Below are 56,039 nucleotides of genomic sequence, written 5' to 3'. Positions count from 1 at the left end.
GTGGTGTGCTCCGACCACAGCACCCGCTCGTCCACGAGGTGCTCCAGCCCGTTCAGCCGGCCGACCGGGAAGGGCCGGTTCACCCGCCACCCGACCCCGACCCGCTCGACGGCCATGCTGACCTGCGGGGACACCGTCATGGCGACCGTGAGCGCGGCCCACGGATCGAACACCCGCCGGCGCACGATCTGGAAGGGGCGACGCCGGTTCCCGGTCAGTTCCGCGGTGACCGCGCCGTTGGACGCGATGAACACCGAGCCCTCACCCAGCCGCAACTGCTCGGCGATCGGCAGCACCCCAACCACGGAACGGCCCGTGCACAGCACCACGTTGATGCCCTTCGCCACCGTCGCGGCCACCGCGGATCGGGCCCGCTCCGGCACCACATCGCCGGCGTCCGGCAGAAGCGTGCCGTCGATGTCAAGAAAGACGACTTTCACCGGGCGGCGGGGCATGGATTCATGGGAGATAGTCATGCCCGCTATGCAACAGGCATTCGCCATCCGCCGGTCACCGAAGTACAGGCGTTCTTGGAATAGTGTGAACTGGAATATTCCGCTGGCGACTATTTCTCGCCGACCGCGGACCAGGCGTCGTGGATGATCTGGTGCAGGTCGGATCTGCGCGGGCTCCAGCCCACGTCCGCCGTGATTGCCGTGCTGTCCGCGAGCAGCTTCTGGGGTTCGGCCGCCGGGGGTGCGTGACGCCGGGCCACGGGGCGGCCGGTGACCTGTTCCACTGTGCTGATGACGTCACGCACGCGGGTCGGTCGGCCGCTTCCGATGTTGTAGGTTCGCGCGGTGCCGGGTTCGCATGATTCGAGGGCGAGGGCAAACGCTTCGGCGACATCGGTGACGTGGACGAAGTCACGGATGGCGTCACCGTCGCCGTTGATGACTAGTTCTGGTGCCGCACCTCGCTGTACAGCCATCATTCGAGGAATGAGCCGGGTCTCGTCACGATCTGGGTGGCTTGGTAGCGCGCCGGCGATGTTGAAGGCACGCAAGATGACCGCGCCGATCGCGCCGGTGCGGGCGAGGTCCAGTGCCGCGGTATCGGCGGCCAGTTTGCTGGTCCCGTACGGACTGGACGGCGCGGTGACGGCATTCTCGTCGATCGGCTGACTGGCATGATCGCCATAGACGCCGCACGTCGAAGCGAGCACCAGTCGCCGGCAGCCGGTGGCGCTCATCGCGCGAAGTAGCGCGAGCGTTCCTCCGGCGTTCGTCTCCCAGTAGCCCAGCGGGTCCGAGCGCGACTCACGCACTCGCGTGCGTGCGGCCAGGTGGCACACGCCATCGACCTCGTCCAGCGCGGGAAGGAGGGCGTCGCGGCTGAGGTCCCCGTGAATCCGCTCCACCTGGTCGGGCAGCTTCGACGTGGCCGAACGGGTCAACCCGATCACGTCATGGCCCCGCTGAGTCAGCAAGGTGGCTACCGCGTAACCCACGAACCCGCTAGCTCCGGTGACCAGGACCTTCATCGGCCCAGCAGCTCATGCCGGTGCTCCCACGCCAGTTCGATGCAGGCGCGCGAGATCGGCGACAGGAGTTCGTCGCGAAGCCGTTCGCGGGCCTGGCCGGTGAAGGGGATGCCGACGTTGGGCACCCCTGATTCCGTGCTGACGGCAGCACCCTCCTCGTTGATTGCGACCATGCCCGCGAACAGGCTGTCGAACACGGGCGCCGCGACGACAGCGACCGTCAGGAGCTCCACCCACAGGGTGAGCGGTTCGACGACGAGCGCACAGGCGTAGATCTGGAAGTCGCCGGCCTGACGCGCTCGTTCGAACGACACGAACGGCTCGTCGGTGTCGTAGGAGATCGGGTCGATGCTGTTGCCGTCGTGCTCCGCGTTGCCCAGGAACTCCTCGGAGAACTCACGTTGCACGTTCCGCCACAGGGAGAAGTCGTTGCGCTGATGGGCGGGCGCCAGCGCCGCGGGCTGGAAGACCCCGGCGGGGGCGACATGGTGCATCCCGCCGGCCGCCGCCACCGACTTCGCGTCGCGGCGATGCAGGTACATGCGGTGGCCTTCGATGGGGTCTCTGCGGATCGTCAGAGTATTGATGCTGGGTAGCGCCGGGCGCGCCGCGAAGTCGAAGACATCCTCGATGCTCCTGCGGAACGACAGGTGAGCGAGACTCGGTCGCCTGCGGCCTGCTCCCAGCCATTCCTGTGCGAGTTCATGCCCTAGCGCTTCGCCGATGTCGAGAACATCGAAATAGCTCGTGTAGTTGAACCCGAGCTTCTTCCTGCCCTCGGTCCAGTCGACGTCGACGAGGCGATAACTCACTCGATTGTCCAGCAGGCGCGGGCGCGCGAGGTCCCGAAGCGCCCGCGAGTACCTTCCGTAGCGTTCACCGCCGGCCATCAACGGCCGGGCGCCCGCCGATTCGGGCAGGCTTCCGCTGATCGTCGGTGCCGGCGCCTCGGTGAGCCAGGCCAGTTCGACATCAGTGAGTTCCACGGGACCGTGTCCGGCCCAACCCGGTGACGTGAGGACCGTCGTGCCGGGAATCCGCGACTCGTCGGGGTAGAACTCGGCGGCGAGATCACCGAGGTGCGCACGGTTGTTGTTCAGCTCACGCCGAACCTGCCGCCAGCGCACCTGACTGTCACGGACCGGCCCCGGCCGATCACTGACATGTGACGGAAACGGATCCGCCTCCGGGGAGCTGTCAGGAAGCAGCCCGAGCCGCTCAGGCGGGATCCCGAGCCGCTCGGCAATACTCCGCAGCTCGGTGACATCGCGAAGCGCCTGCGTCCCCTTTTCAAGCTTCGACAAGCGCGACTGCGTGGTGTTCAGGAGCGCGGCGACGTCCTGTTGGGTGAGGTTCTCACGCTGCCGGTACCAGCGAAGGATCTCACCAACGTCAGAACCATCCGGCGGCCCCGAGGCCGCTTCTTCCGTAGTCTGCAACCACGCCATGGCGCCCCTCAGCCGCTCGCGCTGACTCCATTTCCCGGAAAAGTATGACAGAAGGACGCATCGCAGTTCCTGGTAGCCGGGCGATGTCTCACCTCCCGGCCACCCCGCCCGTGACGCAAGAGACCGCGAGTGCGGTCGGTCGGTTGTCCGTGCGGTCGGTCCCCTGTGCGGCCGACTGCATCGACAACCGGCCGACCACTCGACAGCCGACCGACTGCATCGCCTACCGGTTCACATCGAGTCCGCGGGGACGCTGCTCTCGGTGGGGAGGCCGGCCGCGGTCCAGTCCTCGATGCCGTCGGCGTACTTGCTGACGTTCGTGTAGCCGAGCTCGCGGAGCCTGGCGGCGACCTGGGTGCTGTTCTGGCAGGTCGGGCCTGTGCAGTAGGTCACGAGCCGGGCGTTCTTGTCCGGCAGCAGGTCGGCGGCGTGCGCGTCCACGTCGGCCAGGACGAGGTTGACGGCTCCGGGCAGGTGCTGCTTGTCGTAGTAGGCGGCCGGCAGCGTGTCGATGAGCGTCAGGTCCTGCTGCTCGATCGCGGCCGCGAGCTCGTCGCGCGAGATGATCGTGGTCATGGGAATCGTCTCCTGAGGTGAGTGGTGTCGGGGAGGTCAGAGCACGGCCGCGGCGTCGCGGGCCTCGGCGTGCGCCCGCTCGCGGGCCGCGTCGGCGTCGGCCGTGACGAGGTTGGGCTGGAAGCGGATGCTCGTGATGTCGTCGACCCCCGCCCAGCGCAGCCAGTCCTCGAAGAACGGCTGCTGGAAGTCGCTGCCGAACTCCGGGCCGAGGCCCGGGCCCCAGACCGCGCCGGTGTAGACCACCGCGGCCTTCTTGCCCGTGAGCAGGCCCTCGTAGCCGGTCTCGGGGTCGAAGCCGAACAGCATGCCCGGCTGCGAGACGACGTCGATGAACTGCTTGAGGATGTAGGGCACGCCCGCGTTCCACATCGGCACGCTGAACAGGTAGCGGTCGGCGGCGTCGAAGCGCTCGAAGGTCGCCTTCGCGTCAGCCCAGGCCGCCGCGCCCTCCCCGCTCGGCTCGGCGCCGGCGAACACGTCCATCTTCGCGTTCGCCGCCGCGGGACCGAACTCCGGCAGGGTGCCGTCCCACAGGTCGAAGTGCTCGATCTCGGCCTCGGGGTGCTTCTGGCTGTAGGTGTCGAGGAAGGTGGCGGCGATCTTCAGCGACTCCGACGCCTCGCCGCGAGGGGAGGCGCTGATGTGCAACAGTCGGGTCATGGTCGGCTCCGGGGTGTCAGGTGGACAGGAACGTGTAAGCGGAATAGGTTCCGCTTCATGAAGGAAAGTAGCGGAACGGATTCCGCTTTGTCAACGGGCCCTCGCCTGCCCCTGCGCGCCCAGGCCCAGGCCACCGGGTCGCGTCGCGCGGACGCCGTCCGCAACCGGGGCAAGGTCCTCGACGCCGCCGAGCGGCTGTTCGCCCGCGACGGCGTGGAGCGGGTGACCATGCAGGCCGTGGCCAAGGAGGCGGGCGTCGGGGTCGGGACGCTCTATCGCGGGTTCACCGACAAGGCCGGGCTGGCGATCGCCCTGCTCGACGAGCGCGAGCGCCAGTTCCAGGAGCTGATGATCTCGGGCCCGCCGCCGCTCGGCCCGGGCGCCGAGCCGGTCGAGCGCCTCGCGGCGTTCGTCACCGGCTACGTCGGACTCGTCGCCGAACAGCTCGAACTCGTCCTGCTGTCCCAGACGGCGGCCCCGGGCGCCCGCTTCCGCAGCGGCGCGCACGCCCTGTGGCGCACCCACTGCCGCCACCTGCTGGACCTGGCGGGTGCCCCCTCCCCCGAACTGCGGGCCGATGCCCTCCTGGCGGCGTTGTCGGGCGAGATGATCGCGCACTGGCTGTCCGAGGACGGCAGGGACCTGGCCGAGATCACCGGTGCGATGACGGGCCTGGCCCGCTCGTTCGCCGCGGCCGGCTGATCTACGGCGCGGTCACCGTCGTCGTCCCGCGGGGCTCACCGGCGGGCCCGCACCCGTTGGCGAAGGCGAACCGGCGTCAGGTACGTTCAGGACCATGGACGCCGACGCGCACAGACCTGGCCCGCTGTCGCCACACCGGGGAGGGCCCCGCCGGTGATAGCAGCATGGCTGCTGGTCCTCCTGACCGTCGTCCTGATCGCGCTCAACGCCCTCTTCGTCGCCGCCGAGTTCGCGCTCGTCACCGTCGACCGGCCCACCATCGCCCGCGCCGCCGATTCCGGCGACAAGCGCGCCGCCTCGGTGCTCAAGGCCCTCAAGTCCCTCTCGACGCAGCTCTCCGGCGCGCAGCTCGGCATCACCATCACCAGCCTGATCGTCGGCTTCATCGCCGAGCCCTCGATCGCGACGCTGCTGGCGGTCCCGATCGAGGCCGCCGGGCTGCCCGCGGCGACCAGCCTCGGGATCGCGCTGACCGCGGCGCTCATCATCGCCACCGTCGCGCAGATGGTCTTCGGTGAGCTGATCCCGAAGAACTGGGCCATCAGCGAGCCGGTGCGCGTCGCTCGCGCCGTCGCCGGGGCGCAGCGGCTGTTCACCACCATGACGCGGCCGTTGATCGTCGTCCTGAACGGCGCGTCGAACGCGATGGTGCGGGGGCTCGGGATCGAGCCGCGCGAAGAACTGGCCTCGGCGCGTTCGGCGTCGGAGCTGGCGGCCCTCGCCACCCGGTCGGCCGCGCACGGCCTGCTCGACCGCGGTGCGGCCGACCGGCTGGCGCAGGCGGCCGAGTTCGACCAGCTGACCGCCGCCGACGTGATGACCCCCCGCCCGCGCGTCAGGTTCGTCCAGGCCGGCACCACCGCCGAGGACCTCCTCGCGCTGACCGCCCTCACCGGACTCGCGCGGTTCCCGGTCCAGGGCGAGGACGTCGACGACATCGTGGGAGTCGTGCACTTCAAGGCCGCGCTCGGCGTTCCCGCCGGGCGTCGCGCGCAGGTGACGACGAGCGCGCTCATGGCGCCCGTCGCCGCGGTGCCGGCCATGATGACGCTCGACGACGTGCTCGCCGAGCTGCGCGGCGGTCTCCAGCTCGCCGTCGTCGTCGACGAGTACGGGGGCACCGACGGCATCGTCACCCTCGAGGACCTCGTCGAGGAGGTCGTGGGCGAGATCGACGACGAGCAGGACCGGCCCGTCGGCAGGACGAGGCAACTGGCCGACGGCGCGTGGAGCCTGCCGGGGCTGATGCGCCCCGACGAGGTCGGCGACGCCACCGGGATCGAACTGCCCGAGGCCGAGCACGCCGACACCATCGGCGGCATGGTCACCGAACGGATGGGCCGCTTCGCCCGCACCGGCGACGCGATGGTGACCGACGCGTTCGACAGCTCCCGCCTCGACGAGGACGGCCTGCCGACCCCGGTCCGGGCGCGACTCGTCGTCACCGGCATCGACGGCCGCCGTGTCTCCCGCGTCCGCCTCACCGCCGAACCGGCCACCACCGAGGAGAACGACAGTGAGTAACTGGGCGGGCATGGTCACGGGTATCACCCTGCTGATCGGGAACGCGTTCTTCGTCGGCGCCGAGTTCGCGCTCATCTCCGCGCGGCGCAGCCAGATCGAGCCGCGCGCCGCCGCCGGAGGGCGCGGGGCGCGCCTGACCCTGCGGGCCCTGGAACGGGTGTCGCTGATGATGGCCGGGGCTCAGCTGGGCATCACCATGTGCTCGCTCGGGCTCGGCGCGGTGGCGGAACCGGCCATCGCCCACGCCATCGAGCCCGGCCTGGAGGCCCTCGGCGTCCCGCACGAGTGGCTCCACCCGATCGCGCTGGTCATCGCGCTGACGATCGTGGTCGCCTTCCACATGACCGTCGGCGAGATGGTGCCGAAGAACATCGCCATCGCCGGGCCCGAGCGCGCGGCGCTCGCCCTCGGCCCGCCCCTGTACGTCGTGGTCACGATCCTCAAGCCGCTGCTGGTCGTGGTGAACTGGATCGCCAACCACGCGCTGCGGCTGATGAAGGTCGAGCCCAAGGATGAGGTCACCTCGGCGTTCACCGCCGAGGAGGTCGCCGGGTTCATCGCCGAGTCCACGCGCGAGGGGCTGCTCGACGCCGAGGCGAACGCGCTGCTGTCCGGGGTGCTGGCCATCGGCGCCGACACGGTCGAGACGATCATGGTGCCCCGGGCCGATCTGGTCACCGCCGAGACCGAGACGACCGTCGGCGAGTTCCAGCGGCTGTGCGTCGAGACGGGGCACTCCCGCTTCCCGGTCACCGACGACGGCGAGATCGCGGGCTACGTCCACATCAAGGACCTGCTCGACCACGACCCCGAGCTGCCCCTGCCGTCGCACGAGATCCGGCCGCTGGTCCGCCTGGCCCGCACGACGCCGCTCGACCGGGCACTGACCGAGATGCAGACCGGCACGACGCACGTCGCCCTGGTCACCGACGACGCCGACCAGGTGCTCGGCGCGGCGATGCTCGGCGACGTGGTCGACCGCGTCACCGGCGAGCGCATCGCGCTCTGAGGCGCGACCACGACCACGTCATCTTGGCGACCACGCCATCTCGTGGGGGTGGGCGCGCTCCCACGCCGCAGAATGACGTGGTCGTCGACGATGACGTGGTCGTCGACCCAGGACTTCAGCCGGCAGGCGGCCAGGCGTGCTCCGTGATCGGGCCCGGCAGGTCGTCGGGGGCGACGACGGCGGCGGCGTAGCCGTCCAGCGGGGGTCGCAGATCCTGCGTCGCGGCATCCCTCACCGCACCTCCCGCCTTGACCAGCGCCTCGCGGCGGACCCAGCCGGGGCCGCCCGCGGGATCCGGCAGGTCTGCGAGCCGCTGGACGTCCACGCCGACGGGCCCGTGGTCGCTCAGCGCGACCAGCACGAGCAGCCCGGAGTGCGAGACGGAGACTCGCGGGAACGGCGGGGCTCCGGGACCGAGCACCCTCGGAGCGCCGTGCGGCCCACCGCACTCGGCGCAGGTGCGATCGATCACGATCTCCTGTGGGGCAGCTCCGAGGTGGTCGGCGACGGCGAACCGGAGCAGCGCCGCTCCGACGAGAGATCGGCCCTGGTCCGCGGGGCGCCGCAGGGACTCGACCCGGGCGCGCTCGCGGCTGTCGAGCACCGCCGTCAGGCTCTGGTCCGCCGCCGTGAGGGAGGCCCACCAGACGTGGAGTGTCATGTGCGTCACCCCCGGCATTCCTTGCGCGCGCATTAGGTTAGCATTACCTTCCGTGATCAGCACCGCCCCCGTCGACGCGCCCTCCGGCGACGCGCTCCCGCTCGCGGCGTCGGCCCTCCCGGGGCGGCCCGCGATCCTGACGACGTCCGGCGCCGTGCTCACCTACGCGGACCTGCGCGACGTCGTCGACGCCGCGGCCCGCCACCTCCCCGACGCGGCGGACGGGCGCCGGCTCGTCCACCTCCCGCTGCGCGCCCGCCTGGACGACGTCGTCGCGTACCTCGCGACGCTGCGCTCCGGCCACGTCGCCCTCGTCGCTCCCGACGACGACCGGGCCGACGCCATCCTCGGCCGGTACCGGCCGGACGTCGCCGCGACCGGGGACCGGGACCGGCCGTTCGAGGTGCTCTCCGCGGCCCCGCGGCACCTGCTGCACCCTGACCTCGCCCTGCTGCTGAGCACGTCCGGCAGCACCGGCTCCCCCAAGCTCGTGCGGCTGTCCCGCGACAACGTGCTGAGCAACGCCCGCGCCATCGCGGCCGCCCTGCGCCTCACCGAGGCCGACCGGGCCGTCACGAGCCTGCCGCTGCACTACACCTTCGGGCTGTCGGTGCTGCACTCGCACCTGGCCGCCGGCGCGTCGGTGGTGCTCCACGAGGGCTCGGTCCTGGGTGACGACCTCTGGGACGCGATGGACCGCCTGGAGGTCACGACGCTGGCCGCCGTGCCGCACACCCTGGAACTGCTCGACTCGACGGGCGTCCTCGAACGGCCGCACCCGTCCCTGCGCCTGGTCGCGCAGGCGGGCGGGCGGATGGCGCCGGACCGTGTCCTGCGCACCGCCGCCCTGGGGCGCGAGCACGGCTGGGGGCTGTCCGTCATGTACGGCCAGACCGAGGCCACGGCACGAATCTGCGTGCTCGACCCGGCGCTCGTGGCCGACCACCCGGACGCCGTCGGGCACCCCGTGGCGGGAACGTCGCTGCGCCTGGACACGACGGTGCCGGAGGCCGCGGACGGCGCCGGCGAGGTCGTGGTGCGGGGCCCGGGCGTGATGATGGGCTACGCCGAGCACGCCGACGACCTCGCCCTCGGGGCCATGCTCGACGAGCTCCGCACCGGCGACCTCGGCCGGATCGGCCCGGACGGGATGCTCCGGCTGACCGGGCGCCGGTCGGGGTTCGTCAAGGTGATGGGCCTGCGGATCGACGTCGCGCGGGTGGAGGCGGCGCTGGACGCGACGGGCCGCACCGCCTGCGTCGGCGGTGACGAGCAGGGCCTCACCGTTGTCGTCGGACCGGACGACGGCGGGGCCGACCACGGGGACCCCGCCGCTTCCGCCCGCGGCGTGACCGGTGACGGCGCCGTGGCTACCCGGTCCGCGGCGACTCCCGAGACAGCGACGGTCGCCGAGGCGCGGCGCCTGGTGTGCGAGGCGTCGGGGCTCGGGCCCGCGGCGGTCGCCGTCGTCGTCGCGCCGCTGCCCCGGCTGAGCAACGGGAAGGTGGACCGGGCCGCGAGCACGGCGCTGGTCCGCGCCGCGTCCGCCGGCACGCACGACGCGTCGCGCACGGCCGGCGCTCCCGGCGCCGGTTCCCTCGCAGGCGACGTCGCCCGCTCCGTGGGCCACCTGCTCGGCCTCGACGCCGTCGATCTCGACCGCAGCTTCGTCCAGCTCGGCGGCGACTCCCTCAGCCACGTGCAGGCGTCCGTCCGCCTGGAACAGATCCTCGGGCCGCTCCCCCGCGGCTGGCACCACCTCACGCTGGCCGAGCTCGTCGCGCACGGGGAGACTCAGGTTCCCGCCGCCGCCCCCGGCACCGGCCGTGTCCTGCGCTGGACGGGCGGCCTGCACAGCGTCGAGACCTCGGTGCTGCTGCGCGCTCTCGCCGTGATCGCCATCTGCGCCACCCACGCGCATCTCTTCCGCTTCCCCGGCGGCGCGCACACCCTGCTCGTCGTCGCCGGGTTCAACGCGGCGCACTTCGCCCTGTCGCGGCCGACGGCGGGCGGTCGCTGGCGGTCGAGCGCGCGGACGCTGCTGGGCATCGCCGTCCCGACGATCGTCGTCGCCCTGGTCGGCATGGTCACGCACGACCGCTACGGGTGGGCCAACGTGCTGCTCGCCAACTGGACGACCGGCGACGTCGCCTACGGGCAACACAACGAGCTCTGGTTCGTCGACGCACTCCTGGCCTGCACCGTGCTGCTCGCCGCGGTCCTGACCGTGCCCGCCGTCGGCCGCGCCTGGCAGCGGGACCCGTGGCGGGTGGCGTTCGCCGTCGCCGTGGTCGCCCTGGTGCCGCGGTTCGTCATCCTCGTCCTCGCCGAAGGCGTGCTGCGCGGCATCATGCCGACGGTGTTCTGGCTCTTCGCCGTCGGCGCCGCGCTGGCGTTCGCCGACACCCGGAGGCGCCGCCTGCTCACCTTCGCCGTCGCCGTGGCCGGAGGGGTGACCTTCTTCCCGGACGATCCCTTGCGGAACCTGACCATCCTCGCCGGGATCGCGCTGCTGACGTTCGTCCCGGCGGTCCGTGTCCCGGCCCGGCTCGTGCCGCTCCTCGGGCTGCTGGCCGCCGCCTCCCTGTACGTGTACCTCGTCCAGTTCCCCATCCTCGACCTGGTCCCGACGGCGCTCGGCGGCACGGTCGCCGCCATCACCGCGGGCTGCCTGGCCTGGTGGCTTGCGGACCGTCCCGTACGGCGGCTGCAGGACCTCGCGTTCCCGGCCCGGTGAACACCCTGCTCATGACCATCCCCCGACCGAGAGGCAAGACCCTCATGCCCCTGCGACGACACGTTCTCGCCGCCGCCCTGCTCACCCTCCCGCTGGCGTTGTCGGCCTGCTCCGGCGGGGAGGAGCCCTACGAGCCGGAGCCCGGCGCGCTCCAGATCTACTCCTCCCAGCACCGCAACGTCACGGCGGCGTGGGCGGAGGCGTTCACCGAGGAGACCGGGATCGAGACCCAGGTGCGCGAGGGCCAGGACGCCTCGATGGGCCACATGATCGTCGAGGAGGGCGACACGTCCCCGGCCGACGTCTTCCTCACGGAGAACTCCCCCGCGATGACCGTCGTCGAACGCGCGGGCCTGCTCGCGCCGGTCGAGGAGTCGACGCTCGGCCAGGTCCGCGAGGGCATGGCGCCCTCCTCGGGCGACTGGACCGCCGTCGCCGCCCGCTCGACCGTGCTCGTCTACAACACGGAGCAGATCGGCGAGGACGAGCTGCCGTCGTCGATCATGGACCTCGCCGCCCCGGAGTGGGCGGGCAAGTGGGGCGCGGCGCCCGGCGGCGCCGACTTCCAGGCCATCGCCGCCGGCATGCTCGCGGACCGCGGCGAGGACGAGACGCAGGCCTGGCTCGACGCGCTGGCCGAGAACGCCGAGATCTACCAGAACAACATCGCCACGATGAAGGCGGTGAACGCCGGCGAGGTCCCGGTCGGGATCATGTACCACTACTACTGGTACCGCGACCAGGCCGGTGACAAGGAGGGCAGCGGCAGCACCGCCCTGCACTACTTCGGCAACCAGGACCCGGGGGCGTTCGTGAGCCTGTCCGCGGGCGGTGTGCTGGCCTCGTCGGACATGTCCGACGAGGCGCAGCAGTTCCTCGAGTACGTCACCGGCCCGGAGGGCCAGCAGGTGCTCGTGGACAGCGGCTCGATGGAGTACGCCGTCGGCGACGGCATCGACTCCGACCGGGCCCTGCCGGCGCTCGACGGCCTGGACGCGCCGCCGGTGGACCCGTTCACCCTGAACTCCGACGCCGTGATCACCGCGATGACGGATGCGGGCATCCTCTAGGACGCGCGGCGTCGGGACCCGCGGCGTCACGGTCGCCGCGGCGCTGGTCGCGACGCTCGTCCTCCTGCCGGTCCTGGTCGTGGTGACCGGCGCGGTGTCCGCCGGGCCGCAGCAGGCCGCCGAGTTCCTGCTGCGGCCGCGGATCGGCCGGCTGCTCACGAACACCGCGCTGCTCGTCGCCGTCACCGTGCCCGCGACGGTGGTGCTGGGCGTCGTCGCCGCCTGGCTGGTCGAGCGCACCCGGCTGCCTGCCGCCGGTGCCTGGCGCACGCTGCTCCTCATGCCGCTCGCCGTGCCGGCGTTCGTCAGCGCCTACGCGTGGGTCACGGTGGCGCCCTGGATGACCGGCTTCTGGGGCGCCGCCCTGGTCACCACGCTCGCCTACTTCCCGTTCGTGTTCCTGCCCGTGGCCGCGCTGCTGCGCGCTCTCGACCCGGCCGACGAGGAGGTCGCGCGCTCGCTGGGCGCGTCGCCGTTCCGGGCCGTGGCGCGCACCGTGCTGCCCCGGATCCGGCCCGCCGTGTCGGGCGGGGCGCTGCTGGTGGCGCTGCACCTGCTGGCGGAGTACGGCGTGCTGGAGATGATGCGCTTCCAGACCTTCACCACCGCGATCATGCAGCAGTACGCCGTGAGCTTCAGCGACGCCTCGGGCAGCCTGCTCGCGTCGGTGCTGCTGGTGCTGTGCACGGTCGCGCTGCTGGTCGAGGTGGTGGCACGCGGGCGCGCCCGCGTGGCGCGGGTGGGGCCGGGCGCACAGCGCCGCGCCGTGCGAGCACCCCTGGGTGCGTGGGCGGTGCCGGCGCTGCTGCTCCTGGGGGCAGTGGTGGCGGGTGCCGTGGCGGTGCCCCTGGCTACGGTCGGGCGCTGGATGGTGCGCGCGGTGGAGACGGGGGCCATCGCGGAGGCCGGCCTGGTACCCGTCGTGCTGAGCACCGTCGGGCTGGCCGCGGCCGGCGCGCTGGCCGCGGTCGTCGCGGCGGTCCCCGGGGCGTGGCTGCTGAACCGCCACCGGTCCGCCCTGGCCTCGGCGCTGGAACGCACGACCTTCCTCGCGAGCGCGCTGCCCGGCGTCGTCGTGGGGCTCGCGATGGTGACGCTCGCGGTCCGGTGGGCCCGCCCGCTCTACCAGACGCTGGCCCTGGTGATCCTGGCGTACGCCGTGCTGTTCGTGCCGCGGGCGATGGTGTCGCTGCGGGCCGGCCTCGCCGCGGCGCCGCCGGAGCTCTCCGACTCCGCCCGCTCGCTCGGCGCGGGCGGGGTGGCGACGCTCGTGCGCGTCGTCCTGCCCCTCGTCGCCCCGTCGGTGCTCACGGGCTTCGTGCTCGTCGCCCTGGCAGTCAGCACCGAGCTCACGGCCACGCTGCTGCTGGCCCCCACCGGGACGGACACCCTGGCCCTGGCGTTCTGGCGGGAGGCGAGCGAGCTCGACTACGCCGGCGCCGCGCCCTACGCGACGGCCATGGTGGTCCTGTCCGTCCCGCTGACGTTGCTGCTGCGGCGGCAGATCCTGGAGGAAACATGAGCGAGCTGGTGCTGCGCGGTGTCACGGCCGGGTACGACGGCGTCGCGGTCCTCGACGACGTGGACCTCACCGTGCGCGAGGGCACGACGACGGCGGTGCTGGGCGCGTCGGGGCGCGGCAAGACCACCCTGCTGCGGGTGGTGGCCGGGTTCCTGAGGCCGCGGTCCGGGACGGTCGCCGTCGACGGGCGGGTCGTGGCCGGGGACGGCACCTGGATGCCGCCCGAGCGCCGCGGCGTCGGCTACGTCCGGCAGGACGGCGGCCTGTTCCCGCACCTGTCGGTGGCGGGCAACATCGCGTTCGGGCTGCCGTGGCCGCGCCGCCGCCACGGCGGCCGGGTGGCCGAGCTGCTGGAGCTCGTCGGGCTGCCGACGACACTCGCCGGACGCCGGCCGGACGAGCTCTCGGGCGGGCAGCAGCAGCGGGTCGCGCTCGCCCGCGCGCTCGCCCCCCGCCCCGGGCTGGTCCTGCTCGACGAGCCGTTCTCCTCGCTCGACACGGCGCTGCGTGCCGCGACTCGGGAGGCGACGGCGCAGGCGCTGCGCGCGGCGGGCGCGACCGCGGTGCTCGTCACGCACGACCAGGGCGAGGCGCTGTCCTTCGCCGACGAGGTGGCGATCCTCGGCGACGGCAGGTTCCGCCAGGTCGACAGCCCCGCGTCCGTCTACCGCGACCCTGTCGACCCCGAGGTGGCGACCTTCCTCGGCGACGCGCTGCTGCTGACCGGGACCGTGGCCGGGGACGGGGTGGAGTGCGGGCTGGGGACCCTGCCCGTGCAGGCGCCGTCCGCCGGTGGTGGCGACGTTCACGTCATGGTCCGGCCCGAGCAGCTCGCCCTCACCGCGCCCGGGGCAGGGGCGTTCGACGCGGTGGTGCGTCACGTGGCCTACTTCGGGCACGACGCGGTCGTCGAGCTGGACGCGGCGGACGCGGGCGGCCTTCGCGCGCGCGTCCTCGGCACACGGCTGCCCGCGCCGGGCGAACGGGTCGGCGTCCGCGTCGAGGGCGGGGTCCGCACCTTCCCGCGCGAGGGCGGGGCGTGGGCCGGCGCCGCCGGCGTGTCGGGGGTCGCCGCGGGCTGAGAACTGTCCGTCAGCTGCCGGCCGTACCCGCCGCCGAGCTCGCGACGATCGCGGCCGTCATCGCCGGCACCATGGCCGCCATGATCGCCTGGTCGACGGCCTTGCCGACCGCCTCGCCCGCCCAGCCCTTGTCGGCGATCTCCCGGGCGCGGCGCTTCAGCTCCCGCTTCGGGACGTCGGGGATCAGCCGGTGGAGGAGCTGGGCCGCGTCCAGGATGCCGACGAGCACCGCGGTCCGCTGATCCGGCACGCCCGCCGTGGTCATCGCGCCCCGGACCCGGGACATGGCCTCCGCCTCGGGGCCCGGATCCCCGGCGGGCCAGCTGGTCCGGGGGAAGATGCCGAGGAACGTGCTCTGCTCCTCGCGCAGGAGACCGCGGCCGGCGAGAGCGCGCAGCATCCCTTCCTTCAGCTTGCCGGCGCGGTTGGTCCACTGGCTCACGCCGGTCACCGCCATGACGGCGTCCTTGGGCTTCTTCCCGTGCACGAGGCCGAGGATCTCGGCGAGCAAGGGGTCCGACGGCGCGGCCACCCCGGTACGCCGCAACCGTCCCGCGCGGACGTCGGTGTCGTGCTCGGCCAGTTCCAGGGCGCCGTCGCGGACGAGGTCCAGCAGGGCCGCACCCGCGAGCGCGGCATGGAGCCGGGTGCCGTCCGTGAGCGGCTTGCCCGACTCGTCGTCGAGGGCCAGGAGAAGAACCTGCTCGGCAAGGGACAGTTCGCTGCTCATGCCTCCAGCACACCATGCGGGGCCTGCGAAGACATCCGCTTGAGGACGGAACCCCCTCCCCCGCGAGCCGGAGATCAGCCGCCCCGCCTCGCGATCCGGTGGTCGGCCGCTCGTCGTGTGATCGGCCGCTCGGGGGACCGACTTCGCGACATCGAACCGACCACACGACAGGCGCCCGGTCCGATGGACCGGGCGCCGCTTGGTGTCGCCGGTGCGGGTCAGGCCGCCGTGGTGACCTCGATGCGCTGCGGCGTCGTGCCGGCGAAGACGCCGGCGACCGTGACGGTCAGGACTCCGGCGTCGTAGGACGCGCGGACGGCGTCGCCGTCCACCGCCCGCGGCAGGGCCACGACGCGACGGAACTCGCCGAACCGGACCTCCGAGATGCGGCGGCCCTGGGCGTCCTCGGCGCGCTGGTCCTTGCGCTCCCCGCGCACGACGAGCTTGCGGCCCTCGATCTCGACGGTGACGTCCTCGGCCGGGTCGACGCCGGGAAGGTCCAGGCGTGCGACGGGCCCCGCCCCGGGTTCGATGTCTCCATCGAACCCGGGGCGCGACACGGCGTGACCGGCCAGCGAGGTCTTAGCTCCAGTACTGGTATCCGTTGTAGTTGCAGGTGTTGAGCCGTACGCCCTTGGAGACGCTCGCGTCGAGGCACTTCCCGCTCTCGGCATGGACGATCCAGTCTCCTGCGCCCGTGTCGTAGCTGTACCACTCCTGGTATCCGTTGTAGTTGCAGGTGTTGAGCCGTACGCCCTTGGAGACGCTCGCGTCGAGGCACTTCCCGCTCTGCTCGTGCACGACGTGGCCCGAGCTCAGGAACGTCCACCGCTGGTACGTGCCGCCGTTGTAGTCGTTGAGTCGTACGCCCTTGGAGATGCTCGCGTCCAGGACGAGGCCGTCAAGGTCATGGGTGATGTACGGGGCAGTCACCGAGGTGACTCCGATGGAGCCCTCGGCCGAGTGGTCTCGATCCTGGGGCTCGGCCGCGTTTGCCGATGGCATGGTCACGAACAGCGATGCCAGGAGTGCGAGCGACGCAAGCAGAGCGCCCACGATGACGCGCGGCCCGGCGATCGTTCCAACGTGCATTCTTGCCTCCTCCAAATTGTCGAGGCGGTCATCCCGCCCCGGCGAACCCGTTCGGCCCACGTGCAGAAACTCTAGGATCTCTGAAGCCAGGTGGTAAACACTGTTTGGTGCAGATTGAACTGTTTGGATCTGGCCGAATTGTCTTGCGAACAGCTTCTGGCATCCCGTATGGCTGGAGCACGCGACTGCCCGTGCAGGCGCTGTCCGCCGGCGGCGACGTCCACGTCATAGTGCGGCCCGAGCAGCTCGCCCTCGCCACGCCCGGGGCAGGGCCTTCGACGCGGTGGTGCGTCGCGTGGCCTACTTCGGGCACGACGCCGTCGTCGAGCTGGACACGACGGAGGCGAGCGGCCTTCGCGCGCGCGTCCTCGGCACGCGGCTGCCCGCCCCTGGCGAACGGGTCGGCGTCCGCGTCGGGGACGGGGTCCGCACCTTCCCGCGCCAGAGCGAGGCGCGTGCCGGCGACCCCGGCGTGCCCCGGGTCGCCGCGCACTGAGAACACGCGTCAGCTGCCCGCCATATCATGCCCCCAACGGCTCAGAGGACGCTTGCCAGGTCCGTCTGCGTGAAGTCGTTGCCTTTGAAGAGCAGGGGCGCACCAGCCAGCTTGGCCGTGGCGTAGGTGGCGCAGTCACCGAAGTTGAGCCCAGCAGGGTGCCGCCCCTTGCCGAATCGCCGCCATGCGCTGACCGCGGCCCTGCCGTGCGCCGCGTCGAACTCGACGACCCGTTCGACGGTGCCGTCGATCAGGAGTTCGAGATCGCGCGCCGCATCCGGCCCCTGGCGCGTCTCCACCACGATGCCGGCTTCGAGGACCGAAACCGCCGAGACGAGCACTCTTTCGGCTTCGAGTCTGCTCAGGTGTGACTCGGCGTCCGGCTCGCCGAGAACGACCGCGACGAGCGGGGACGTGTCAGTGACGATCACGCGGGAAGCCCGTGCTCGTCGTATCCGAGGATCTCCTCAGCGCTCCGCAAGTCCAGGTTCCGCCGTGCTCTCCCACGCGCGATGATCTCGTCGAGTCCGCTCGGCTTGGCCGCCTGCTGCGCACGGACCGCGGCCAGCCGGTCACGCACTGCCGTCCGCAACGCCGTGGTGATCGACTCCCCGGTCTCACGCGCAAGCTCTCGCGCGAGCCCGTCGGTCTCGGGATCCTTGATGTTGAGCACCATGGGTAAAGAATATCGTCTTCCCAGGCACCCCGCAATCCTCCTGCGTGATGCGCCCGGCCAGGGGATGATCGGTGAGTGGACCTCGCCGTCGATCTCAGCAGCCGGACCGGACGCACCGATGCCATCTACCGCGCCCTGCGCACGGCTCTCACCACGGGCCGGGTGCCGGTGGGCGACCGGCTGCCCTCCACCCGCGACCTGGCCCGGGACCTCGGCGTCTCGCGCGCGAGCGTCACGGGAGCCTACGAACGGCTCGTCGCCGAGGGCTTCCTGGAGACCCGGGCCGGCTCGGGCGCGTTCGCCACCGCGGCGGCGCGCGACGTGCCGGCGTCACGGCATCACCGACCGGGCGCCCTCCGCCCGCGCGCGGGCCGGCCCTGGACGCCGCACCCCACGAGCGGCGACCTGCCCGCCATGACCTACAACTTCCGCGCCGGCATCCCCGACGCCGGCCTCTTCCCGTACGACACCTGGCGGCGACTGCTCGCCGCCGAGTCCCGAGCGGGAGGCCCGGCGGCGGGCACCTACGCCGGCCCGGCGGGCCTCCCGCGGTTCCGCGCGGCCGTCGCCCGGTACGTCGCCGGTTCCCGCGGGGTCCATGCCGGGCCCGACGACATCGTCGCCACCACCGGCACCCAGCAGGCCCTCGACCTGGTGGCACACGTGCTGCTCGAACCGGGCGACGTCGTCGCGATGGAGGACCCGGGCTATCCGCAGGCACGGGATCTCTTCGCGCTGCACGGTGCGCACGTCGTCCCCGTCCCCGTCGACGCCGAGGGCCTCGTCGTGGCCGAGATCCCCGACCGGGCCCGCCTGATCTACACCACGCCGTCGCACCAGTTCCCGCTCGGGATGCCGCTGTCGCTCGCCCGTCGCCGGGATCTCCTCGCACACGCCGCCCGGCACGGCGCGGCCGTGATCGAGGACGACTACGACAGCGAGTTCCGCCGCGCCCGCCGCCCGCTCGAATCCCTGCAGGCCCTCGACCGGGACGGCCGCGTGGTCTACGTCGGCACGTTCTCGAAGTCGCTGCTGCCGGGCCTGCGCGTCGGGTACCTGGTGGCGCCGTCGTCCCTGCGGGACGCCCTGCTCGCCGCGCGCCAGCTCACCGACGGGCACGGGGCCGTGCACGTGCAGGCCGCGCTCGCGCGGTTCATCGACGACGGCCTGCTCGCCCGGCACGTCCGCAGGGCGTCGGCGCACTACGCGGAACGGCACGAGATCCTGCTGGACGCGCTCGCCGGCCTGCCGGTCGAGCCGGTGCCGTCGGCGGCGGGCCTGCACCTCGCGGCGTACCTGCCGGAGGACGCCCCGGTCGGTTCGGCGTCCCTCGTGGCCCGTGCCCGACGACGTTCGATCGCCCTGGAATCCCTCGACGCCTTCGCGGTCGGTCCCCACCGCGACGGGATCGTGCTCGGGATCGGCGGCGCGGTCACGAGCTCGATCCGGCCAGGCATTCAGGAGCTGGGGAGACTGCTGGCGCCGTGACGGCCGGCGCGATCCGTGCCCGACGCCGCCGCCAGGGCACGGCGACGATGGCGACCGTGGTGACCAGTGCGGTGCCCGTCCCGCCGCCCGTCGCGTCCGCGACGTAGGCACCGGCGAAGCCCGCGGCGGCCGGGGCGCCCACCCCGATGGTCGCGTAGAACGCCCAGCCCACCATGGTCGAGGCCCGCTCGCCGAACGCGAGACGGGCGTAGGTGGCCACGCCGCCGCCGTCGGGGTGGCGGGCGCCCAGCGCCGCGAACGTCGTGGCGAGCGGGATCGACAGGAGGACGAGTGCCGCCCAGGCGAGGAGCGACGCCGGGCCGGCCACGTCCGCAGCGAGCGCGGGAAGCGAGATGACGCCGGTGCCGAGCATGGCGCCGAGGGTGAGCGCCGCGCCCTGCGGCACGCTGAGACCGTTGTGCATGTTGCGACGCTAGGCGCGCGGTGGACCAGCGAACGGGCCGATCAGGGGCCGGTCGTTCAGGCCAGTCGGTCCGGCGCGCGGCGTCGCCCGCTCCGGGGGCGGGCTGCCTGCCTCCATGGGTGGTCAGCGGTCTGACCGCGTGCCTACCATGTGTGGACGTCCGCCGGCGCCGGGTCGTCCGCAGCGAACAGCGATCCCGTTCCGCTGGCCCGCCGGGAGGGTCCGTCATGAGCGTCGACGCCAGGCAACAGTCCCCGACACCGGGTGAGCGCAAGGCCCGTGAGGTCGCCGAGGAAGCCCGTGAGCGCGAGTGGGCGCGTCCGAGCTTCGCCAAGGGTCTCTATCTCGGCTCGTTCGATCTCGGGCTGATCCATCCGTACCCCGTGCCCGACCCGGACGTCGCGGCGCGGGGCGCGGCATTCCTCGAGGCACTGACCGAGCTGAGCGGGACGATCGACGGCGCCCGGATCGAACGCGAGGACCACGTCCCCGACGACACGGTGGCGGCCCTGCGCGAGATCGGCGCCTTCGGCATGAAGATCCCCCGCGAGTACGGCGGCCTCGGGCTGTCGCTCGTGGACTACGGCCGTGCGCTGATGCTGATCAGCACGGTCCACCCGAGCCTCGGCGCGCTGCTCTCGGCCCACCAGTCGATCGGCGTGCCGGAACCCGTGCGGATGTTCGGCACCCCGGAGCAGAAGCAGGAGTACCTGCCCCGGTGCGCCGCGGGTGCCATCTCGGCCTTCCTGCTGACGGAGCCCGACGTCGGCTCCGACCCGGCCCGGATGAGCTCCACCGCGACGCCCACCGCGGACGGTTCCGCGTACCTCCTGGACGGCGTCAAGCTCTGGACGACGAACGGGCCGATCGCCGAGCTGCTGGTCGTCATGGCGGCCGTGCCCCGGCACGACGGCGGCCGCGGGGGCATCAGCGCGTTCGTGGTGGAGGCAGACACCCCCGGGATCACCGTCGAGCACCGCAACCGCTTCATGGGCCTGCGCGGGATGGAGAACGGTGTCACCCGGTTCCGCCAGGTGCGGGTGCCGGCCGCGAACCGGCTCGGCCGCGAGGGACAGGGCCTGAGGATCGCACTCACCACGCTCAACACCGGCCGCCTGTCCATCCCCGCGATCTGCGCCGGCGCCGGCAAGTGGTCGCTGAGCATCGCCCGGCAGTGGTCGACGCACCGGGTCCAGTGGGGCCGGCCGATCGGGGAACACGAGTCGGTCGGCACGAAGCTCGCGTTCATCGCGGCGACGGCGTTCGCCCTCGAGTCCGTGTTCGAGCTGTCCGCGGCGCTCGCCGACGCCGGGCAGCGGGACGTCCGGATCGAGGCCGCACTGGCCAAGCTGTGGTCGAGCGAGATGGGGTACCGGGTCGCCGACGAGCTGATCCAGATCCGCGGGGGGCGCGGCTTCGAGACGGCGGACTCCCTCGCCGCCCGTGGCGAGCGGGCCGTGCCCGCCGAGCAGCTGCTGCGGGACATGCGGATCAACCGGATCTTCGAGGGGTCCTCGGAGATCATGCGGCTGCTGATCGCGCGCGAGGCGGTGGACGTCCACCTGGACGCCGCCGGCGAGCTCGCCTCACGGGACGCCGAGCTGCTGGCCAAGGCCCACGCGGCGGTCGGCGCGAGCAGGTTCTACGCGCGGTGGCTGCCGACGCTCGTGGCCGGCAAGGGGATGCGGCCCGGCGCGTACGGCGAGTTCGGGCGGCTCGCCCGGCACCTGCGCTTCGTGGAGCGCTCCTCCCGGGCCCTGGCCCGGCGGACCTTCTCCGCGATGGCCCGCTGGCAGGCGCGCCTCGACCGCAAGCAGGTGCTGCTCGGCCACGTCGTCGACATCGGCGCCGAGCTGTTCGCCATGTCCGCGGTCTGCACGCGGGCGGAGGCCATGCGGCGCAAGGATTCGGGCGCCGGCGCCGTCCGGCTCGCGGACGCCTACTGCGAGCAGGCCCGCCTGCGGGTGGCCGAGAGCTTCCGCGGACTGAGGTCCTCGACGGCCCGGACCGACACCCGTCTGGCCCGGGCCGTGATGGACGGCCGGGTGCGCTGGCTCGAGGACGGCATCGTCGACCAGTCGGAGGGAACGGGACCGTGGATCGCTCCTGACGCGGCCGGGACGCCGTGAAATAGACCGAAGGGTGATCCCGTTGGCCCGAGCAACGACGTCCCGAAGGAGAGAGCGCATGCGAGCAGTGGTTTTCGACCGGTTCGGCGGCCCCGAGGTGCTGCACCTCGGCGAGGTTCCCGAGCCGGAGGCGGATCCCGGCCAGGTCCGCGTGCGGGTCGAGGCCGCGGGCGTCAACCCGTTCGACGGGAAGGTGCGGTCCGGCGCCATGGAGAGCATGTTCCGCACGGAACTGCCGGGCGTGCCGGGGTCGGAGGTGGCGGGCGTCGTCGACCAGGTGGGGCCCGGTGTCACCGGCGTCGCCCCGGGCGACCGCGTGACCGGCTCGACCAGCCGCGGCACGGCCGAGTACGCGCTGCTGACGACGTGGGCGGCCGTGCCGGATGGCATGGACACGACCCAGGCGGCGGCGCTGCCCGTCGTGAACGAGACGGCCCGGCGGGTGCTGCACATCCTCGACCTGAAGCCTGGGGAGACGCTGCTGGTGCACGGCGCCAGCGGGGGCGTGGGCGGGCTCGCGACCCAGCTCGCGGCCGCGGTGGGCGTCACGGTGATCGGGACCGCCTCGCCGTCGAACCAGGAGCGGGTGGCGTCCTTCGGGGCGACACCCACCACCTACGGGGACGGGCTGGTCGCGCGGGTCCGTGCGCTGGCGCCCACCGTGGACGCCGTGCTCGACGCCGCAGGACGGGGCGCGCTGCCGGACAGCATCGAGCTGCGGGGTGGCACCGACCGCGTGCTGACGATCGCGGACCCGGCCGCCGCCGAGCTGGGCGTCCGGTTCAGCAGCGGGGGCGAGCCCTCGGCGGCCGAGCTCGCCGAGCTGCTCGACCTCGTCGCCCGCGGCAAGGTGTCGGTCCCGGTCGCGAAGGTCCTGCCGTACGCGCAGGCGGCCCAGGCGCAGTCCCTCGTCGACGGCGGCCACGCGGGCGGGAAGGTCGTGCTGGTGCCCTGACGGTCACGCCCCGATCATGGCCTGCACGGACGGTGACGGTTCGATGCCGAGCTCGGCGCGCAGGTTCCGGGCGAGGACCTGGTACGCGCGGCGGGCCTCGCACAGGTTCCCCTCGGCCAGGTGGATGGCGATGACGGTGCGATGTGCGCTCTCCCGCAGCTCGTCGGCACGCACCGCCGCGAGCGCCGCGTCGAGGGCGAGGCCGTAGCGCCGCTGGTCGGCGAGGCGCCGGGCGCTCTCCTCCAGGACGTGCAGGCGGAGTTGGTGGAGGCGTTCGCGTTCGGCGTCGAGCCACTCCTCGTCCCAGTCCTGCAGGAGGTCGGAGGCGGGGTCGTCGAGGAACGTCGGGTCGACGTCGTCGGTGGAGAGCAGGTCCTGTGCCCGCCGGACGAGTCGCGTGACGTCGATGTCGACGCTGTCGAGCTCGACGGTGCCGTGCGTGGCGACCACGAGCCCTCGGGCCGCCTGGTTGACGCGCCAGATGCCGGTCCGCAGACAGGCGAGCGCTCGTTGCTCGACGGTCTCGGGCCAGAGCTGGCCGGCGAGCCGGCTCCGGCCGGTGCGGCCCCGCAGCGCCAGCAGGGCCACGAGTCGCTGGGCACCCGCCGGCAGCGTCACCGGCTGATGGTCCACCTCGAGCACGAAGCTGCCGAGCAGCCGGAGGGACACGCTCGGTCCAGGGCGGAGTGCCGGGATTCTGACCCGTCTCTCGTTGCTCATGGAGCCCCCTCGGGGCGGTGGTCGCGACATCACGGCGCAGCGCCCGCCCCTGCGCACGCACTCTACTGGGGAAGGAGGCGACTCGCGCGCCGGTGATACATCACGGGTGGCGACGGCATGACAGGTGCCCGGGTGACGACGACGTGACACCCGCGTGACGCCGTCGTCCCAGCATGGCGGGCATGAGCAGCTTCCCGGGCAGCCCGCGCGTCCTGCCGGGTGCGATCGTCGCGGTCGACCCGCTGAGCCCGCTCGCCCAGGTGGTGGTGTTCCAGTACAACCCCGACGAGGTGGTCCGCCGGGTGAGTCCCCGGAAACCGCCGTCGGGCGGCGGGTCCGCCTCCGACGCGCAGCGGATCTGGGGTGCGCCGACCGAGTCGATCTCGATGACGCTGGAGTTCGACGCGACGGACGGCCTGGCGGCGTCCGACCCGGTCGCGGTGGGTGCGGGGGTGGCACCGCAGATCGCCGCCCTCGAGATGCTGCTGTACCCGAGCTCGGCGGCGGTGGCGGTCAACACGGGGCTGCTCGCCGCGGGCACGATCGAGGTGCTCCCGCCGCAGGGGCCGCTGACGGTGCTGGCCTGGGGTCCGGGCAGGGTGGTGCCGGTGACGGTCGAGAGCCTGTCGATCCGGGAGCAGGCGTTCGGTCAGGCTCTCGCGCCGGTACGCGCGAGCGTGGACGTCTCCTTGAACACGCTGACGTACGACGAGCTGTCCCCCACGAACCCGGGCTTCTCGCTGTACGTGGCCCACCACGTCGCCCTGGAGGCGCTCGCACGGGTGGCAGGCTTCTCGGGTGTCGTCGGCGCCTCCGTCGAGTTGTCCGTCGGAGGGTGAGATGGGCCGCTACGACGACGTCGAGACCGCCGACCACGAGACGACCACCGCGGAGGGCAACCGCCGCCGGGTGCGCTACTACCGCCGCCGTCCGCTCCCGCCACCCGTTCGCACCGAGCCGACGGCGGGTGCGCGGCCGCCGCGGCACACCGTCCTGCCCGACGACCGGCTCGACCTCCTGAGCTACCGGTACACGGGCGACCCGGCGGGGTTCTGGCGTCTGTGCGACGCGAACGCCGCGCTCGACCCGGAGGACCTGACCGGCCCGGAGGCGGTCGGCACGGAGATCGTGATCCCGTTGCCGGGGGTGGGCGGCCGATGACGCTCCTCGGGGTGCACCTGACGGTCCTGGCCGGCCCGACGGTTCCCGTCCCGCTGCCGCCGGACGTCACCGCGCGCGTGCACGAGGTGACCCTCACGGAGTCCGACGACGGACGGTCCGCGTTCACGGTCACGCTCGACGCCGGGCGCAGCGGGCCGGCCGCCGCCCTGGACACGTCCGTGCTCATGTCGTCGCCGCTGCGAGCGGGCGCGCGGGTCGTCGTCGTCCTCACCCTGGGGGCAGTCCCGCACGTGCTGTCCGACGGGATCGTCACCGAGACCCGGCTCGTGCCCGGCAGCGGGGGCAGCGGTGGTTCCGCCGCCGAGCTGCAGGTCACGGGGCACGACCTGTCGGTGCTGATGGACCGGCACGAGGTATCGGCCGAGCATGTCGGGCTCGACGACGCGCTGCAGGTGCTGAAGATCGCCGCGCCGTACGCCGCCCAGGGCGTGGCGCCGCAGGTGGTCCCGCCTCCGGTCCTCGACCCGCCGCTGCCGATCGAACAGACCCCGACCCAGCAGGACACCGACTGGGAGCACCTGGAGAAGCTCGCCCGGTTCCACGGGTACGTGGTGGCGATGATCCCCGGCCCGGCGCCCGGCACCAGCACCCTGTACTGGGGGCCGCCCGTCCGGGCCGGGGCGCCGCAGCCCGCCCTGTCGATCGACCTCGGCCCCGACACCAACGTGACCGGTTCACCCAGCTTCCGGATGGACGCCCTCGAACCGGAGCTCGTCGAGGGCCAGGTCCAGGACTCACGGCTCGGCACGGTCGTCCCCGTGCGCACCGTGGCCTCGCTGCGCCCGCCGCTCGCGGCGCTGCCCGTGTGGGCGGTCCAGCAGCCGCACGTGCGCACGCGCCAGTACCGCGACACCGGCGTCCCCGCCGCGACCGCGCTCGCTCGGGCCCAGGCGACCACGGACGCGAGCGTCGACTGCGTCGTCGGCACGGGGACGCTCGACGGCGGCGCGTACGGGGCGATCCTGCGCCCCCGCGGGCTCGTGGGGATCCGCGGTGCCGGCTGGTCGCACGACGGCCTCTGGTACGTGCGGAAGGTCGAGCACCACATCACGCGGGGCGGCTACACCAGCGACTTCACCGTGGCGCGCGAGGGCTACGGCTCGACCGTCCCCGTCGTGCGGGTCTGAGGAGGAACGATGGCGTTCTACGGCAAGTACCGCGGGAAGGTCGAGAACAACTTCGACCCGATGCAGCTCGGCCGCGTCCAGGTGTCGTGCCCGGCGGTGCTCGGTGCGGGCACACTGAGCTGGGCCATGCCCTGCACCCCGTACGCCGGCAACGGTGTCGGGCTGTTCCTGGTACCACCCGTGGGCGCGAACGTCTGGGTCGAGTTCGAGGGCGGCGATCCGGCGACGCCGATCCTCGCCGGCTGCTTCTGGGGCGCCGGCGAGGTCCCCGCCGGCCCCGCGATCGCCGAGACGAAACTGCTCCAGACCGAGTACGTGACCATCGAGGCCAGCGACCTGCCGGGCACCGGCGGGATCACCCTCGCCGCGAAGCCGCCCGCGGTCACGCTGCCGGTGGAGATCACGGTGACCAGCGACGGCGTCGAGATCGCCACCGGCGCCGGATCGATCAGCGTCTCCAAGACGTCGGTGTCCCTGAACCAAGGCGCCCTGGAGGTGACGTGATGCCCGGCTACCTGCTCACCACGACCGCGAAGGTGGCATGCACCCACCAGGGCGCGGCCACGCCGTCGGCCGGGGCGCCCCGCGTCACGCTCGGCGGCACGCCGGCCGTGCTGCAGAGCGCCCCGTACACGGTGGCGGGCTGCGCGGCGCCGTCGAACGTCGGCGGCCCCGACACCGCCGGGGCGTGGACCACGGGCACCACCCGGGTGGCGTCGAACGGGGTGCCGCTCGCGATCCTCGCGTCCACCGGCACGTGCGCACCCACCGGCGTGCCGATGCAGGCCCAGTCCACCCAGACCCGGGTGCGGGCGACATGAGCACCACCCCGCCTCCCCCGTCGCCTCGCCGGACGCCGACGACCCGCCACGTCGGCTTCCCGCTGCGCCTCGACGCCCGCGGCCGCACCGCCCTGGTCGACGACGAGGAGTACCTGGCGGGGCTCGTGGAACAGGTGCTGTTCACCGCCCCCGGAGAACGCGTCGACCGTCCCGAGTTCGGCAGCGGCGTCGGCCGACTCGTGTTCGCCCCCGCCGGCGACGCCCTCGCGGAGTCGACGCAGGCCCTCGTGCAAGGAGCGCTGCAACGGTGGCTCGGCGACCTCGTCCGTGTCGAGGAGGTCCGGGTCACCGCCACCGACACCCGCCTCGACGTGCGGGTGACGTACCTGCCGCTGCACGCGACCGGACCCGAGCAGTCGCGCACCCTGACCGTCGGCGGGCCCGCGCACGGGCGGACGCCGTGAGCACGACGGCCCCCGCCCCCACCTTCACCGCGGCCATCGACCGCGAGGCACGACGTGCGCTCGTGCGGGGCCGCGCCGACCTTGACGGCATCGACTTCGTCGAGGTCCTCTCCAACCACGCCGGCACCCCGGGCCACGTCCCCGGCATCCCCGCGCAGCGCACGCTGCTCGTCCACCTGCTCAACGGCCCGGTGCCCCCGACGTGGGACGCCACGACGGTCGCCGTGCCGGGCGGCGTGCGCGAGGACCCCGACCTCAACCCGGTCGGCGTCACCTGGGCCCACGCGGCCGTCGCCGTCGCCGGGACGACGACGACGCCACCGGCCGACCCGCTCGACGGCGTCACCCCGGAGGACCGCGCCCTGGTCGGGCAGGCGCTCGCCGGCGACGAGGCCCGGGCGCGCGCCCTCGTCGTGCGGACCGACTCCCCCGGCGACCTGTCGACCTACACCCTGCGCCTGCTGGGCGAGGGCGGCACGGGCGTGCCCGACGGCATCGACCCCCCGCTGGCCACGTCGTCGTTCCGGTTCGGCGTGGACTGCCCCTCGGACCTCGACTGCCGGGTCCCGGCCCAGGACCTGCCGCCCGCCGAGGGGCCGGCGACCGGCGACTACCTGGCGCGGGACTTCGAGGGACTGCGCACCCGGCTGCTGGACCGGCTCGCCGCCCTGATGCCGGGGTGGACGGACCACAGCCCCGCGGACCCGGCGGTCATGGTGGCCGAGCTCTTCGCCGTGGTCGGCGACCGGCTCTCGTACTGGCAGGACGCGATCGCGACGGAGGCGTACCTGGGCACGGCCCGGCGGCGCACGTCGGTGCGACGCCACGCCCGCCTCCTGGCCTACGCGGTGCACGAGGGCTGCTCGGCCCGCACGCTGCTCGCCCTCACGACGGACTCCACGCTGACGCTGCCCGCCGGGACGGCGGTGGCGGACCTGCCGGCCGAGGCCAGGGCGGCGGTCCCACCGGGCACGACCGACCCCGCGGTGCCGATCGAGGCCTCCGACACCGGGCGCCTCGTCGTCGAGACGGCCGCCCCGGTGACGCTCACGCCGGCGCGCAACGCCCTGGACCTGTTCGCCTGGGGCGACGACGACCACTGCCTGCGCCCCGGGACGACGGCGGCATTCGTGCGCACCTCCGCGGGGACGGACCCCGAGCTGCGCGCCGGCGACCTGCTGGTGCTCGCCGAACGGCCCGCGGGCGGCGAGCCGCGCGACGGCGATCCCGCCCGGCGGTTTCCCGTCCGCCTCGTGACCGACGCCCGCGAGCACGCCGACCCTCTGGACCCGGCCGTCACCGTGTGGGAGATCCGCTGGCACCCCGCCGACGCGCTGACCGCGCCGCTGCCGGTCACGGAGCCGGGGACCGCGGAGGCGCGCGCGGTGGCCCTGGCGAACGTCGTCGTCGCGGACCACGGGGCGACGGTCGCGGAGGAGTTGCTCGTCCCGCCGACCGTCCCGGCCGGAGTCGACTACCGGCCGCGGTTGCAGCGTCCCGGGCTGTCGCGCGTCGACGGCACCCTGCCGCCGTCGGCCCCGGCGACCGAGCTGCTCGCACCGGACCCGCGCCGGGCGGACGGGGCGCTCGCCCTGGACGACGGCCTGCGTACCTGGGAACCCCGTCCGGACCTGCTCGCCAGCGGACGCCTGGCCACGCACCTCGTGATCGAGCCCGAGCCGGGCGGGGTGAGCCGGCTGCGGTTCGGCGACGGCGTCCACGGCCGGAGCCCCGCGGTCGGGGTGAGCCCGCGGGCGACGTACCGGGTGGGTACGGGGACGGCGGGCAACGTCGGGCCCGACCGGCTCGTGCGGATCCTGCGACGCCCCGACCACACTGATCCGACCGGCGGCGCCGACGTGCACGTGTGGAACCCGTTGCCGGCGTCGGGCGGCCGCGACCCCGAACCCCTGGAGCAGGTGCGGCAGCTGGCCCCGGCGGCCCTGCGCACCCAGCTCCGGGCCGTCACGTCGCCCGACTACGCGCGGGTCGCGGAGCAGCACGCCGGCACGCAGCGGGCGGTGGCCCGGCGGCGGTGGACGGGGTCGTGGTACGTCCAGTCGGTCACGCTCGACCCGGTGGCCGCCCGCGACGACGACCCGGTGCTGCGGGACGAGGTGCTGGCCGCGCTGGAGGTGCGGCGCATGGCCGGCGTCGACGTCGCCCTCGAGCGCCGCCTGCACGTGCCGCTCGAGATCGTCCTCGGCGGCTGCGTGGCACGGGGCTACCTGGTGGGTGACGTCGTCGCGCGGCTGCGAGAGGCGTTCTCGGCCGGGGTGCGCCCGGACGGCAGCCGCGGATTCTTCCATCCTGACCGGTTCACGTTCGGCCAGCCGCTGCTGCTGTCCGACGTCGTGGCGGCGGCGATGGCGGTCGACGGCGTCGCCTGGGTCGAGCCGCTCCGGTTCACCCGGGCGTCGGCGTCGAGGGCCGCAGCCAGGGCGAGCCTGCAGGCGGGTGAGCTCACCATGGCGTCGCGCGAGCTGTTGCGCTGCGACTCCGACCCGAACAACCCGGAGGCGGGACACATCGAGTTCTCCTTCGGAGGTGGATCGTGAGCACCGACGGATGCGCCGAGCGCGCCGGGTACCGGGTGCCGTCCAACCCGCCGGGTCAGGACGTGCTGCACTGGCGCGTGGCACCCCGCGGGACGGCGATGGAACGCCTCCGCGCCGCCCTGGCGTCGGGCGACCACCCGCTGCCGGTCCGGTCGCTCGCGACGCGGCCGCCCGACGACCCAGCCGTCGCCCTGCTGGACGCCTGGGCCCTGGTGGGGGACATCGTCTCGTTCTACACCGAGCGGATCGCCACCGAGGGGTTCCTGCGCACCGCGACCGAGCAGACCTCCGTGCGCGCCCTGGCCGCCACCCTCGGCTACGAACTGCGCCCCGGCGTGGCGGCGCGGACCGAGCTGTCGCTGGAGGTCGAGACGGCGCCCGGGGCGCCGGCGTCCGTCGTCGTCCCGGCCGGGACGCCCGTACAGACCGTGCCCGCCCCCGAGTCGCTGCCCCAGACGTTCGAGACCAGCGAGGAGGTCGTCGCGAGGGGATCGTGGAACTCCCTGGCCCTCCACGACCGCGTCCCCCAGCAGCCGGGCCTCGGCGCGCAGGAGATCTGGCTTTCCACCACGACGCCGGACGTCCGCACAGGTCAGCGCCTGCTCATCGTGGGCGCGGAGCGCGAGTCGGTGACCGACGACGACCCGCACTCCGACGACACCGAACGGTGGGACCTGCGCACGGTCGACGCCGTGGACGTCTCCCCGCCCGGCGCACCCGCGTGGACACGCCTGCGGCTGGACCGCCCGATCGGATTCCAGCAGTCGCGCCCGCTGGTCGCCGAGCAGGACGTCCGTGTCCACGCGCTGTCGCGACGGTTGTCGCTGTTCGGGTGGAACGCGCCCGACCCGGGACTGCTCGAGGGCCAGACCGACCCGTGGCCCGGCTACGACCTGCCCGACGGCGGGCGCGAGATCGAGATCGACACCGACGTCGCGGACCTCTCCACCGGGTCGTGGCTGGCGATGGAACAGCCGGGCCGCACCGAGGCGTACCGGGTCACCGAGGTCATGCCCGACGGCGCCACGAAGTTCGCGCTGTCCGGCAAGCTCACCCGCGTCACCCTGGACATCTCCGAAGGCGTGGACGTCTTCAGGCGCGACAGCGCCCTGGTGCACGCGGTGAGCACCGAGCTGCCCGCGGCATGGCGGCCCCGCCCGGACCCCGTGGGCGCGGGCGACGACACCGGCGGGCACACCCTGGACGTCGTGGCGAGCGACCCGCCGCTGGAGCCCGGCCGTCTCGTGCTCGTGGCCGGTCCCACGACCGACGGCGCCGGCGAGGTCGAGGTGACGACCGTCGTGGCCGTGGAGCAGGTGACGACGCCCTCCGGCGGAGACGGCGAGACCCCGGGCGAGGAGGTGCAGCGCCTCACCCTCGACCCGCCGCTGACCCGCGACTACCTGCCGGGCACGGTGCGGGTGCACGGCAACGTCGCCCGCGCCACGCACGGCGAGACCGTCGAGCAGGTCCTGGGGTCCGGCGACGGCCGCGCCGAGTTCGCGTCCTTCGAGCTGCGCCGCCCCGACCTGACATACCTGCGCACGACGACGAAGGCGGCCGGGGCGGCGGCGGCCCTCGAGGTGCGCGTCGACGACGTCGCCTGGTCCGAGGTCGAGTCGCTGCACGACGCCGGTCCCGGCGACCAGGTGTACGTCGTGCGCCAGGACGACGACGGCACCTCCACCGTGACGTTCGGCGACGGCACCTACGGGGCGCGGCTGCCCACCGGTTCCGAGAACGTGCGGGCGGTGTACCGGGTGGGGATCGGCTCCGACGGGGTGGCCGATGCCGGTCAGGTGTCGCTGCCGATGCGCCGGCCCCGCGGGATCGCCACGATCCGCAACCTCTCGCCGTCCCGCGACTGGGCGCCGCCCGAGGACCTCGAGTCCGCCCGGACGAACGCTCCGCAGCGGGTCCGCACGCTCGACCGGGCGGTGTCCGTGGACGACTACGCCGACTTCGCGCGCGCCTACTCGGGAGTAGGCCGGGCCCGCGCGGACCTCGTGTGGGACGGCCGCGCGGAGACGGTGGTGGTCTCCGTGCTCGCCGCGGACGGCGGCCCGGCGTCGTCGTCGCTGCTGACGGATCTGGCGGACACGATCGACGGCGCCCGCGACGACCGGGCTCCGCGCCTCGTGCTGTCCGGGGACGTCCACGACGTCGGGGCGCGACTGAGCATCCGGGTCGACCCCCGGTACGAGACGGACGCGGTGCGCGACGCCGTCGTCGGGGCGCTGCTCGCCGACTTCGGCGACGTGCCGTTCGCCACGCCCGTGGCCGCCGCCCAGGTGCTGGTGACGGCCGCCGCCGTGGAGGGCGTGGCCGGCGCCACGATGCCGCAGCTCCTGCCCCCGGTGACGCTTGGGAGCGTCGTGTCCCCGTTCGTCGTGAGCAAGGCGGCGCAGGACCTGCTCGTGGCCCGCACGGCCCGCTGGGACGAGAAGGCGGGCGTGCGGCCCGCCGAGTCCCTGCGGCTGGTCCCCGGCCGCCTCACCGTGGAGGTGACGTCATGAGCACCCCGGATCCCGCACTCTCCACGGTCTCGCCGCAACGCCGCGACGACCGCACCGCCTACCTCGAGTCCCTGTTGCCCACGCACGTCCGCGAGCGCGACGCCGCCTCGGGCGGCCTGCTGCACGCGCTGCTCGGCGCGGTGGCGGGCGAGCTCGCCGTCCTCGAGGAGGACCTGGAGCGGTTGTACGACGCGTGGTTCGTCGAGACGGCGCCCGAATGGGTGGTGCCGTATCTCGCCGACCTCGTCGGGGTGAGCGGGTTGCCCCGGGATCTGGGCGACGCCGGCGCCGGGCGTCGCGCCCTCGTCGCCAACACGACCGCGCACCGGCAGCGCAAGGGCACGGTGGCGGTGCTGGAGCAGGTGGTGCGCGACGTGACGGGCCGGCCCGCGGTGGCCGTGGAGTTCTACCGGCTGCTCGGCACGACGACGCACGTCAACCACGTCCGCACGGACCGGCCCGCGTGGGCGTCGCTGCGTGACGCCGCCCGCGTCGAGCTGGCCTCGCCGGGGTTCGCGTCCGGGGCGCTGACGTCCACCGCCCGCACCGGGGAGGTGCGCCACGTCGCGCCGGGGCCGCGAGGCGGGCGGGGCCGGTACAACATCCGCAACGTCGGGGTGTTCATGTTCGGGCTCCAGGTGTACGACGCGCCGGCCGCTCCCGCTCGCCCCGGGACGGACGTCTGGCACACCCATCCGCTGGGGTTCGACGAGCCGCTGTTCGCCCCGCCGGTGACGGAGGAGTCGGTGGAGCACCTGGCGGGAGAGGCGCACCTGCCCGTGCCGCTGCGCCCGCGCCGGCTCCTCGCCGCGCTGCGGGCCGCGCGGGACGGCTTGCCGGGCGAACGGGTGCCGCTGGCGGTACGGGTCGACGACGGCCCCCCGCTCGCCCCGAACCGGCTCCGGGTGTGCGGGCTGGAGGACCTGGCGGCACTCGGCGGCTGGCAGGTGATGGTCGACGCCGTGACGGGGCGGCTGCACCCCTATCGTGACGGAGCCGCCGCAGCTCCCGGGGCGTTGCACGTCGACCTCGCCTACGGGGCGCTGGCCGACGTCGGCGCCGGCACGCAGGACCGCAGCGTGGCCCACGAGGACGCCCTGGCCGCCGACCCGTTCGCGGGCGACACCGACCGTGGCGGGGCCGACATCCTGGGATTCCAGGGGCAGGTGGCGGTGCGATCCGTGCCGCCCCCGGGCCCGGGCGAGACGGACCTCGCCGCGTCCGTGGCCGACGCGGTCGCGACGACCGCGGAGGCCTGGGCGGACCCGGCGGCCACGGGCGGCACGCACGTCGTGTCCGTCGGCGACTCCGAGGCCTACGCGGGCGGGCTCGCCGTCGACGTCCCGGCCGAGACGCGGCTGGTGCTGGTCGCGGCGGCATGGCGCGGGCGCCGGCTGCTGTCGGGGGACGTCGAGGCCCCCGTTCCCGGGGTGTACTCCCCCGACGGGCTCCGCCCCCGGATCGTGGGAGACGTCGTCGTGACCGGCGCGGCCGGGAGCTCGGTGCTGCTGGACGGCATCGTCGTCGACGGTGACGTCGTCGTGGCGCCCGGGGACCTGGGATCACTCACGCTCGGGCAGTGCACGGTGGCCGGCCGGATCCGTGTCGAGGCGGACGAGACAGCGGATCCCGAGGCCGCGAACCGCGGGCTGACCGTCACGCTGCGGCGCAGCATGGTGGGGGGCGTCGACCTCGCGCCGACCGTCCCCGACCTGGTCGTCACCGACTGCGTGGTGGACCCCGGGCTGGCGCCGGCCGGGCCGGTCGGCGTGGCGGTCGATGCCGCCGGGGCCCACGCCCGCGTCGCGGGAAGCACCCTGTTCGGGGACGTCGGCTGCCGCGTGCTCGAACTGACCTCCGGTGTCTGCGACGGCGTGGTGACCGTCGTCGACACCCAGCGCGGCTGCGCCCGCTACTCGTTCCTGGGACCCGGCTCGCACACGCCGCGCCGCTACCGGTGCGTGCCGCCGTCGGACACCACGACATCGGACGCACCGTCCTACGTCTCGACCGCGCCCGGTTCGCCGCGGTACGCCGAGCTCGCGCCGAGCACACCGGCCTCGATCCGGCGTGGCGGCGAGAACGGCGCCGAGATGGGCGTGCACCACCACCTCCACCGGCCCGGTCGGTGGGACGCGGCCCGGCGGCTCGTCGAGCCCTACGTCCCGGCCGGGATCCAGATCGGAATGTTCGGGAGCTGACCATGCACGCAGACCTCACGCGGTGGACGTTCGACCCGGCGCTCGGGTACCGCTCGGTGCTCATGCAGCAGGGCCGGGTGCTCCTGGACGCGGAGTGGAACGAGCAGGCCGAGATCACTGCGCACCACGACCGGGTGCGCACCGAGGACGTCGTCGGGCCGGCCGGCGGCGCAGAGCCGGTGGACGGCGGCGCCGGGCCGTTCGCGCTGGTCGCGCTCCCGGACGGCGGGCCGCCGGACGATGCCGGGTGGGCCGATCTCGCGGTGGCACCCGGGCGGTACTACGTCGACGGGGTGCTCGCGGCCGCGCCGCCCAACCCCGCCACGGGATCCGGCGCCTGGCCGCTGGCGAACCAGCCGCACCTGCGCACCATCTCCTCCGGGGTGACGGCCGACCCCGGGCTGACCGAGCCCGGGGACGACGGCCGGTACGCGGCCTGGCTGGAGGTCTCCGATCACCTCGTCACCGCCGACGAACGGCCCCAGCTCCTGGAGTCCGCGCTCGGCGGCCCGGACACGGCGGCGCGGGAGCAGACGATCTGGCAGGTCCGGCTCGCGCCGCTCGGCGACGAGGTGTGCTCCGAGCTCGCCGCGGCCGAGCCGACGGCACCCCGGCGCATGGTCGCCGCGCTGCGCGAGGAGGACGACGACGTCGACCCGTGCCGCATCGTCGGCGGGGGCGGGTACCAGCGGCTGGAGAGCCAGCTGTACCGGGTCGAGGTGTTCGACGCCGGGGCCGAGCCGCGGTTCGTGTGGTCGCGCGAGAACGGCTCCGTCGTGGCCGGGCTGCTCGACCTCGACGTGTCCGCCGTGACCGGCGCGGACTCGGCGCTGACGATCGACCGCCCGGGACGCGACGAGGAGCTGTCCATCCGGCAGGGCGACCTCGTGGAGGTGACCAGCGCCGACCGCCGGCTGCGCGGCCTGCCGGGCTTCCTCGCCGGCGTGGAGCGCGTCGACGACCTCCTGCTGCACGTGGCGTGGGACGACGGCGCCCCGACGTCGGTCGCGGCCCTCGGATCCGCGCCGGTGGTGCGCCGGTGGGACGGCGGGCCGACCCGGCTGCGCCCCACCTCCACCGACCTGGAGGGCGGTATCACGGTGCGGTTCCCCGCCGGCGGCACCCCGCGGGTCGGGGACTACTGGCTGATCCCGGCACGCCCGGCACGGCTCGGGTTCGGCGTCACCGCGCGGCAGGGCACCCTCGAGTGGCCGTGGGACGCGGCGACGCCCGACCCCCAGCCGCCGAACGGGCCGGACCGCCGCCGGGCGCCGCTCGGCATCCTCGTGCGCGCCGGCGGGACGTGGACCCTGGAGTCGGACTGCCGCCGGCTGTTCCCGCCGCTGACCCGCCTGGTCTCGCTCGACCTCGTCGGCGGAGACGGCCAGGAGGCCATGCCGGGCGACGAGCTCGACGAACCCGTCCGCGTCGTCGTACGCAACGGCGGGATCCCCGTCGACGGCGCGCCGGTGCGGTTCACCGCCGACGCCGGCACGCTGCGCGACGCGGACTCCGGCGACGCGCTGGGCGGCTCGGGCGTCGTCGCCACCGGGAGCGACGGCGTCGCGGCCGTGCTCTGGACGCCCGATCCCGGCGGCGGGACCACGCAGACGCTCGCGGCGGTACGCCTCGACGACACCGACGGGCCCGCCGGGACGACCGTCGTCGTCACCGGCCGGCTCAGCGTCGCCCGGGAGGTGGCGTGGGACCCGGTGTGCGACGGGTTCGCGGACACCCGGACGGTGCAGGACGCGCTGGACCGGGTCGTGACCGCCCAGGAGCTGCGGCTGCTCGGCGGCGACGGGCAGGAGGTCGCGGCGCGCGGGCGCACCGCTCCGCAGCTGGTGCGCGTCGTCGTGGACAGCCTGTGCGGCCCGGCCAGGGCGCGGGTCGTGGCGCGCGGCCGCGACGGCGCGAGGGTTGTCGCGGCGGACGACGGTTCGGCGGTGCCGGCGTCCCTGCCGGCGACGGCGACCGAGGAGGCCGTCGCCGAGACGGACGGCGCGGGTGTGGCCGCGTTCGCGTGGCAGCCCGTCTTCGACGGAGGCGACGACGGCGGCGCGCTGAGCGACGTCCTGACGATCGGGCTGGAAGATGCGCTCGACGACGCTCCGGTCCGGGTGTCCGCGCAGCTCGACGTGGCGGCCGGGCACACGCCGGGCCTGCACGTGGTGGCGATCGAGTTCCGGGACGGCACCGAACTGGTGAACGACGCGTTCGCGCCGGCCGGTGCCGTCGCGTCGGGCATCGCCGTCGAGCTCGACGGCGAGCCGCTGCCGGACAGCGTGCAGGGCAAGCCCGTGGGCCGGGTGCTGCTCGACATGCCGTGGCCCACGCCCGCGCTCGGCGGCGACCTCGACATCGGCCGATCTTTCGGCACCCAGACGATCGTGCTCGACGGCCGGATGAGCCTCGACGGTCCGCAGGTCTTCTGGGATCCCGCGGACGGTCTGGGCGACATCCTGGAGCAGGTTCGGCAGACGGTGCTCCGCTGGCAGGAGGAAGGCCGGGTGCCGGAGGGGACACTGCCATTGCGGATGCGCTTCCAGCTCGACGGCTGGGCGATCGTCGACGCGCGGAACCCGGAGTTTCACCTCAACGGCCACGCGGTCGCGACCTCGGACCGGGGGCGCACCCTGCTGCGCCTGCCCACCACCGACGAGGTGACCGGCGGCCGCTTCGAGACGTGGTTCTGGTTCGGGCGCCCGCCGATCGTCATCCCGCCGGTGATCATCGACGCAGTCGTCGGTCGCACCCGCGGCCTCGCCGAGCGGCGCGCGATCGACGCCGGTCTCACGGTGCGGTTCGAGGAGGTCGACGCGCCGGGCGTGCGCGGCGGTACCGTCGTCGCGACCGAACCACCCGAGGGCGCCGAGATGCGGCCCGGCGACGTCCTCACCGTGCGGGTGTCGCGCGGCACGAACGGCTGAGCAGGGAGCGGTGGCCGTGACCGACAAGCTCGGGGCAGAGAGCGAATCGGCGGTCGAGCCTGTCGCCGACGTGGCGGCGCAGGCGTGGGGGGCGTTGCCCGTCTCCGGCGGGCGCGCGGTCACGGACGTGCTGAGCCCGGACCGGACCGCTCGGCTCGGTCACGACGTGCGTGACGTGCAGGTGCACGTGGGACGCGAGAGCGACGCGGTCGCGGCCGGTCTGCACGCCAGGGCGTTCACTGTCGGCCGGCACGTCTACCTCGGCCGAGCCGCACGATCCCTGGGGCCGCTCGGCCACGACCGGGTGGTCGAGCACGAGCTCGGGCACGCGCTGGCATCACGGGAAGGATCTCGCCCCACGGCCGGACAGGTCCCCACCCTCGCCTCGGCCACGGAGGAACGGGAGGCGCGGTCCGGTCAGCGCCTCACCGGGGCCGGGGCCGGCATCACTTCGCTCGAGACCGGCACCTTCGTCGGTCTCGACCCGATACCTACCGAGACCGCCGAGGCGACTGATCCTGTCGCTCCGGACCGACCCGACGTCGAGGAGCTCGACTATGCGTTCGTCTTCACGGGCGGCGCCTACGGTCGATCCGCCGAAGCATTCATCCGTCGCTACTACCCGGACCACCGGCTGATCCGCTCGCACAGCTTCGAGGCGATGTTCGACCGGATGTTCACGGACATGCGCCGAGTCGAGACCGGCGTGACGCCGCACCTGCGTGAACTGGTCATCGTGACGCACGCGAACGCGGCAGGCGGGATGCAGATCCCTCTGACCCGCGGCGATGCCGCGCGCGACCGGTTCTTCACGGTGTGGGACGTCGACGACCTGCAGGAGGAGTTCCAGCAGGGGCTGCACGAACGGTTCAGGCGCCGGCGGCGGCAGGTCGTGGCCACGATGTTCGACGCCGATACCCGGGTCATCGTCCGCGGGTGCGAGTTCGGCCAGTCGGACGAGGCCCTCGACGTGCTCCGGTCGCTCCTTGGCGGGCAGGCCTGGATCTGGGCGCCCCGGGTCTATCAGGGCTACGAGTCCGCGCCGATCGGTACCAGCCATCTGGGGACGGCCGAAGAAGCCTTCGACTTCCTCATGGAGCAGGACTATCTGCCTCCGGAGCTCGAGCCCGCTCCGGACGAGCAGAAGCGCGAGTACATCGCGCGGGTGTTCGGCCTCCGTGGGCACGTGCCGACCGAGTTCTTCGTCGTCGGGCAGGAGGCGCACGACGAACTCGCCGCGATGATCGACGCCGGTACCGGCCGATCCGAGGCGGCTGAGGAGCTCAAGGTGCGCGAGCCGGCGAGTGTGCCGTCTCTCGGTGCCTACTGGAACTTGTCGGCTCCGTCGTCAGCCGGCTCGGACGCCGAGCTGGACCAGCTGTCGCTGCGGGAGATCGCGCTCGAGGCTCGGCGGCTCAACCGCCCCTACCGCCCGCAGAACGCCGGGATGCTGCGGCGACTGCGCGCCGCGTGGGAGCGGAAGGAATTCGAGCGGCCCGAGCACATCCCGTGGCTCCTCGAGGACAACCCGGACCCGCTCGCAGGCTTGCCGGGAGATTCGCTGGGGTTCATGCAGTTCCTGGAGCGGCACTACCGCGACCGTCCGGACGAGAACCCGCTCGCCGGGATCGAGCCGGAGAACTACTGGGGCGACGCCAACATGCTGGCGATCCACGCGGCACAGTACCCGTCACCGACACCGCATGCCGACCTCTTCGAGACCGAGATGCTCGAGTTCGAGCCACCGACGGAGGAACAGCGAACACAGGCGGCACACTTCGAGGACGAGCTGGCCACCGCCCCTCCTCGAGGTACTCCAGCACCCACCACCGTCGAGAGCCCCGACGACGAGTCCGAGCTCGAGCTGTACCGCCGCGCGCACACATTCGACAAGGGGGCGGAACGGCCGCCGCCCCTCCCTCCGGAGGATTTCACATCCCTTTCCGACACCGAGCTCATGATGCGCTATCGGCAGGCCCTGCGGGAGGTCGACGTCCTCGACCTGGCGCGGCTGGAAGGAGAGATGGTCCGCCGGATGGAGGATCCCGACCATCCGGGGTTCGGCACCGCGATGCCCCGCGACCTCGTACCAGGCCGCCCGGCGAACGCGGGGGTGTCGCCAGAGGTCGCGCTCGATATTCTCCGCAACTCGACGGAAGGGCGGTTCCCGTGGCGCCCTGACCTCGGCCGGGTCGGCCGCGTGGCCTGGTTCGTCACCGAAGGCGATCCGTACGTCGGCGGCGACCGCGGCGGTAGCGTCACCATCCCGGTCGAGCTCGTGCACCCTGACCAAGCCATCGTGTTCCATGAGTCGGATCTGCTGGAGATCTTCGAACGCGAACGCGCGGCACTCGAACCGATCATCGAAGCCGAGTACCGACGCACGGCGCAGCTCAATGCGTCGACGGCCCTGACCTCGAAGCAACGCCGATACATCCGCGGGCGGTTCCTCGAACGCGCCGCTGAATCACGGATGTGGGAGCGGGTCGGAGAGCGTGTTCGTGCCTCGGAACACGGGGTCGGCGAGGTGGTGCTGGAGAACAGCCGCTTCTCGCGACAAGGGAACGGACGTTTCGCCGTGGTGCGCGATGCCTCGAGGATTCGCATCCGAGGTGGCGTGTCGACAGTTCTCGCCTCGCTGCGCACGGTCGGAGAGCCCGTGAACCCGATTCTCACCGCCGCGGCGGAGGAAGCCGCTACCCAGCAGCGCTGGGCGGGCCGTGTCCGCGGGGTGTTCCACTACGGAGGCAAGGTCCTCATCGTCGTGGGCCTCGTCAACGATACGTATCGCATCATCACGGCTGAGGACCGGACTCGTGAGGTGATCAGTGTCGCCGGGGGATGGGCGGGCGCCACCGCGGCAGGCGCCGCCTTCGCCTACTGGTACACGCCCGCCGACGTGGCTGGGCCGTGGGCCTGGGTCGGCCATGGTGTCGGCACGCTGCTCGCGGGCGGCATCGGCTACTTCCTCGGTTCGGAGACCACCACGACGATCTACGAACTCGTGATCGAGGACGACGAGGAGACGGAGTCGCCATGACAGGTCCCGACGGCCTCATCGACGCGCTGACCGACCTGGCCGGACCACTCGGACCGTTCACCACTCCTGAGCAGCGACGGGCAGACGAGGAACGATTCCTGGCTCGGCTGAATCCGACACATCTTGACGACCTGCTTGACATCGTCAGCGATCCCGGACCGCGAACCACCGAGACCCCCGCCCTGGTCGAACTCTTGGAAGAAGCCGTGACCGCGGCAGGGCGCCGGGCTCCGGAACGTGTTCTCGAACGTGTCGTCCCGATGCTCACCGATCCGGCGCGTCGTCCGTTCGCGATCGATGTCCTCGGGTCTCTCCGGGACGAGGGCGCGATCGCGTCGCTTGATCGTCTGGTCCACACGGTGGCTCTCACGGATGACGAGCTCGAGCGGGTGGCGTGCTCGCTGGGCGATATCGGGGGGCCGGCGGCTGGAGAGGTTCTGTCGCGGATGCGCACGCTCGCGCTCTCGCCGTCGGTCACGACGGAGATCGTGATCGCGACCGATCGGATCGACAAGCGAGCGGGTCCACGGGACGACGCGGGGTGTTCGTGACAGCCGCGCGGTCTCAGCTCGCGCCTCCCCGCCCGCGCGGGCGCGCCCCCGACCGCGCGACGCGGCCCGACTTGCCGAGTTCCCAGCGGACCGCCTGGGTCAGGTGCTCCATGCGGAGTTCCCCGCCGTCGTCGGCGGCGAGGTAGGCGGCCTGCAGCGCGGCGGCGGCGATCCCGCCTCCGGACAGGTCGGCGTCGGCGAGCCCGTCCAGGTCGAGGCCGGCGCGCGGGACGCCGTCGGGCAGGGACTGCTCCCACATGCGCCGACGCGCCGCGCGGTCCGGGTACGGGAACGTGACGACGGCGGACAGCCGGCGGGTGAACGCCGGGTCGAGGGCGCCGCGGGCGTTGGTGGTCAGCACGGCGAGCCCGCCGAACGCCTCCATGCGTTGCAGCAGGTACCCGACCTCGACGTTGGCGTACCGGTCGTGGCTGTCCTTGACCTCGGACCGCTTGCCGAACAGCGCGTCGGCCTCGTCGAACAGCAGCACCATGCCGCCGTCCTCGGCGGCGTCGAACAGCCGGGCGAGCCGCTTCTCCGTCTCGCCGATGTACTTGTCGACCACCTGCGACAGGTCGACCTGTACGAGGTCGAGCTGCAGGTCGTGGGCGATCACCTCGGCGGCGAAGGTCTTGCCGGTACCGCTGTCCCCCGCGAACAGCGCCGCGGTGCCGCGGCCTCGCGTCGACAGAGCGCCGAACCCCCAGTCGTCGAGGACCGTCGAGCGATGCCGCGCCGCGGCGACGAGGGCTCGCAGCTGGTCGGTCTGCGCCCCGGGCAGCACGAGGCGGTCCCAGCCGGCCAGTGCGACGCGCACCTGTGCGAGCCCGCCCACGTCTCCGCGGGGCCGGCGACGGCACGCCGACCACAGGGGACGCCCGGCCGCGACCTCGTTCGCCACGTCGTCGACGTCCCCCACCGACAGGTCGAACGCCCCGGCGGCGGCGGCGACGTCGTCGTCGGGCACGACGGTGCCCGCCCGGTCCAGCGCGGCGGCCAGGGTCGCGCGCCGCTCCCCCGCGCCGAGGCGGGGCACGTCGAGCACGGGCAGGCCGAGGCGTTCGAGCGCGGCGGTGGCCGCCCCCCTGCCGCCGAGCAGCACGACCGGCGCCTCGCTGTGGATGAGGGTGCGTCCGATCCCGTCGGGGACGGACGGCGCGTCGAGGTCGATCAGCCAGGCGACCCGGCCGAGCACGGCCTCGCGCACGAGCCGCCGCACGAGCCGCTCCAGGTCGCCTGCCCCCGGGGGCAGGTCGGCAGCGCCGATGAGCCGCGGGGCGAGGCCCACGGACGCGCAGGCCGCCGCGGCGATCGCCCGGGTGGTGCGCGGCTGCGGGCCGCGCAGCACGACGGGCCCGGACGCGGACCAGCGCGCCACCACCTCGGCGGCGACCACCGCCTGCGTCGGCGAGAGCCCGGCCGGCGCGGTGACCGGGTGGCTGAGCACCTCGAGGTGTCCGTCGAGCGCGTCGACGCCCGCGAGGCGGTGCACCACCTGCTCGTCGGGGAGGAGCGGGCCGGCGACGACGGCGGCCGGGTCGGCGAGGCGCAGCAGCTCCCAGCGGCGCAGCGGCGCCTCGGGGACGAGCGCGTCCCAGTGGGCGCCGGGCAGGTGCTCCAGGGCGGCCGCGAAGGTGAGCCGCGGGCTGCCGGTGCGGTCGGCGAGCTCGCGAGCCACCTCGCCGATGAGGTCGGGGCCGCAGGCCAGCAGCAACGTCTGCCGCTCGAACGGACTCAGCCCGAACCCCGACTCGATCTCGTCGAGGGGGCCGGGGCCCGTCCGCCGGGCGCGCAACGCGTCGAGGCGCTGCCGGGCCGGACCGGGGTCGGTGCCTGCGAGGACGGCGCGCGCGATGTCGAGCTCGCCGACGACGAGGTCACGGACCTCCTCCGGCGTCGCCACGATCGCCGCCTCGCTCACGGCAGTGTCACCGCGGGGCCGTCGTAGGTGTCGCCGGACATGGTGGGCAGGCTCGCCACTCCGTCCACGGCGACGCGGACCAGCCAGGTGCCGGCGGTGAGCGACGACAACGGCACGTCGAGGCGGTCGGCGGGAGCGTCGTCGTCGGACACGGGGCCGAAATGCTCCTCGACGAGCGGCGGGTCCGCGGCGTCCCCGCCGGCGATCCGGGCGAGGCTGACGACGGCGCGCTGTCCCTCCTGCAACGCGGGGGTGACGGGGACCTCCAGCCGCGTGCCCGTCGTGGTGAGCGTGCCGACGCCTGGGCGTACCACGAGCGGGAGCGTGTCGGAGCGGCCGAGTACCCGCGTGGGTTCCCCTGCGGCGCCGGGTGCGGCCTCGTGCACGACCTGGACGCCGTGCACGCCCGCACGGACGGCGCCGGTGAGCGTCGTGACGAGGCGCGTGCTGCGCGACGACGGGTCCGGTTCGAGCGCCTCGCCCGCGACGCGGACGACGGTGCGGGCGTCGAGCAGGCCCCGTCCGGTGAGCACCAGGGTGGCTCCGGTGACCGCGGGCCCGTCACCCGCCACGGCGACGTCGTCGAGCAGCACGCGGCTGAACGGCCGGACCGCCAGGTCGCGGGTGAGGACGGGCAGCGGGGTACGCACGGGCAGCCCGGCCTGCAGGAGCACCACGGTGGCGGTGTACGCCTGGGACAGCAGGTAGCCGGTGCCGAGGACGCCCCACAGCTTCGACAGCTCCTCGAGCGGCAGGGGCGTCGGGGTGATCTTGACGAGCTCGTCCTGGTCGGCGAGGTCGGTCGCGTCGAGGAAGTCGGTGGCGCCGGTGTCGAACGTGGCCACCGCGTTCTCGATCACGGCCTTGGTGAACACCGGGGTCGCCGCGAGCGCCAGCGCGCTGCGGGCGAGCAGCCGTTGGGGTTCGAGGGCCTCCTCGTCGCCGTAGGCGGTCACGAGGTAGTGCAGGTCGAGGGCGGCGGCGGGACGTCGGGCGAGGGTGCCGTCGCGGTGCCGGGTGGGCAGGTCGTCGAGGTTCGACGCGTGGTTGGGCGTGACCTGGTAGAGGTAGACGTTCAGTCCGGCGGCGGTCTGGCCGACGTTGCCGAGGTCGGCGACCTGGGCGGGTCGCAGGGTGGTGACGTCGGCCCCGCCGACGGGGGCCGGTTCGTCGCCGCCGAGGGACTCGTGCAGGACGTAGCGGATCGTCGAGGTGACGGCCGCGATCGCCAGGGTGTTGCTCATCGCCGCCACCGGCCTTCCTGCCGGGCGAGGTAGGCGCTGTGGTCGACGCGCGGGGGCTGCTGCCGCTCGGGTCGTTGCGGGGCCGGTTGCGGGTCGGGGTGGTGCACGTCGACACGGCCGATGTGCACGTGCACGTCGCCGGCCGGGACGTCGAGGGGGTCGAGGCCCACGGCGGGGCGGTCGGCGGGCAGCCCCGTGTCGCCGGGTTCGCCCGTTCCGCCGGATGCCCGACGGCGGTCGGTGACGCGGGCGGGGACGGCGACGAGCCGCTCGGCGTCGCTGCGGGAGAGCGTGCCGTCGGCGACGAGGGCGGGAGTGAGACGGGCGAGGAGTTCGTCGCGTGTCAGGGTGCGGGTCGCGGGCTCGGCGGGACCAGGGGCGCCGGAGCCGGACGGTGGGCGCCGGGGGCCGGTTCGACCGCCGTCGGATGCCGGGGCGTCGGTCGCCGTGCTGCGAGTCCCTGGGGCGTCGGTCGCCCGACCGTCGGCCCGTCGTGCAGCGGGACCTGCGCGGCCGGCCGGTGTGCCGTCGGTACGGTCCGACGGCGGTGCGCCGGGCCGGGTTCGTGGCGTCGCGGCACTGCGGGAGTCCTCGGCGGCAGCGACCTGTCGTGCGGTGGCGGTGGGACTGCCGTTGCGCAGGGGGCCGGCCCGGAAACGGCCATCGGGACGACGGTCGCCGGGCAGGTCGCTCGACGGTCGGTTGCCGGGGACACGGTCGCCGCGGCCTGATCTGGGCGAGGCAGCGTCCGCGCGCGGGTTCGTGCGGGCGCCGGGGCCCGTCCCCCGTCCAGCCCGGCGGGTCGTGTGCGCGCCCGAGGGATCCGGCGTCGCCGGCTCGGGACGCCCGGCACGGATCCGCCCGCCCGGCACGGATCCGCCGCTCGGTTCGCCCCTCGCCGCGTCTCCTCGGCGCGCCTCGTGGCCGGCGCCGGCGGCCGCCGTCGGGCCGTCGGACGACGAGGTGTCGTACGAGGCCCCGGACGACGAGCGGCGGGTCCCGGCCGGAGACGCTGTACCGGACCCGTTCCGCGCCCGGCCGTGCGCGGTCCCGGCCACCCCGGCGCCGGGGTCGCCCGAGGCCGGCGGAACCGCGGAGGCGTCCGCGCCGTCGTCGGGCATCCGCGCCGTAGCGTGCGGTGAGCCGGTCGGCTCGACCGGTGGCGGCTCTTGCCCCGGGCCGGGCTCGAACCGCCCGGCGCGTCGCGTCGCGAGCGTCGGTACCGTCGAGGTGGCCCGCGCGGCGAGCCGGTCGAAGACGCTCATCACCGCCGCACCCCGCTGCGGGCGTGCTCCAGGTACGCCGCGCGCCGCGACTCGGGCAACGACAGGATCTCGGCCTCGGTCCACCCGTAGGCGGCGGCGAGTTCGGTGACGACGGCGATCACGTGCTGCGCCTCGTCGACGAGATGGTCCGTGAGCAGCGCCACGAGGTCGACGGCGACGCCTGCCTCGGCGCCGCACGCCGGGCAGTGCAGGCGCGCGGTCGTGTCCGCGGCGCCGACGAGCCGCTCGGCGGCGGCCTCGACCTCCATGAGAGTGCCCGGGTCGTCGACGACGGCACCGGGCTCCCAGTGCACGCATCGGTCGCGCAGGGCGGCCGCCGGGTCGGTGGACGTGGCCGCGGCGAGCAGGTCCGCCGTCGTCGGCGCGCGGACGACTCCGCCGGTGACGCGGACCTCGTCGGTCGCGGCCGCCGAGGCCGTGTCGGCAAGGAGGTCCAGCATCAGCGGTACGTCCAGGGAGGCCGAGCACCCGGGGCACGTCATCACGGTCGCCAGCACGGGCCCGACCCGGGCGCGCAGCTCGTCCAGGGCCGCCACCGCTACCCGCGCGAGCGGCAGCGCGGCCGCGGCGCCGAGGTCCGGCGCCTCGCCCCGGGCGTGGAGCAGCGCCGCTCCCCGGGTCTCCGGCGCCGCGGCCGACAGCGCCTCGGCGAGCGCGAGCGTGGCGCCGTCGTCGGACATCACACGTCGAGGGTGGGCTCGGTGGGTTCGGTGACGGCGATGTCCCGCTCCCAGCCCTCGTTCTCGAGCTTGAGGATCGAGATCGCGATGCCGTTCGCGTTGGCGTCCAGCTCGGGCATGGGCTGGTACTCCGAGACCCAGCAGCGGTAGACCTTGTAGGCCAGCGCGAGCTGCCCGGCCTCGTTGTAGACCTCGATGATGATGTCCTTGCGAAAGTCCGCCAGCGACGACTCCGCGCCGAGGCCGGAGCCGAAGTCCCACACCTTGTCCGACCACTTCTCGAACTCGGGGTCGTGGGTGACGCCGCGTTCGAGGGTGATCGCCTCGTACTCGGTGCGGCCGGGCGACTTCCGGCTGCTGGACGGGTCGGCGCCGTCGCGGTGGGTGACCACCTCCGTGGTCTTCTTCAGCGCGCTGACCTTGCTGACGCCGGCGACGTACCTCCCGTCCCACTTGACGCGGAACTTGAAGTTCTTGTACGGGTCGAACCGGCTGGCGTTGACGGTGAACTCAGCCACGGCGTGCCTCCTACTCGCCGGTCGCAGCGGTCTTCTGCTGGACCGAGATGATGACGAACTCCGCCGGTTTCAGCGGGGCGAACCCGACCTGGATGTTCACGATCCCTCGGTCGATGTCGTACTGGGTGGTGGTCTCGGCGTCGCACCTGACGAAGTAGGCCTCGCGCGGGGTGCTGCCCTGAAAAGCTCCCTTGCGGAACAGGTCCTGCATGTACCCGCCGATGGTGAGCCGGATCTGCGCCCAGAGGGGTTCGTCGTTGGGCTCGAACACCACCCACTGGGTGCCGCGGTACAGGCTCTCCTCCAGGAAGAGGGCGAACCTCCGGACAGGCACGTACCCGTACTCGTCGGCGAGGACGTCCGCGCCGCGCAGGGTGCGGGCGCCCCACACCACGGATCCGGCGTCGCGGAACGCGCGCAGGGCGTTGACGCCGGAGGAGTTCAGGTCGCCGTTCTGGTCGTTGGACAGGTGACGTTCCAGGTCGACGACGCCGGTCATCGCGGCCTCCAGACCCGCCGGGGCCTTCCACACGCCCCGGGAGGCGTCCGTGCGGGCCAGGACTCCGGCGACGACGCCGCTGGGCGCGAACGTGCCGATGCTTCCGCCGCGCATCGGGTCGGCGTGCCGCACCCTCGGGTAGTACAGGGCCGCGTTGCGGGCCGCGATGCCGGTGAGTCCGTTGTCGGAGGCGAACGCCTCGGCGTCCGCCGGGGTGGCTGCCGGGGGCGGGTCGACGAGCAGGAAGGCCCGTCGCGTCACGGCGTACGCGAGGGCACTCGACCAGACCGCGGGGGGCAGCGCACCGGCGGGTGTGGGCGGCGGGATGACGATGATGTTGACCAGATCGGCGTCCTCGAGGGCGTAGATGCCACCGCGGGACGACTCCAGGGCCGCGCTGGCGTAGTCGCTGCCCGCGATCGTGCCGCCGTCCGATCCCTGGTCGGCCGCGGCGACCGCGAAGTTACCGCTCGCCGGCCGCGCGTCCCCCTCGGCCGGAGCGGCGGCCGCGTGGAGCAGGAGCGATGCCTCCAGAACGCGGTCCACGCGACGCGGCCCGTCGACCATCGTGACGTTGCGGAAGGTCTCGGCCGGGTCCTCGCCCGGGGCCTCGCGGATCAGCAGGGTGAACAGGTCGCTGCCCTGGATGCCTCCGCCCTGGCCGGCCGCGACGTCGTCCGCCTCGGCGGTGGGCAGGTGCTGCACCTCGACCTCAAGGGTGTCGGCCCAGGAGCCCGGCCCGTTCGCCTCGAGGGAGAGGTCGCCGACGTCCAGCGTCGCGCTGTCGGCGCCGGACGGGGCGACCCGCACGACGATCGCCCGGCCACCGCCGTTGAGGTAGAAGTCGCGCACCGCATAGCCGAGCCCGCTGTTCCGGGCCAGGCCGCCGAATCGCCGCTCGAAGTCCGCATAGCTGCTGATGGGTACCGGCTCGTTCGCCGGGCCGCGCCCGGCCACGCCGACGAACGCCGTGATCGACGTCGCGACGCCCGTGATCGCCCGGTTCCCGCTCGGCACCTCGGTGATGTAGACACCCGGGTGGCTGGGGGTGATGGTCATGAGGGACTCCTTCGACACCGGCGAGAACGACCGTCCGTACATCGAGCATGGGCAGCGACCGTCACAGCGGTGTCACTGACACGTCACGCGCGGGTGGGGCGTGTGGACCGGCTCAGCTCCTGATCAGGTCCGGTGGCGGGCCGACCACCAGCTCCGCGAGTTGCGTGGCGAGCTGTGCGGGGACGGGGTCGCCGGTGATCAGCAGTCTGAGGTAGACCGGGCCGAGCAGGAGATCGACGGCCAGCTCCACGTCGGGCGTCCGTAGCCGCTGCTGTTCCTCGGCCCGGCGCAGCACCTCACGGAGGATCTCGCGCCGGCCCCGCTCCACCTCGCGCAGGGCGGCGGCGAGTTCGGGCGATCGGGGCAGTTCGCTGACCAGCCCGGCGATGACGCGGCCGAGTTCGGTGCGGGTGAGCAGGCGCACGGTGTTGGACATCACGGTGACGAGGTCCGCCAGCGGGTCCGCGGTGTGCGGGGGTTCGGGGTTGGCCTGCGCGAAGGCGTCCCGGACCGCCGCGGCGATCAGCTCCGTGCGCCCCTTCCATCGCCGGTAGACCGTCGGCCGGGAGACGGCCGCACGGACGGCCACCGCGTCGACCGATACCCCGGCCGCCCCGCTCTCCGCCAGCAGTTCGACGGTGGCACGCAGGATGCGCGCCGAGGCCTCGCCGCTGCGCGGACGGCCCGGCGCTTGTGCCGGCTCACTCATGCGGCGCCCGCTCCCGTCCGACGACGGTCGCCGGCCCTTGTCCGGCGACGGCGCTGTCATACGCGGCGAACCCGTCCTCGATCCCCATGGCGACCTGCTTCACCTCGACGTACGGCACGGAGAACAGCTCGGTGTCCCGGACCGCCTCCCAGAACATGTAGTACGCGGAGAGATCCTCGGTCTCGACGAACAGGATGTCGCTGTAGTCGGCGCAGAAAGCCTCCGCGTCGAACCAGCGCAGCCGCACCCCGTCAGCGCGCGCCGCCAATGCCTTGACCCCTGCCCACACGCGGGCCCGCTCGCCCCGCTCCAGCCGCAGCCAGGCGGGCTGGAACTGCAGCATGTTCATCACGACGTACGTCATGTCACTCCTTCTTGTCGGGGACCTTCTTGCCCGTGACCATCCTGCGCATTAGATTACAGTACTGTTATGTAATGCAAATCGAAGCGGAGAGGACGCACATGTCCAGCACAGAACGAGCGGGGTTCGCCCTGATCACCGGCGGCACCGCGGGCGTGGGCCTGGCCCTGGCGCGACAGCTCGCCGAGCGCGGGGAGCAGGTCATCGTCTGCGGCCGGGACGAGGGCCGGCTGGCCGCCGCCGACGCGCTTCCGGGGATCGAGGCCGTCCGCTGCGACCTCGCCGTGGAGAGCGACCTTGCCTCCATGACGGAGCAGATCCGCGCCCGCGGCGGCATACACCTCTTGGTCAACAACGCGGCCGTGCAGTTCGGCTACCGGCTGACCGAGCGCCGCCCCGCCGATCTGCTGCGCGACATGGACACGGAGATCGGCACCAACCTGACCGGCCCCGTCAAGCTCACCGCACTGGCCCTGCCCCTGATGCTGCCCGGAGGCACGATCGTCAACATCACCTCGGCCCTTGCGCTGACCCCCAAGCGTGCCGCTCCGGTGTACTGCGCCACCAAGGCCGCCCTGCGCAACTACACGACCGCGCTGCGCTACCAGCTCGCCGACGACGAGCGAGGCCTCCGCGTCATCGAGGCCATGCTGCCTCTCGTCGACACGGCCATGACGGCCGGCCGTGGCAGCGGCAAGATCAGCCCGGAGCAGACCGCCACGGAACTGCTGCGCGGTCTCGACCGTGACCGCCCCGTCATCCGCGTCGGCAGCATCCGCGCCCTGGCGGTCCTGCACCGGCTCTCCCCCGCGCTGGTGGCGCGCATGCTCCGGGACGGCTGAGCACCGGTCTGCGGACACCGGACGCTGTCGGCGCCCCTCGTCGGCGGGGCCCGGTGAGCGAGAGCGCCGCAGCGGCCTGCGCTTTTCCCCTTCGACGAGGGCGCGACCGTCGTCACGGGTCTCGCAGCGTTCTGTTGCCGAGCCTGGCGATGAGCTCAGCCACCCGGGCCGGTGCGAGGCTGTTCGCGGCGTGTCCTTGGCGTTGCAGCAGTACGCGTGGACATGGCGTCTTCCTGGGGCGCTGTCATGTGGATTCCTTCGGACCACGACTTAGCGAGGCAGCGGTCTTCGGCTCTGGGTCTGGGACCCCGAGGTTGGCCTGACTCGTCGCCGTGCAAAGTCTGGCAACTCACGGTCCTTCTGAGATCGCAGCGATTCGAGAGGGACACCGAGTGCGGTGAGGATAGGCTTGTGCGCCGTGACCAATCCCGAGATCCGAGTTCGCTTCGCGCCCTCGCCCACGGGCATGTTCCATGTCGGGAACGCTCGTTCGGCGCTGTTCAACTGGGTGTTCGCGCGACAAGCGGGTGGGTCGCTGGTGCTGCGGATCGAAGACACGGACGCCGAGCGGTCCCGGCCGGAGTGGGTGCAGGGGATCCTGGACGCGATGGCGTGGCTCGGGATCGACGAGTCGCAGTACGAGGGTCCTTTCTTCCAGTCGGAGTACGCAGGTAAGCACCGCGAGGCGATCGACAAACTCCTGGACGACGGGCGGGCGTACTACTGCGACTGCGCACGCGAGGACGTGATCGCCCGGACCGGGTCGAGCCACAAGGGGTACGACGGATTCTGCCGGGATCGCGGCCTGGAGGCTGCACCGGGTCGGGCGTTGCGGTTCCGTACGCCGGATGAGGGTTCCACGGTGGTGGTGGACCTGGTGCGTGGCAAGCCGGAGTTCGAGAACGCGCTGATCGAGGACTTCGTGATCGCTCGCGGGGATGGGTCGCCGGTGTTCTTGCTGGCGAACGTGGTCGATGACCTGGAGATGGGCATCACGCATGTCATGCGTGCCGAGGAGCATCTGCCGAACGCGCCTAAGCAGCAGCTGATCTGGGAGGCGCTCGACGCGCAGCCGCCCATCTGGGCGCATGCGCCGGTGTTGGTGAATGAGAAGCGGCAGAAGCTGTCCAAGCGTCGTGACCGGGTGGCGCTGGAGGACTTTCGCGCCGAGGGGTATCTGGCCAAGGCGATGCGGAACTATCTGATGCTGCTGGGCTGGGCGCCTGCGGATGATCGGGAGATCGTGCCGTGGGAGGAGATCGTGGCCGAGTTCCGGCTGGAGGATGTGAACCCGTCCCCGGCGTTCTTCGACATCAAGAAGTTGCAGGCGTTCAACGGTGACTACATCCGCGCGATGTCGGTCGAGGCCTTCACTGGCGCTGTGCAGCCGTGGTTGGTGTCCGAGGACGTGCCGTGGCCGGCCGAGGCGTACGACCTGGCGGTGTTCGCGAAGGTCGCTGAGCTGGTGCAGACGCGGATCGTGCTGCTGGGCGACGTGGTGGAGATGGTCGACTTCCTGTTCCTGGATGAGCCGGTGATCGATCAGGCCGCGTGGGACAAGGCCATGGGCTCCGAGCACGCCGCAGGCATTCTTGCGGACACGATCGAGCGCTACTCCGAGACCGAGTGGAGCGGCGAGGCGTTGAAGTCCGCGCTCGAGGAGATCGGCGCAGCACGCGGGTTGAAGCTGGGCAAGACGCAGGCACCGGTCCGGGTCGCGGTCACGGGTCGCCGGGTGGGGCTGCCGCTGTTCGAGTCGATGGAGGTCCTGGGCCGCGAGAAGACTCTGGAGCGCCTCAGGATGGCGGCACAGCGGGTCGGCTGAGCCGAACCGCCTGAGCGGGCGCGGCTGCCGAGTTTCCGGCCCTGGGCATCGCGGCGGTCTTGCGGTTCAGTGCGATGAATCGCCGCACGTCGAGCAGACTGTCGCGCGACTTCGGCAGATTCGGGCGTAGTCGCCGAACGATCTGGTCGAAGGTGGTGGCGGGTTCATCGCCGAGGAGGTAGGTCTCGGCGTGGAACCAGCGCAGCGCCTCGGGCCCGATGGCGTCGGACAGCACATTGCGGACCCGGATCTTCGGCGCGCCCGTTGCGGCGGTGAGGCGGGGCAGGAACAGGTAGGCGACCTGATGGCCGGGCGCGAGGAGGGCGCGTAGGCGTTCCTGGATGCTGGTGGCGTCGATCTTGTCGGTGCCGCGAACGATGAGGTTGACGCCGGTGTCGATGTCGTCGATGGCGGTGGCCAGGTGCCAGAGCACTGTGCCGTCCGATCGGGTGAGCCGGAGCGTGGAGTGCTGCGGCGCCGGTGCCCGGCGAGCGTTCACCAGCCGTGTCTGAGATCGCTGGTCGGGGTCGATTCCGGAGGTGAAAAGCAATGCATCGACGGCGGAGAGGTCGCGTCCCGGATGACGGGCTACCTGAAGTCGCGGACGTAGACGGCACCCTGGCGAGTGACCGCCAGGCCCGCGGCCTGGAACTGGGCGAGCGCGCTGCGCACTGTCGGGCGTGTTGTCTCGTGGTCCCGCACGAGCGATCTCTCGCTCGGCAGCCGCTCACCCGGCCCGTACTCCCCGCGCCCGATGAGGTAACGGAAATCGGCGGCGATCCTGTCCGCCACAACGCTGCTGACCTCGCTGGACATGGCGTCTTCCTGGGGCGCTGTCATGTGGATTCCTTCGTGACGGATGTGTTCGGATTGCTCGGGTCGTGGTGTGGCGTCCCAAACTTCTTTCTGTGCGCGGCCTCGACGCACCCCGTTGCCTCATGAGAGTCCGGCTCCCCATCAATGAACCTACCGACCGCGAGGGCGTCGCCGTCACCCGAGTTCGTTGGCGATGCTGGTGATGAAGTGGCGGGCGTCGTTGCCGGTGAGCGCGAGTTTCCGCAGTGTGCTGAAGGTGTTGATGTAGATCTGGGCCTCGGGTCCGGTGTAGCGGTGTTCGCGGCTGAGGGTCTCGACGCAGACGAGGTCGTCGAACATTTCGAACATGTGGGGTGGCACGTCGTGGGCCGCGCCGAACGGGAGGAAGCCGAGTCGGACGTTGGGCAGGCCGATCGCGGACTGCAGGCGGTCGATCTGGATGCGCATGATGTCGGACGGGACCAGGCCCCAGCGGAGCACGGGTTCGGTGATGATGAACTCGAACCGGCGCGGCGTGTAGAGGTAGCGCTGACGCTCCATGCGCGTCGCGACTGCCTCCTCGACGTCGGCGACGGCGACATCGTGCGCCTGCGCGGCAGCGGTCAGGATCACGCGAGCATAGTCGGGGGTTTGGAGCATGCCGGGGATCACGACGTTGTGGAACTCGCGCATCCAGGTCGAGCCCTCGACGAGCGCGTTGTAGCCGGCTTGAACGGGCGCCTGTCCGCGTCGGGCGCGTCGTCGGTGGGTGTGCTGGTCCTCCCGGGCTTGGTCGAGCAGTCCGAGGAGCTGGGCGCGTTCGTCCGCGCTGCCGCCGGTTGCCGCGATCCACGCGGTGATGTCCGACGGCGATGCGTTCTGGCGGGCCAGTTCCAGCCGCGAGACCTTCGATGCCGGCCACCCGAGCGCCCCGGCCAGTTCCTTGCCTGCCAGGCCGGCGCCCACGCGCAGCGCGCGCAGACGCCGACCGAGGTTCTGCAGGTGGTCCGGACCAGGCATATCAGGAGGGTACGGCGCGCAGCGCCAGTCTCCTCAACGCCCGGGCCCGTTCCAGCGAAGCCTCATCGGTCTCCAGGCGCAGACCAATGAGCTCCCCAGCGGTGTCGAACTCCATGACGATCAGGCGCGCGTCGTCCAGGAGCCACCAGTCGTCCTCCCCGGCCTCGGGCAGTAGTCCGACTGTCCTCGCCCGTTCCGGCGTGGTGTAGTGCATCACCTCGCCGGCTTCCTCGTTCCAGCGTCCGACCCAGCGGGCGTACCGCTGATAGTCCGTGGGCGGGTCCTGCTGGATCCGCACCCTCTCCATCCGTCGGCCTTCGGCCGTCAGCGCTCGGATGTGATCGAGCCAGTCGGTGAACCCCGGGATCTGGTTCGGGTCGTAGGGGTTGCCCGCAAGGTAGGTCTCGAAGTGGTCGTCCTTGAGGTCGTCCGCGTACACCGGCTGCTGCTCCAGCCGGAAGGCCGTGGCCCCGAAGGAGTGCAGTAGTTCACCGAAGTCTTGCGCGGTGATCGTCTCGCCAGTCAGAGCGAACCCCGCAGACGGTCGAGCACGTTCGCCGGGACGAACACACCGTCTTCGTGGTCAGCGAGGTCACGCAGCTGGGCGCGGGTCGCGTCGTCGAGCTTGACGCCTTGGACGACGTAGCCGTCGCCGGTCTTGTACAGCGCCGGGCAGTTGCCGGTGCGGGAGTCCTCGTCCTTCCACATGAACTCGATGTCCATCGTTCCTCCGTGGGTCGGTGGTGCAGTGGGGCGAGCCTTGCCCGGAAAGTCTGGCACGCCACCCCTGCCGGATGGAATGCTCTCTATACCGCAATTGCTCCAGTGTCTGCAATTGCATGTCGTCGGTAGCTGCGCGATGGGACGCTCGTGGGCATGACGACCGCTGCTGGGGATGCCTCGCTCCCGATCCGTCACCTGAGTGAGTCTCCGTGCTGTGTGCGTGGCTGTGACCAGGTCGCGGAGCTGGGCGAGGCGTTGTGTTGGCAGCACGGTGGCGGCGAGTGGGTGGAAATGCTCCGGGAGGGGCGGCCATGACAACCGAGGCAGGGGCAGTCGGGACGCGGGTCCGGGTGTGGATCACGTCCGGCCGCTTCGCAGGGCGGTCGGGTCTCCTGGTTGGGTCGGGGCCGGACAGAGCGACCGTGGACCTGGGCGTGCCGGTCGACGGCGGAAGCGGTGTCGTGGTCGTGCCGGCCTCGGCGGTCCGGGCGGACGAGCAGTGACGGCCGGGGCAACGTCCGGGACGGCCGGGACGGCGGGGGATGGCGCGACTGCCGACGGCTCCGCCCCGTTCAGGCGCCTACAGATGGGAGGTGTGTAGCGAAAGTGCCACAGGAATGCCACACAGGTGCCTTGGGTGTGCAGGCCGTGAAGCGTTTGGACCGTTGCCGGGCGGGCGTGTGCCCGCCGTGGCGGACAGGGAGGTTGTCAGATGGAGATGTTCGAGCCGCCTCGTAAGCCCGACTTCGGGTTCGAGGCATTGTTCTGCTCTCGGCCGGTGCGTTTCGTGCAGTCGCCGCAGGAGGCGCACGACTACAAGAAGATCTCCGGGTCGTCCGACGGCGCGAAGACCTACGACACGACGGCCGTCTGAGAAAGGGATCTCATGCTGCGGATGCGTATCGACACCCGGTCTGTAGGTTCACCGACGTGGACCGGGACGGGCTATCAGAGCGCCGATGGGGCGACCTGGATCACCCCGGTGGCGAACCCCGCCATCGAGCAGGTGGCGGCCAGCGACGGGACCCGGACCCTGGTGGTCGTGCGGGAGAGGGCGGCGGGAGGGCCGGCATCATCCTCGGCCGTTCAGTCCGTCACACGGGAAGAGTTCGAGCGCATCCGCAGTATGGCCGGACGGTGGCCGCTGGACTTCGTGACGGTCGAGCTGGTCCCGCACGAGCCGGTGATCGTGACCGCGGGGGCGGCGCGGGTCACGCCGTTGTATCTGGCGCACGACGCCCACGTGCTGGCCGGGTCATGGGACATGGCCGACCTTACCGGCTACGTGCGCGGGGTCGACGCGCGTGAAGCCGCGCGGCTGCTGGTGTACCGGCCCCGGTACAGCAGTGACACGTTCTTCACCGGGATCCGGCAACTGACCGAGCGCGCGAGCGCGCACTTCGCCGGGCACCTGGTGATCCGCTACCCCGAACCGGCCCTTCACCTGCGGCCACGCGATCTGGCCGAGGATGCCGACGTGCTGGACGCGTTCACCTCCACCATCGACGCCGTGCTGGACAAACGGCCCCTGGACCCGGACCGGACCCTGTTCCACCTGACCGGCGGGTTCGACTCCGGCACCATCGCCACCCGCGCCGCGGCCCGCTGGCCCGGCCGCCTCGCCACCGCCGCACTCCTGATCGGCGGACCGGGCCGAGACTCCCAGATCCGACGACGCGGCCAGATGCGCGAGCGCATGTCGTATGCCGAGACCGACATCCTCATCGACGCCATGGCCCACCAGCCCCTGGCCCCCGACTGCCTGCGCGTCCAGGGCGCACCCATCAGCCCCGCCGAGGAACCCCTGCACCACCCGTTCACCCTCATGGCGCGCGCCACCGCGCAGACCGGTGCGACGAGCGTGGTCACCGGGTTGGGCGGGGACGAGATGGTGGCGCTCTCCGTCCAGGAATACCCCGACAAGGAACTCCCGCCCGTCGCAGAGTCGGCCGACCTGCCCCTATCTGCCAGGCTTTCGTGAGACCCCGGTCTTCGTGAGTTCGTAGGCTGGGGGCAGGA

54 protein-coding genes (1 of these 54 running past the window's edge) are annotated in these 56,039 nt (G+C 73.0%); 28 read left to right on the top strand and 26 right to left on the bottom strand.

All coding sequences use genetic code 11. From position 1 onward, the window contains the following. The 5 genes from ACYVK5_RS18635 to ACYVK5_RS18615 all read right to left on the bottom strand — a co-directional run. A protein-coding gene (locus ACYVK5_RS18635; RefSeq protein WP_460707456.1) for an HAD family hydrolase crosses the window boundary here: on the bottom strand, positions 1-476 show its 5' portion. 391 nt of this gene lie to the left of the window's left edge; 476 of the gene's 867 nt are visible here — the first part of the coding sequence; it begins with the start codon at positions 474-476; its stop codon lies beyond the left edge, outside the window. An 89-nt stretch (positions 477-565) separates the two neighbouring features. Next, positions 566-1,483 (bottom strand): NAD-dependent epimerase/dehydratase family protein, encoded by a 918-nt coding sequence (locus ACYVK5_RS18630; RefSeq protein WP_460707455.1) that lies wholly within the window; start codon positions 1,481-1,483, stop codon positions 566-568. After that, positions 1,480-2,931, bottom strand: a complete 1,452-nt coding sequence (locus ACYVK5_RS18625; protein WP_460707454.1) for a helix-turn-helix domain-containing protein — start codon at positions 2,929-2,931, stop codon at positions 1,480-1,482. The genes ACYVK5_RS18630 and ACYVK5_RS18625 overlap by 4 nt, the downstream gene beginning before the upstream one ends. Before the next feature lie 231 nt (positions 2,932-3,162). Next, complete coding sequence (locus ACYVK5_RS18620) at positions 3,163-3,507, bottom strand: rhodanese-like domain-containing protein (protein WP_460707453.1); 345 nt, start codon at positions 3,505-3,507, stop codon at positions 3,163-3,165. Positions 3,508-3,543: 36 nt separating this feature from the next. Continuing rightward, the gene (locus ACYVK5_RS18615) at positions 3,544-4,170 is read right to left on the bottom strand and encodes an FMN-dependent NADH-azoreductase (protein WP_460707452.1); all 627 of its coding nucleotides are present in this window, start codon (positions 4,168-4,170) and stop codon (positions 3,544-3,546) included. Positions 4,171-4,257: 87 nt separating this feature from the next. On the opposite strand from ACYVK5_RS18615, the gene ACYVK5_RS18610 reads away from it, so the two are divergent. The 3 genes from ACYVK5_RS18610 (at position 4,258) to ACYVK5_RS18600 (ending at position 7,405) form a co-directional block, all read left to right on the top strand. Further along, on the top strand, positions 4,258-4,872 hold the full coding sequence (locus ACYVK5_RS18610) for a TetR/AcrR family transcriptional regulator (protein ID WP_460707451.1): 615 nt from the start codon (positions 4,258-4,260) through the stop codon (positions 4,870-4,872). A 153-nt stretch (positions 4,873-5,025) separates the two neighbouring features. Beyond that, positions 5,026-6,396, top strand: a complete 1,371-nt coding sequence (locus tag ACYVK5_RS18605) for a hemolysin family protein (protein WP_460707450.1) — start codon at positions 5,026-5,028, stop codon at positions 6,394-6,396. Beyond that, on the top strand, positions 6,389-7,405 hold the full coding sequence (locus ACYVK5_RS18600; RefSeq protein ID WP_460707449.1) for a hemolysin family protein: 1,017 nt from the start codon (positions 6,389-6,391) through the stop codon (positions 7,403-7,405). Before ACYVK5_RS18605 ends, ACYVK5_RS18600 begins: the two co-directional genes overlap by 8 nt. Positions 7,406-7,520: 115 nt before the next feature. Here ACYVK5_RS18600 and ACYVK5_RS18595 read toward each other — a convergent pair whose 3' ends face one another. Next, complete coding sequence (locus ACYVK5_RS18595) at positions 7,521-8,066, bottom strand: 4'-phosphopantetheinyl transferase family protein (RefSeq protein WP_460707448.1); 546 nt, start codon at positions 8,064-8,066, stop codon at positions 7,521-7,523. Between the two features lie 52 nt (positions 8,067-8,118). Between ACYVK5_RS18595 and ACYVK5_RS18590 the strand changes: the two genes are divergently transcribed. Genes ACYVK5_RS18590 through ACYVK5_RS18575 form a run of 4 tightly spaced genes read left to right on the top strand, consistent with a single transcriptional unit; the run spans position 8,119 to position 14,477 of the window. Continuing rightward, positions 8,119-10,803 (top strand): AMP-binding protein, encoded by a 2,685-nt coding sequence (locus tag ACYVK5_RS18590; protein ID WP_460707447.1) that lies wholly within the window; start codon positions 8,119-8,121, stop codon positions 10,801-10,803. 11 nt (positions 10,804-10,814) lie between these two features. Continuing rightward, positions 10,815-11,873, top strand: coding sequence for an extracellular solute-binding protein (locus tag ACYVK5_RS18585; RefSeq protein ID WP_460707446.1), 1,059 nt, complete (start codon positions 10,815-10,817; stop codon positions 11,871-11,873). After that, positions 11,857-13,395: an ABC transporter permease gene (locus ACYVK5_RS18580; protein WP_460707445.1), complete on the top strand. Its 1,539-nt coding sequence runs from the start codon at positions 11,857-11,859 to the stop codon at positions 13,393-13,395. The genes ACYVK5_RS18585 and ACYVK5_RS18580 overlap by 17 nt, the downstream gene beginning before the upstream one ends. Beyond that, a complete protein-coding gene (locus tag ACYVK5_RS18575) occupies positions 13,392-14,477 on the top strand; it encodes an ABC transporter ATP-binding protein (RefSeq protein ID WP_460707444.1) in 1,086 nt (361 codons plus the stop codon). The genes ACYVK5_RS18580 and ACYVK5_RS18575 overlap by 4 nt, the downstream gene beginning before the upstream one ends. A 10-nt stretch (positions 14,478-14,487) precedes the next feature. Here the strand turns inward: ACYVK5_RS18575 and ACYVK5_RS18570 are convergent, their stop codons facing one another. The 3 genes from ACYVK5_RS18570 to ACYVK5_RS18560 all read right to left on the bottom strand — a co-directional run bounded on the left by ACYVK5_RS18570 (position 14,488) and on the right by ACYVK5_RS18560 (position 16,299). Then, positions 14,488-15,207, bottom strand: coding sequence for a GOLPH3/VPS74 family protein (locus ACYVK5_RS18570; protein WP_460707443.1), 720 nt, complete (start codon positions 15,205-15,207; stop codon positions 14,488-14,490). A gap of 218 nt (positions 15,208-15,425) precedes the next feature. Next, the gene (locus tag ACYVK5_RS18565; protein WP_460707442.1) at positions 15,426-15,767 is read right to left on the bottom strand and encodes an Hsp20/alpha crystallin family protein; all 342 of its coding nucleotides are present in this window, start codon (positions 15,765-15,767) and stop codon (positions 15,426-15,428) included. A gap of 22 nt (positions 15,768-15,789) precedes the next feature. Continuing rightward, a complete protein-coding gene (locus ACYVK5_RS18560) occupies positions 15,790-16,299 on the bottom strand; it encodes an RICIN domain-containing protein (RefSeq protein ID WP_460707441.1) in 510 nt (169 codons plus the stop codon). Between the two features lie 127 nt (positions 16,300-16,426). On the opposite strand from ACYVK5_RS18560, the gene ACYVK5_RS18555 reads away from it, so the two are divergent. Next, complete coding sequence (locus tag ACYVK5_RS18555) at positions 16,427-16,795, top strand: TOBE domain-containing protein (protein ID WP_460707500.1); 369 nt, start codon at positions 16,427-16,429, stop codon at positions 16,793-16,795. Between the two features lie 41 nt (positions 16,796-16,836). On the opposite strand, the gene ACYVK5_RS18550 is transcribed toward ACYVK5_RS18555, so the two are convergent. Beyond that, entirely contained in the window at positions 16,837-17,226 is a 390-nt protein-coding gene (locus ACYVK5_RS18550; RefSeq protein WP_460707440.1) for a type II toxin-antitoxin system VapC family toxin, read from the bottom strand. Beyond that, on the bottom strand, positions 17,223-17,471 hold the full coding sequence (locus ACYVK5_RS18545) for a type II toxin-antitoxin system VapB family antitoxin (protein WP_460707439.1): 249 nt from the start codon (positions 17,469-17,471) through the stop codon (positions 17,223-17,225). Before ACYVK5_RS18545 ends, ACYVK5_RS18550 begins: the two co-directional genes overlap by 4 nt. A gap of 75 nt (positions 17,472-17,546) precedes the next feature. On the opposite strand from ACYVK5_RS18545, the gene pdxR reads away from it, so the two are divergent. Next, the gene (gene pdxR, locus ACYVK5_RS18540; RefSeq protein WP_460707438.1) at positions 17,547-18,959 is read left to right on the top strand and encodes a MocR-like pyridoxine biosynthesis transcription factor PdxR; all 1,413 of its coding nucleotides are present in this window, start codon (positions 17,547-17,549) and stop codon (positions 18,957-18,959) included. On the opposite strand, the gene ACYVK5_RS18535 is transcribed toward pdxR, so the two are convergent. Beyond that, complete coding sequence (locus tag ACYVK5_RS18535; protein ID WP_460707437.1) at positions 18,904-19,383, bottom strand: amino acid permease; 480 nt, start codon at positions 19,381-19,383, stop codon at positions 18,904-18,906. The genes pdxR and ACYVK5_RS18535 overlap by 56 nt on opposite strands. 227 nt (positions 19,384-19,610) lie before the next feature. On the opposite strand from ACYVK5_RS18535, the gene ACYVK5_RS18530 reads away from it, so the two are divergent. Both ACYVK5_RS18530 and ACYVK5_RS18525 read left to right on the top strand, forming a co-directional pair. Next, on the top strand, positions 19,611-21,512 hold the full coding sequence (locus tag ACYVK5_RS18530) for an acyl-CoA dehydrogenase family protein (protein WP_460707436.1): 1,902 nt from the start codon (positions 19,611-19,613) through the stop codon (positions 21,510-21,512). Positions 21,513-21,570: 58 nt separating this feature from the next. Further along, complete coding sequence (locus ACYVK5_RS18525) at positions 21,571-22,467, top strand: NADP-dependent oxidoreductase (RefSeq protein ID WP_460707435.1); 897 nt, start codon at positions 21,571-21,573, stop codon at positions 22,465-22,467. A 3-nt stretch (positions 22,468-22,470) separates the two neighbouring features. Here the strand turns inward: ACYVK5_RS18525 and ACYVK5_RS18520 are convergent, their stop codons facing one another. Continuing rightward, positions 22,471-23,187 carry an AfsR/SARP family transcriptional regulator gene (locus ACYVK5_RS18520; RefSeq protein WP_460707434.1) on the bottom strand — a complete coding sequence of 239 codons (717 nt, stop codon included), beginning with the start codon at positions 23,185-23,187 and terminating at the stop codon, positions 22,471-22,473. Positions 23,188-23,369: 182 nt separating this feature from the next. Between ACYVK5_RS18520 and ACYVK5_RS18515 the strand changes: the two genes are divergently transcribed. Genes ACYVK5_RS18515 through ACYVK5_RS18460 form a run of 12 tightly spaced genes read left to right on the top strand, consistent with a single transcriptional unit; the run spans position 23,370 to position 40,538 of the window. Then, on the top strand, positions 23,370-24,026 hold the full coding sequence (locus ACYVK5_RS18515) for a hypothetical protein (protein ID WP_460707433.1): 657 nt from the start codon (positions 23,370-23,372) through the stop codon (positions 24,024-24,026). Position 24,027: 1 nt separating this feature from the next. Continuing rightward, positions 24,028-24,348, top strand: coding sequence for a hypothetical protein (locus ACYVK5_RS18510; protein ID WP_460707432.1), 321 nt, complete (start codon positions 24,028-24,030; stop codon positions 24,346-24,348). Then, positions 24,345-25,496: a hypothetical protein gene (locus tag ACYVK5_RS18505; RefSeq protein ID WP_460707431.1), complete on the top strand. Its 1,152-nt coding sequence runs from the start codon at positions 24,345-24,347 to the stop codon at positions 25,494-25,496. The genes ACYVK5_RS18510 and ACYVK5_RS18505 overlap by 4 nt, the downstream gene beginning before the upstream one ends. Positions 25,497-25,505: 9 nt before the next feature. After that, positions 25,506-26,000, top strand: coding sequence for a phage baseplate assembly protein V (locus tag ACYVK5_RS18500; protein WP_460707430.1), 495 nt, complete (start codon positions 25,506-25,508; stop codon positions 25,998-26,000). Continuing rightward, on the top strand, positions 26,000-26,317 hold the full coding sequence (locus tag ACYVK5_RS18495) for a hypothetical protein (RefSeq protein ID WP_460707429.1): 318 nt from the start codon (positions 26,000-26,002) through the stop codon (positions 26,315-26,317). Before ACYVK5_RS18500 ends, ACYVK5_RS18495 begins: the two co-directional genes overlap by 1 nt. Next, entirely contained in the window at positions 26,314-26,742 is a 429-nt protein-coding gene (locus ACYVK5_RS18490) for a GPW/gp25 family protein (RefSeq protein ID WP_460707428.1), read from the top strand. The genes ACYVK5_RS18495 and ACYVK5_RS18490 overlap by 4 nt, the downstream gene beginning before the upstream one ends. After that, positions 26,739-29,300, top strand: coding sequence for a baseplate J/gp47 family protein (locus tag ACYVK5_RS18485; RefSeq protein ID WP_460707427.1), 2,562 nt, complete (start codon positions 26,739-26,741; stop codon positions 29,298-29,300). Before ACYVK5_RS18490 ends, ACYVK5_RS18485 begins: the two co-directional genes overlap by 4 nt. Beyond that, positions 29,297-31,816 (top strand): baseplate J/gp47 family protein, encoded by a 2,520-nt coding sequence (locus ACYVK5_RS18480; RefSeq protein WP_460707426.1) that lies wholly within the window; start codon positions 29,297-29,299, stop codon positions 31,814-31,816. The genes ACYVK5_RS18485 and ACYVK5_RS18480 overlap by 4 nt, the downstream gene beginning before the upstream one ends. After that, positions 31,813-34,017 carry a phage tail protein gene (locus ACYVK5_RS18475; RefSeq protein WP_460707425.1) on the top strand — a complete coding sequence of 735 codons (2,205 nt, stop codon included), beginning with the start codon at positions 31,813-31,815 and terminating at the stop codon, positions 34,015-34,017. Before ACYVK5_RS18480 ends, ACYVK5_RS18475 begins: the two co-directional genes overlap by 4 nt. Positions 34,018-34,019: 2 nt before the next feature. Beyond that, entirely contained in the window at positions 34,020-36,947 is a 2,928-nt protein-coding gene (locus ACYVK5_RS18470) for a DUF6519 domain-containing protein (RefSeq protein WP_460707424.1), read from the top strand. Between the two features lie 16 nt (positions 36,948-36,963). Further along, the gene (locus ACYVK5_RS18465; protein ID WP_460707423.1) at positions 36,964-39,987 is read left to right on the top strand and encodes an eCIS core domain-containing protein; all 3,024 of its coding nucleotides are present in this window, start codon (positions 36,964-36,966) and stop codon (positions 39,985-39,987) included. Continuing rightward, positions 39,984-40,538: a HEAT repeat domain-containing protein gene (locus ACYVK5_RS18460; RefSeq protein ID WP_460707422.1), complete on the top strand. Its 555-nt coding sequence runs from the start codon at positions 39,984-39,986 to the stop codon at positions 40,536-40,538. The genes ACYVK5_RS18465 and ACYVK5_RS18460 overlap by 4 nt, the downstream gene beginning before the upstream one ends. A gap of 13 nt (positions 40,539-40,551) precedes the next feature. Here the strand turns inward: ACYVK5_RS18460 and ACYVK5_RS18455 are convergent, their stop codons facing one another. The 8 genes from ACYVK5_RS18455 to ACYVK5_RS18420 all read right to left on the bottom strand — a co-directional run bounded on the left by ACYVK5_RS18455 (position 40,552) and on the right by ACYVK5_RS18420 (position 48,818). Further along, positions 40,552-42,459, bottom strand: a complete 1,908-nt coding sequence (locus ACYVK5_RS18455) for an ATP-binding protein (RefSeq protein ID WP_460707421.1) — start codon at positions 42,457-42,459, stop codon at positions 40,552-40,554. Then, complete coding sequence (locus tag ACYVK5_RS18450) at positions 42,456-43,703, bottom strand: Pvc16 family protein (protein ID WP_460707420.1); 1,248 nt, start codon at positions 43,701-43,703, stop codon at positions 42,456-42,458. Before ACYVK5_RS18450 ends, ACYVK5_RS18455 begins: the two co-directional genes overlap by 4 nt. Continuing rightward, a complete protein-coding gene (locus tag ACYVK5_RS18445) occupies positions 43,700-44,968 on the bottom strand; it encodes a hypothetical protein (protein WP_460707419.1) in 1,269 nt (422 codons plus the stop codon). The genes ACYVK5_RS18450 and ACYVK5_RS18445 overlap by 4 nt, the downstream gene beginning before the upstream one ends. Then, entirely contained in the window at positions 44,968-45,672 is a 705-nt protein-coding gene (locus ACYVK5_RS18440; RefSeq protein ID WP_460707418.1) for a hypothetical protein, read from the bottom strand. The genes ACYVK5_RS18445 and ACYVK5_RS18440 overlap by 1 nt, the downstream gene beginning before the upstream one ends. Further along, positions 45,669-46,187 (bottom strand): phage tail protein, encoded by a 519-nt coding sequence (locus ACYVK5_RS18435; RefSeq protein WP_460707417.1) that lies wholly within the window; start codon positions 46,185-46,187, stop codon positions 45,669-45,671. The genes ACYVK5_RS18440 and ACYVK5_RS18435 overlap by 4 nt, the downstream gene beginning before the upstream one ends. A gap of 10 nt (positions 46,188-46,197) precedes the next feature. Then, entirely contained in the window at positions 46,198-47,745 is a 1,548-nt protein-coding gene (locus ACYVK5_RS18430; RefSeq protein WP_460707416.1) for a phage tail sheath family protein, read from the bottom strand. A gap of 112 nt (positions 47,746-47,857) precedes the next feature. After that, positions 47,858-48,454 (bottom strand): TetR-like C-terminal domain-containing protein, encoded by a 597-nt coding sequence (locus ACYVK5_RS18425; protein ID WP_460707415.1) that lies wholly within the window; start codon positions 48,452-48,454, stop codon positions 47,858-47,860. After that, positions 48,447-48,818, bottom strand: a complete 372-nt coding sequence (locus tag ACYVK5_RS18420) for a darcynin family protein (RefSeq protein WP_460707414.1) — start codon at positions 48,816-48,818, stop codon at positions 48,447-48,449. Before ACYVK5_RS18420 ends, ACYVK5_RS18425 begins: the two co-directional genes overlap by 8 nt. 98 nt (positions 48,819-48,916) lie before the next feature. Between ACYVK5_RS18420 and ACYVK5_RS18415 the strand changes: the two genes are divergently transcribed. Both ACYVK5_RS18415 and gltX read left to right on the top strand, forming a co-directional pair. Beyond that, the gene (locus ACYVK5_RS18415; RefSeq protein WP_460707413.1) at positions 48,917-49,657 is read left to right on the top strand and encodes an SDR family oxidoreductase; all 741 of its coding nucleotides are present in this window, start codon (positions 48,917-48,919) and stop codon (positions 49,655-49,657) included. 418 nt (positions 49,658-50,075) lie between these two features. Continuing rightward, entirely contained in the window at positions 50,076-51,482 is a 1,407-nt protein-coding gene (gltX, locus tag ACYVK5_RS18410; RefSeq protein WP_460707412.1) for a glutamate--tRNA ligase, read from the top strand. On the opposite strand, the gene ACYVK5_RS18405 is transcribed toward gltX, so the two are convergent. The 5 genes from ACYVK5_RS18405 to ACYVK5_RS18385 form a co-directional block, all read right to left on the bottom strand. Further along, a complete protein-coding gene (locus ACYVK5_RS18405; RefSeq protein WP_460707411.1) occupies positions 51,454-51,915 on the bottom strand; it encodes a hypothetical protein in 462 nt (153 codons plus the stop codon). The two genes, gltX and ACYVK5_RS18405, sit on opposite strands and share 29 nt — an antisense overlap. Before the next feature lie 155 nt (positions 51,916-52,070). Continuing rightward, complete coding sequence (locus ACYVK5_RS18400) at positions 52,071-52,322, bottom strand: GntR family transcriptional regulator (RefSeq protein WP_460707410.1); 252 nt, start codon at positions 52,320-52,322, stop codon at positions 52,071-52,073. A 150-nt stretch (positions 52,323-52,472) separates the two neighbouring features. Then, entirely contained in the window at positions 52,473-53,297 is an 825-nt protein-coding gene (locus ACYVK5_RS18395; protein ID WP_460707409.1) for a helix-turn-helix domain-containing protein, read from the bottom strand. A gap of 1 nt (position 53,298) precedes the next feature. After that, positions 53,299-53,808, bottom strand: a complete 510-nt coding sequence (locus ACYVK5_RS18390; RefSeq protein WP_460707499.1) for a DUF6879 family protein — start codon at positions 53,806-53,808, stop codon at positions 53,299-53,301. A gap of 11 nt (positions 53,809-53,819) precedes the next feature. Continuing rightward, positions 53,820-54,020: a hypothetical protein gene (locus ACYVK5_RS18385; RefSeq protein WP_460707408.1), complete on the bottom strand. Its 201-nt coding sequence runs from the start codon at positions 54,018-54,020 to the stop codon at positions 53,820-53,822. A gap of 311 nt (positions 54,021-54,331) precedes the next feature. On the opposite strand from ACYVK5_RS18385, the gene ACYVK5_RS18380 reads away from it, so the two are divergent. The 3 genes from ACYVK5_RS18380 to ACYVK5_RS18370 all read left to right on the top strand — a co-directional run bounded on the left by ACYVK5_RS18380 (position 54,332) and on the right by ACYVK5_RS18370 (position 56,001). Then, positions 54,332-54,523, top strand: coding sequence for a hypothetical protein (locus ACYVK5_RS18380; RefSeq protein WP_460707407.1), 192 nt, complete (start codon positions 54,332-54,334; stop codon positions 54,521-54,523). Between the two features lie 209 nt (positions 54,524-54,732). Further along, positions 54,733-54,894, top strand: a complete 162-nt coding sequence (locus ACYVK5_RS18375) for a hypothetical protein (RefSeq protein ID WP_460707406.1) — start codon at positions 54,733-54,735, stop codon at positions 54,892-54,894. Between the two features lie 21 nt (positions 54,895-54,915). After that, the gene (locus tag ACYVK5_RS18370) at positions 54,916-56,001 is read left to right on the top strand and encodes an asparagine synthase-related protein (protein ID WP_460707405.1); all 1,086 of its coding nucleotides are present in this window, start codon (positions 54,916-54,918) and stop codon (positions 55,999-56,001) included. Positions 56,002-56,039: the final 38 nt, after the last annotated feature.

This window comes from Myceligenerans halotolerans (genome assembly GCF_054782975.1).
The sequence above is the reverse complement of the archived record's forward strand: the minus strand, read 5'-3'. Positions and strand labels throughout refer to the sequence as shown.

Coding starts and splice junctions, on each gene's coding strand:
- ACYVK5_RS18630 (WP_460707455.1), bottom strand. CDS start 1,483: ATGAAGGTCCTGGTCACCGGAGCTAGCGGGTTCGTGGGTTACGCGGTA.
- ACYVK5_RS18625 (WP_460707454.1), bottom strand. CDS start 2,931: ATGGCGTGGTTGCAGACTACGGAAGAAGCGGCCTCGGGGCCGCCGGAT.
- ACYVK5_RS18620 (WP_460707453.1), bottom strand. CDS start 3,507: ATGACCACGATCATCTCGCGCGACGAGCTCGCGGCCGCGATCGAGCAG.
- ACYVK5_RS18615 (WP_460707452.1), bottom strand. CDS start 4,170: ATGACCCGACTGTTGCACATCAGCGCCTCCCCTCGCGGCGAGGCGTCG.
- ACYVK5_RS18595 (WP_460707448.1), bottom strand. CDS start 8,066: ATGACACTCCACGTCTGGTGGGCCTCCCTCACGGCGGCGGACCAGAGC.
- ACYVK5_RS18585 (WP_460707446.1), top strand. CDS start 10,815: ATGACCATCCCCCGACCGAGAGGCAAGACCCTCATGCCCCTGCGACGA.
- ACYVK5_RS18580 (WP_460707445.1), top strand. CDS start 11,857: ATGCGGGCATCCTCTAGGACGCGCGGCGTCGGGACCCGCGGCGTCACG.
- ACYVK5_RS18575 (WP_460707444.1), top strand. CDS start 13,392: ATGAGCGAGCTGGTGCTGCGCGGTGTCACGGCCGGGTACGACGGCGTC.
- ACYVK5_RS18570 (WP_460707443.1), bottom strand. CDS start 15,207: ATGAGCAGCGAACTGTCCCTTGCCGAGCAGGTTCTTCTCCTGGCCCTC.
- ACYVK5_RS18560 (WP_460707441.1), bottom strand. CDS start 16,299: ATGCACGTTGGAACGATCGCCGGGCCGCGCGTCATCGTGGGCGCTCTG.
- ACYVK5_RS18545 (WP_460707439.1), bottom strand. CDS start 17,471: ATGGTGCTCAACATCAAGGATCCCGAGACCGACGGGCTCGCGCGAGAG.
- ACYVK5_RS18535 (WP_460707437.1), bottom strand. CDS start 19,383: ATGCACAACGGTCTCAGCGTGCCGCAGGGCGCGGCGCTCACCCTCGGC.
- ACYVK5_RS18530 (WP_460707436.1), top strand. CDS start 19,611: ATGAGCGTCGACGCCAGGCAACAGTCCCCGACACCGGGTGAGCGCAAG.
- ACYVK5_RS18525 (WP_460707435.1), top strand. CDS start 21,571: ATGCGAGCAGTGGTTTTCGACCGGTTCGGCGGCCCCGAGGTGCTGCAC.
- ACYVK5_RS18520 (WP_460707434.1), bottom strand. CDS start 23,187: ATGAGCAACGAGAGACGGGTCAGAATCCCGGCACTCCGCCCTGGACCG.
- ACYVK5_RS18515 (WP_460707433.1), top strand. CDS start 23,370: ATGAGCAGCTTCCCGGGCAGCCCGCGCGTCCTGCCGGGTGCGATCGTC.
- ACYVK5_RS18510 (WP_460707432.1), top strand. CDS start 24,028: ATGGGCCGCTACGACGACGTCGAGACCGCCGACCACGAGACGACCACC.
- ACYVK5_RS18505 (WP_460707431.1), top strand. CDS start 24,345: ATGACGCTCCTCGGGGTGCACCTGACGGTCCTGGCCGGCCCGACGGTT.
- ACYVK5_RS18500 (WP_460707430.1), top strand. CDS start 25,506: ATGGCGTTCTACGGCAAGTACCGCGGGAAGGTCGAGAACAACTTCGAC.
- ACYVK5_RS18495 (WP_460707429.1), top strand. CDS start 26,000: ATGCCCGGCTACCTGCTCACCACGACCGCGAAGGTGGCATGCACCCAC.
- ACYVK5_RS18490 (WP_460707428.1), top strand. CDS start 26,314: ATGAGCACCACCCCGCCTCCCCCGTCGCCTCGCCGGACGCCGACGACC.
- ACYVK5_RS18475 (WP_460707425.1), top strand. CDS start 31,813: ATGAGCACCCCGGATCCCGCACTCTCCACGGTCTCGCCGCAACGCCGC.
- ACYVK5_RS18470 (WP_460707424.1), top strand. CDS start 34,020: ATGCACGCAGACCTCACGCGGTGGACGTTCGACCCGGCGCTCGGGTAC.
- ACYVK5_RS18460 (WP_460707422.1), top strand. CDS start 39,984: ATGACAGGTCCCGACGGCCTCATCGACGCGCTGACCGACCTGGCCGGA.
- ACYVK5_RS18450 (WP_460707420.1), bottom strand. CDS start 43,703: ATGAGCAACACCCTGGCGATCGCGGCCGTCACCTCGACGATCCGCTAC.
- ACYVK5_RS18445 (WP_460707419.1), bottom strand. CDS start 44,968: ATGAGCGTCTTCGACCGGCTCGCCGCGCGGGCCACCTCGACGGTACCG.
- ACYVK5_RS18430 (WP_460707416.1), bottom strand. CDS start 47,745: ATGACCATCACCCCCAGCCACCCGGGTGTCTACATCACCGAGGTGCCG.
- ACYVK5_RS18425 (WP_460707415.1), bottom strand. CDS start 48,454: ATGAGTGAGCCGGCACAAGCGCCGGGCCGTCCGCGCAGCGGCGAGGCC.
- ACYVK5_RS18420 (WP_460707414.1), bottom strand. CDS start 48,818: ATGACGTACGTCGTGATGAACATGCTGCAGTTCCAGCCCGCCTGGCTG.
- ACYVK5_RS18415 (WP_460707413.1), top strand. CDS start 48,917: ATGTCCAGCACAGAACGAGCGGGGTTCGCCCTGATCACCGGCGGCACC.
- ACYVK5_RS18400 (WP_460707410.1), bottom strand. CDS start 52,322: ATGACAGCGCCCCAGGAAGACGCCATGTCCAGCGAGGTCAGCAGCGTT.
- ACYVK5_RS18395 (WP_460707409.1), bottom strand. CDS start 53,297: ATGCCTGGTCCGGACCACCTGCAGAACCTCGGTCGGCGTCTGCGCGCG.
- ACYVK5_RS18385 (WP_460707408.1), bottom strand. CDS start 54,020: ATGGACATCGAGTTCATGTGGAAGGACGAGGACTCCCGCACCGGCAAC.
- ACYVK5_RS18380 (WP_460707407.1), top strand. CDS start 54,332: ATGACAACCGAGGCAGGGGCAGTCGGGACGCGGGTCCGGGTGTGGATC.
- ACYVK5_RS18375 (WP_460707406.1), top strand. CDS start 54,733: ATGGAGATGTTCGAGCCGCCTCGTAAGCCCGACTTCGGGTTCGAGGCA.
- ACYVK5_RS18370 (WP_460707405.1), top strand. CDS start 54,916: ATGCGTATCGACACCCGGTCTGTAGGTTCACCGACGTGGACCGGGACG.